This window comes from Aquimarina sp. AWH4_224 (assembly GCF_056160245.1).
Genome location: NZ_JBSWWU010000007.1, coordinates 115,343 through 173,013 on the forward strand (window position 1 = coordinate 115,343; position 57,671 = coordinate 173,013).

35 protein-coding genes and 1 tRNA gene (1 of these 36 cut by a window edge) are annotated in these 57,671 nt (G+C 37.1%); 17 read left to right on the top strand and 19 right to left on the bottom strand.

Annotated features, from left to right (window positions below; translation table 11 throughout):
* From ACXAGJ_RS14650 to ACXAGJ_RS14685, 8 genes are all read left to right on the top strand, one after another.
* On the top strand, positions 1-194 hold the 3' portion of the coding sequence (locus ACXAGJ_RS14650; RefSeq protein WP_474840905.1) for a hypothetical protein. The gene continues 748 nt to the left of window position 1, outside the view; only the last 194 of its 942 coding nucleotides appear in the window; its start codon lies beyond the left edge, outside the window; the stop codon is at positions 192-194.
* 5 nt (positions 195-199) lie between these two features.
* Positions 200-670, top strand: coding sequence for a hypothetical protein (locus tag ACXAGJ_RS14655; protein WP_474840906.1), 471 nt, complete (start codon positions 200-202; stop codon positions 668-670).
* A 29-nt stretch (positions 671-699) separates the two neighbouring features.
* On the top strand, positions 700-1,935 hold the full coding sequence (locus tag ACXAGJ_RS14660) for a hypothetical protein (RefSeq protein WP_474840907.1): 1,236 nt from the start codon (positions 700-702) through the stop codon (positions 1,933-1,935).
* Positions 1,923-2,237 carry a hypothetical protein gene (locus ACXAGJ_RS14665; protein WP_474840908.1) on the top strand — a complete coding sequence of 105 codons (315 nt, stop codon included), beginning with the start codon at positions 1,923-1,925 and terminating at the stop codon, positions 2,235-2,237. The genes ACXAGJ_RS14660 and ACXAGJ_RS14665 overlap by 13 nt, the downstream gene beginning before the upstream one ends.
* The gene (locus ACXAGJ_RS14670) at positions 2,234-2,698 is read left to right on the top strand and encodes a PulJ/GspJ family protein (protein WP_474840909.1); all 465 of its coding nucleotides are present in this window, start codon (positions 2,234-2,236) and stop codon (positions 2,696-2,698) included. The genes ACXAGJ_RS14665 and ACXAGJ_RS14670 overlap by 4 nt, the downstream gene beginning before the upstream one ends.
* A gap of 2 nt (positions 2,699-2,700) precedes the next feature.
* Positions 2,701-3,831 (top strand): type II secretion system F family protein, encoded by a 1,131-nt coding sequence (locus tag ACXAGJ_RS14675; RefSeq protein ID WP_474840910.1) that lies wholly within the window; start codon positions 2,701-2,703, stop codon positions 3,829-3,831.
* Positions 3,832-3,960: 129 nt separating this feature from the next.
* Positions 3,961-4,344: a hypothetical protein gene (locus tag ACXAGJ_RS14680; RefSeq protein ID WP_474840911.1), complete on the top strand. Its 384-nt coding sequence runs from the start codon at positions 3,961-3,963 to the stop codon at positions 4,342-4,344.
* A 52-nt stretch (positions 4,345-4,396) separates the two neighbouring features.
* A complete protein-coding gene (locus ACXAGJ_RS14685; protein WP_473285034.1) occupies positions 4,397-4,942 on the top strand; it encodes a hypothetical protein in 546 nt (181 codons plus the stop codon).
* Positions 4,943-5,016: 74 nt separating this feature from the next.
* Here ACXAGJ_RS14685 and ACXAGJ_RS14690 read toward each other — a convergent pair whose 3' ends face one another.
* The 6 genes from ACXAGJ_RS14690 to ACXAGJ_RS14715 all read right to left on the bottom strand — a co-directional run bounded on the left by ACXAGJ_RS14690 (position 5,017) and on the right by ACXAGJ_RS14715 (position 11,594).
* Positions 5,017-6,402, bottom strand: a complete 1,386-nt coding sequence (locus ACXAGJ_RS14690; protein WP_474840912.1) for a cytochrome-c peroxidase — start codon at positions 6,400-6,402, stop codon at positions 5,017-5,019.
* Positions 6,403-6,421: 19 nt separating this feature from the next.
* Positions 6,422-7,327 carry a transporter gene (locus ACXAGJ_RS14695; protein ID WP_474840913.1) on the bottom strand — a complete coding sequence of 302 codons (906 nt, stop codon included), beginning with the start codon at positions 7,325-7,327 and terminating at the stop codon, positions 6,422-6,424.
* Positions 7,328-7,528: 201 nt separating this feature from the next.
* Positions 7,529-8,287, bottom strand: a complete 759-nt coding sequence (locus ACXAGJ_RS14700) for a DUF547 domain-containing protein (RefSeq protein WP_084549470.1) — start codon at positions 8,285-8,287, stop codon at positions 7,529-7,531.
* A gap of 299 nt (positions 8,288-8,586) precedes the next feature.
* A complete protein-coding gene (locus ACXAGJ_RS14705) occupies positions 8,587-9,306 on the bottom strand; it encodes a LytR/AlgR family response regulator transcription factor (RefSeq protein WP_474840914.1) in 720 nt (239 codons plus the stop codon).
* A gap of 11 nt (positions 9,307-9,317) precedes the next feature.
* Positions 9,318-10,445, bottom strand: a complete 1,128-nt coding sequence (locus ACXAGJ_RS14710) for a sensor histidine kinase (RefSeq protein ID WP_474840915.1) — start codon at positions 10,443-10,445, stop codon at positions 9,318-9,320.
* A gap of 81 nt (positions 10,446-10,526) precedes the next feature.
* Positions 10,527-11,594: an alpha/beta hydrolase gene (locus tag ACXAGJ_RS14715; RefSeq protein WP_474840916.1), complete on the bottom strand. Its 1,068-nt coding sequence runs from the start codon at positions 11,592-11,594 to the stop codon at positions 10,527-10,529.
* A 272-nt stretch (positions 11,595-11,866) separates the two neighbouring features.
* On the opposite strand from ACXAGJ_RS14715, the gene ACXAGJ_RS14720 reads away from it, so the two are divergent.
* Genes ACXAGJ_RS14720 through ACXAGJ_RS14730 form a run of 3 tightly spaced genes read left to right on the top strand, consistent with a single transcriptional unit; the run spans position 11,867 to position 15,035 of the window.
* Complete coding sequence (locus tag ACXAGJ_RS14720; RefSeq protein WP_474840917.1) at positions 11,867-13,120, top strand: Cif family virulence factor; 1,254 nt, start codon at positions 11,867-11,869, stop codon at positions 13,118-13,120.
* Positions 13,117-14,067 (top strand): YybH family protein, encoded by a 951-nt coding sequence (locus ACXAGJ_RS14725; RefSeq protein ID WP_474840918.1) that lies wholly within the window; start codon positions 13,117-13,119, stop codon positions 14,065-14,067. Before ACXAGJ_RS14720 ends, ACXAGJ_RS14725 begins: the two co-directional genes overlap by 4 nt.
* A 14-nt stretch (positions 14,068-14,081) precedes the next feature.
* Positions 14,082-15,035 carry a Cif family virulence factor gene (locus ACXAGJ_RS14730; RefSeq protein WP_474840919.1) on the top strand — a complete coding sequence of 318 codons (954 nt, stop codon included), beginning with the start codon at positions 14,082-14,084 and terminating at the stop codon, positions 15,033-15,035.
* 127 nt (positions 15,036-15,162) lie between these two features.
* Here ACXAGJ_RS14730 and ACXAGJ_RS14735 read toward each other — a convergent pair whose 3' ends face one another.
* The 4 genes from ACXAGJ_RS14735 to ACXAGJ_RS14750 form a co-directional block, all read right to left on the bottom strand.
* Positions 15,163-19,296 (bottom strand): G8 domain-containing protein, encoded by a 4,134-nt coding sequence (locus tag ACXAGJ_RS14735; protein WP_474840920.1) that lies wholly within the window; start codon positions 19,294-19,296, stop codon positions 15,163-15,165.
* A gap of 139 nt (positions 19,297-19,435) precedes the next feature.
* Positions 19,436-24,325: a polysaccharide lyase gene (locus tag ACXAGJ_RS14740; RefSeq protein WP_474840921.1), complete on the bottom strand. Its 4,890-nt coding sequence runs from the start codon at positions 24,323-24,325 to the stop codon at positions 19,436-19,438.
* Positions 24,326-24,380: 55 nt separating this feature from the next.
* Entirely contained in the window at positions 24,381-26,216 is a 1,836-nt protein-coding gene (locus tag ACXAGJ_RS14745; RefSeq protein WP_474840922.1) for a T9SS type A sorting domain-containing protein, read from the bottom strand.
* 79 nt (positions 26,217-26,295) lie between these two features.
* Positions 26,296-29,673: a cellulase family glycosylhydrolase gene (locus ACXAGJ_RS14750; RefSeq protein WP_474840923.1), complete on the bottom strand. Its 3,378-nt coding sequence runs from the start codon at positions 29,671-29,673 to the stop codon at positions 26,296-26,298.
* A 581-nt stretch (positions 29,674-30,254) separates the two neighbouring features.
* Here ACXAGJ_RS14750 and ACXAGJ_RS14755 point away from each other — a divergent pair.
* Positions 30,255-34,307 carry a hybrid sensor histidine kinase/response regulator transcription factor gene (locus ACXAGJ_RS14755; RefSeq protein WP_474840924.1) on the top strand — a complete coding sequence of 1,351 codons (4,053 nt, stop codon included), beginning with the start codon at positions 30,255-30,257 and terminating at the stop codon, positions 34,305-34,307.
* A 55-nt stretch (positions 34,308-34,362) separates the two neighbouring features.
* On the opposite strand, the gene ACXAGJ_RS14760 is transcribed toward ACXAGJ_RS14755, so the two are convergent.
* The 5 genes from ACXAGJ_RS14760 to ACXAGJ_RS14780 all read right to left on the bottom strand — a co-directional run bounded on the left by ACXAGJ_RS14760 (position 34,363) and on the right by ACXAGJ_RS14780 (position 38,757).
* Positions 34,363-34,608: a UBP-type zinc finger domain-containing protein gene (locus ACXAGJ_RS14760; protein ID WP_474840925.1), complete on the bottom strand. Its 246-nt coding sequence runs from the start codon at positions 34,606-34,608 to the stop codon at positions 34,363-34,365.
* Between the two features lie 21 nt (positions 34,609-34,629).
* The gene (locus ACXAGJ_RS14765) at positions 34,630-36,294 is read right to left on the bottom strand and encodes an FAD-dependent oxidoreductase (protein WP_474840926.1); all 1,665 of its coding nucleotides are present in this window, start codon (positions 36,292-36,294) and stop codon (positions 34,630-34,632) included.
* Between the two features lie 25 nt (positions 36,295-36,319).
* On the bottom strand, positions 36,320-37,156 hold the full coding sequence (locus ACXAGJ_RS14770; RefSeq protein ID WP_474840927.1) for an aldo/keto reductase: 837 nt from the start codon (positions 37,154-37,156) through the stop codon (positions 36,320-36,322).
* 1 nt (position 37,157) lies between these two features.
* A complete protein-coding gene (locus ACXAGJ_RS14775; RefSeq protein WP_474840928.1) occupies positions 37,158-38,546 on the bottom strand; it encodes an ATP-binding protein in 1,389 nt (462 codons plus the stop codon).
* 129 nt (positions 38,547-38,675) lie between these two features.
* Positions 38,676-38,757, bottom strand: a tRNA-Leu gene (locus ACXAGJ_RS14780).
* A 157-nt stretch (positions 38,758-38,914) separates the two neighbouring features.
* On the opposite strand from ACXAGJ_RS14780, the gene ACXAGJ_RS14785 reads away from it, so the two are divergent.
* From ACXAGJ_RS14785 to ACXAGJ_RS14805, 5 genes are all read left to right on the top strand, one after another.
* Positions 38,915-39,856, top strand: a complete 942-nt coding sequence (locus ACXAGJ_RS14785) for a ribose-phosphate pyrophosphokinase (RefSeq protein WP_073321661.1) — start codon at positions 38,915-38,917, stop codon at positions 39,854-39,856.
* Between the two features lie 24 nt (positions 39,857-39,880).
* Positions 39,881-40,504 carry a 50S ribosomal protein L25/general stress protein Ctc gene (locus tag ACXAGJ_RS14790; RefSeq protein WP_474840929.1) on the top strand — a complete coding sequence of 208 codons (624 nt, stop codon included), beginning with the start codon at positions 39,881-39,883 and terminating at the stop codon, positions 40,502-40,504.
* Positions 40,505-40,734: 230 nt separating this feature from the next.
* On the top strand, positions 40,735-41,364 hold the full coding sequence (gene pth / locus ACXAGJ_RS14795; RefSeq protein ID WP_474840930.1) for an aminoacyl-tRNA hydrolase: 630 nt from the start codon (positions 40,735-40,737) through the stop codon (positions 41,362-41,364).
* 51 nt (positions 41,365-41,415) lie between these two features.
* Positions 41,416-42,348: a bifunctional riboflavin kinase/FAD synthetase gene (locus tag ACXAGJ_RS14800; protein WP_073321670.1), complete on the top strand. Its 933-nt coding sequence runs from the start codon at positions 41,416-41,418 to the stop codon at positions 42,346-42,348.
* Positions 42,345-43,670, top strand: coding sequence for an HTTM domain-containing protein (locus tag ACXAGJ_RS14805; protein WP_474840931.1), 1,326 nt, complete (start codon positions 42,345-42,347; stop codon positions 43,668-43,670). Before ACXAGJ_RS14800 ends, ACXAGJ_RS14805 begins: the two co-directional genes overlap by 4 nt.
* A 284-nt stretch (positions 43,671-43,954) precedes the next feature.
* Here ACXAGJ_RS14805 and ACXAGJ_RS14810 read toward each other — a convergent pair whose 3' ends face one another.
* The 4 genes from ACXAGJ_RS14810 to ACXAGJ_RS14825 form a co-directional block, all read right to left on the bottom strand.
* Positions 43,955-48,952, bottom strand: a complete 4,998-nt coding sequence (locus tag ACXAGJ_RS14810; RefSeq protein ID WP_474840932.1) for a DUF6443 domain-containing protein — start codon at positions 48,950-48,952, stop codon at positions 43,955-43,957.
* A 7-nt stretch (positions 48,953-48,959) separates the two neighbouring features.
* Positions 48,960-52,472 (bottom strand): hypothetical protein, encoded by a 3,513-nt coding sequence (locus ACXAGJ_RS14815; RefSeq protein ID WP_474840933.1) that lies wholly within the window; start codon positions 52,470-52,472, stop codon positions 48,960-48,962.
* Between the two features lie 4 nt (positions 52,473-52,476).
* Complete coding sequence (locus ACXAGJ_RS14820; RefSeq protein WP_474840934.1) at positions 52,477-55,785, bottom strand: hypothetical protein; 3,309 nt, start codon at positions 55,783-55,785, stop codon at positions 52,477-52,479.
* A 441-nt stretch (positions 55,786-56,226) separates the two neighbouring features.
* Positions 56,227-57,480, bottom strand: coding sequence for an outer membrane beta-barrel protein (locus tag ACXAGJ_RS14825; protein WP_474840935.1), 1,254 nt, complete (start codon positions 57,478-57,480; stop codon positions 56,227-56,229).
* Positions 57,481-57,671 lie beyond the last annotated feature (191 nt).

Genomic DNA, 57,671 nt, shown 5'->3' on the forward strand with positions numbered 1-57,671 from the left:
GTTCTGTAGAATTTGACAGCATCTATATTTTTGAAGATCAGGCTCTAACTCAACTGGTCACCAAAGATCGGGTTACATCACCTTCAGAAATTACTCTTGAAGCAAGCAAGACGTATTATTGGTTTTTGAAAGCATTTGATGAAGCACAAAATGAAAGTGCAAATAGTACAACACTTAGATTTACTATAAACTAAACGTCATGCTAAAAGGTAAAAAGGGATTGTATGTTTTGTTACCGCTGGTGGTTTTTATCTGGGGAGCCATCGTCTATCAAATTACTGATGCGTTTTCTGATGATGATCCGATAGCAGTGAATACAACTTCATTTTCATTTTCTAAAGTTGAAAATAAAGAACGTGAACTTTTCACCATAAGTACCGTAGAACGCGATCCATTTTTAGGCACCATTTATAAACCCAAAAAAGTTGTTGAAAAAAAGAGGATTCCCAGAACTGTAAAAACCGAGATTACCTGGCCATCTATTCGATACAAAGGTTTAGTAACTGGTGGTGGTGGAGCTACGGCAATTTATCTTGTAGAAATTAATGGAGCTGATCATTTGATGAAACGAAATGATATGGTTGAAGAGGTGAAATTGACCCGAGGGAACAAATCATGGGTACAATTACAATACAAAAGAAAGAGCAAACGATTTGAAATCTTGAATTGAAACCTAATACAAAAATAAAGGCACAGGCAATGCAATTTGCATTGCTGATCTCAGTAATTATCGCCTTGATTCTGGGGGCATTTTTACTACTCACCCATGTACAGTCTTTTTTCAAAATCAAGTCCAACGAATTGATTCAAGCCTCCGAAATTGCAAATCAACATATCTTGCAATCCCTGGGAGATTCTTTAAAAACCGGAGATACTATATCCAATCAAGAACAGCAAAAAACGCTGAAGCTGAATTCCAATTTTTATGGTGCCTGGACCAAAGTTTATGCTCAAGTAGAGTCTCATAATCGAAAAGTGCACAAATCGGCTTTGGTCGGTACTGCAATAACCGATCGTTCTGCAAATTTGTATCTAGCGAATACTAATTCGCCATTAGTAGTGGTAGGAAATACCCGGATTGAAGGGAATGCCTATGTCCCAAAACAAGGGCTAAAAGCCGGTAATATCTCTGGAAATTATTACCAAGGATCTCGATTGTATTATGGTAGGGTGTTTGAAAGCAAAACCACTTTACCACAATTAAAAAAAGAGTGGATCTCTTATTTAGAGTCTTTAAGCAATGGATCCTTTATCGACAATCTCAACAGCATTTCTTTAGAAAAGGATATCAAAAACAGTTTTTATACTTCTGGTCAAATCATATTTAGTCCCTCCACTATTGTTTTGGGGAACGAAAAAATTGCTGGAAACATAATTATTCAGTCCACTACGGCAATCGTTGTTGAACCCACAGCAACCCTACAAAACGTAATACTGGTTGCTCCAAAAATTATAGTAAAGGACAATACCAAAGGCGCTATGCAATTGTTTGCCTCTCAAAAACTAACGATTGGTAAAAACTGCTATTTCAATTATCCTTCGACCATTGCTTTTTATGACCAAACCAGACCCTCTCCTACCCAAAATTATAATACTCAAAATAGAGATATTGATTTCAGTATAGATAAAGGTACATTGATAGAAGGTTCTGTTGTTTACCTACAAAAACACACAAGCACTCAAAATCGAATTAAAACTCACTTAAAAATGGCCCCCGGGACCGAAGTAATCGGGGAGGTATATTGCCAGGGCAGCATGGATTTTGAAGGTATTGTGCGAGGAGCTGTATACACGCAACAATTTATTGCCAATCAATCGGGTTCGATTTATCTTAATCATATCTACAATGGCAAAATATTGACCAACCCTATCCCGAATTACGCTGGATTACCTTTTGAAAATACCTCTAATTCTGTTGCACAATGGCTATACTAAAAAAAATACGAGGTGCTACACTTATCGAGACCTTGACCGCCTCAGTATTGATTATTATTGTATTTATGATCGCTAGTCTAAGTTTCAATAATATTTTTAATAACCATATCAAAAGAGATCAGAGTAGTATAAACAATAGGATCAAAGAATTGCATTACTTAACGATTCATCAAAAAATTAAACTCCCGTATGTTGAGGATTATAACGATTGGGAGATACAAGTGATCAATCAAAAAAACACCACCATTATCACCTATAGCAAAGAAGGAGTTGAACACCTTAAACGAATACATGTGGAATGAAAAAATTGAGTGGTAAAATACAAGCATTTACACTTACCGAAGTCATGGTGGTTATTGTGATATCGGCCATTGTTGCTGGTCTTGCGTTTTCTATCCTGAGTCTGGTACAACACAATATGAGAAGTATTGAAGATAATTATGCGCAAAAATCAGAATTGCAATCGCTAGAGGTAGCATTGACCATTGACTTTAATCGATATACAAACCTACAATGGCTTGCAAGAGAAGAAGTCTTGGTTTTATCCTCTCCAATACATCAAAAAAGATATCGTTTTATGGGAGATAGTATTGTAACAAACGAGCAATCCTTTAAGGTAAGTCTAAAAGAAAAATCATTTCTTTTTGAAGGAGCATCGGTAAATTCTGGATCCATTGACGCAATTAAGCTTACCTTTGACAATACCGCTCGACTACATCAGATTTTTGTATTCAAGCACAATGATCCTACAATTCATTTTTAAGTATGGGGATAAAGATAACAGATACCAAAAAACAAAAAATAAGCGAGGATTCGTTTGATATCTCTGAGATCCTAACCAGAGAAATTTCTCTGTTTGGAAATGCTTTTTCGAATAAGAAAAAAGAACAATGGTATGCTGAGCTTAACATCTTACTAAAATCCGGTATTGATCTGAAAAGTGGACTCGAATTACTTTCAGAAACGCAAAAAAAGGCTAAAGATCGTGATTTGATGGCAACTATGTTATCGCAACTTGTTGCTGGTAGTTCTTTTTCAGAAATCATAAAGAAGAATAGCAACTTTAGCGATTACGAATACTATGCAATCCAGATCGGAGAACAGACTGGACAATTGGCACAAATCACACTAGAACTCAGCGACTTTTACAAAAGAAAAAATGATCTGAAACGAGAGATCGTATCTGCCCTTACCTATCCCATTATTGTTTTATGTACTGCACTTATCGTGATCTTTTTTATGCTGCGGTATGTGGTACCGATGTTTGTTGATATTTTTAAACAAAATAAGGTAGATTTACCCGATATCACCGAAGGGATTATCAATTTTTCAAATTTTGTATCTGATAATGGCTGGGTGCTTTTGATTTTCTTATTGACAATAATTGGAAGCATAATCTTAGTATCAAAAAAACCATGGTTTCGAAAGATTTTGGGAAGTATTCAAATCAAGCTTCCAATTTTGGGTAATTATTTCAGAAAAATATACATGGCGCAGTTTACCCAAGCCCTTTCTTTACTAACCTCCGCCAAAGTACCTATGGTAGACAGTATTGACCTGGTAAAAAACATGATCAATTTCTACCCCCTACAGGAAGGCTTGCGTAAAACAAACAAAGCAGTAATCGCGGGAGACAAACTAAGTGTTGCTTTTGCAAAAAGCCCTGTTTTTGATAAGAAAATGATTGCCATGGTTCGTGTGGCAGAAGAAACTAATCAGACCGAGTTTATTTTTCAGAAACTGAATGAGCAATACAACCAACAGGTGAAACATCAATCTCAAGTGATCTCGAATGTACTTAATCCATTATTAACGATTATCGTAGGGATTATAGTAGGGGTAATATTAATTGCGATGTATTTACCAATGTTCAGACTCAGTAGCGTAATTGGATAGGAATGCCCCTAAAAATTAGGGTTGTTTTCCTTGACAATAAAAAAATAAAATACTTACATTTACTTAACTTTTCGTAAGCCCAAAAGAGTGTAATTGGAATACAACAAGGTAACTCTTAACATAACATAAATGAAAAGTATCAACACCAATACAATTCTTCAGATTGTAGCACTCTTATTTTTGGTCATAATCGGGTACATGACCTTCAGTTCTGGTTCTAATTGGAAAATCATCAAGTCAGAATTAGACAGAGCCAGAGAAGAGCTGGACACTTCAAAAAAAATAGTCACCACTACCAAAGCTGAGCTAGAGAGTTCAAAAAAGGAATTTGAGAAAATGAAGGCGCAAAAAGATCTAATTATTCATACAAGAGATTCTTTGATTCTGGATTTTAAACGAAGAACTGCCAAAGATTGGGAGGAATTACAACGCATTAAAGATTCAATAAAGCTAGTAAACGATCAAATTGCAAAGGATAGAGCTATTGTTGAGGGTCTTTTGGGGCTGGATTGATTCTTTCTTTTATTACTCATCACATTCTATACGATATTCTAAAACACAAGTCATGAAAAAATTAGTCGTTCTTTCTTTATTGTTTCTATCTTCTTTTTCTTTTGGACAAGATATTGATTCGCTAAAAGTTATTGAAATTCCAAGTTCGTATGCGGATCGCGTAGGCGAACCATTACAGGTGAAACAAGATAGTTTATATCTTTTTCGGACCTCTGATGTATACTTGGTTAATGTAAAATCCTTTACCGCACTCCGGAATGTATATTTAAGTACCTTGGATCAAGATAAAATGACTAAGGATCTTATCGAAAAATATTCGCAGACCTTGCGAAGAAATATTGATTTGGAGCGTAAACTAAAAATCAACTTTCAAGCTTCAGACAGTCTGGATTTAGAAATTTATAAGCGTACTCAGGCGACCTTGGCCAATACCCAAAAAGCATTGGACTATACCTTAAATAGCCTAGAAAAAGCATCTAACAGTTTGGAGATTGTGGACAAAAACACCAAAAGACAACGCAGAAAGAGTGCTTTCGAAAAATTTCTTTTTGCGTTGGGGGGTATAGGAATTGGTGTAATTGTTGGGGTATCCTTATAAAATATGTGAAAGAGAGGGCCCACTTTGGTCTAATGACTAAGCAAACCCTCTCAGAGCTACTTCCCCTAGCATCGTTAATTGCAACCCAGATCCGTTTTAGACTGTGGATCATTGTTTGGAAAACATTTTCCGGAATTTACCGCAACGGGTACGTAACGAATCAAATTTGGGTCTCGCAAACTATTCTTTATAAATAGGGTTAGGTTATCAATCTGTTTTTTGGTTAGGTTTATTGTTCCAAACTGTGAGGCAAGGTTTTGGACTGGCACTTCACTATTTTGAGCAATTCCTTCATTCTTGTATCGAATTACTTCTCTAATTCTTGTAAAGGTACCTCCATGACCAAAAAATCTATGATCTATTAAATTGTATAATGTTGGAGTCTTGAACTTAAAATCATCTGCAGCATTTTGAGTAAATCCACCTCTTCCTTTTTTCACATTCTCAAAACCTACTGGATCAACCACAATGGCAAGACTTGAATTATCAAAATCTCCCATTCCAAACGAATGAAAGCCTTTATCATTTAAAGCTGGTCCTGTATGACATTCATAACATTTCCCTTTCCCGAAAAAGACCATAGCACCACGTTTTTCTTCTTTGGTTAATGCACTAGTATTACCTTTTAACCATTGTTGCCAAGGTGATTGATTGGGTAGTACCGTACGTTCATAGGCGGCGATTGCCAAAGCTGCGGTATTGGTAGAGTATCTTTCGTTTACAGGCACATCGGGAAAAGCATCATCAAACATTTGTTTATACCCAAAGGTGTTTACAAAGTTTTCATCAACCAGTAATCTATGTACACCTTGACCTTTGATAGCCTGCACCTCTACTCCTTGAAATCCTAAAAAATTCTCTGGTATGTTAGTCCAACTCGCTTCTGTACCCGCATTGGTTCCCGTGCCACCAAACTGTCCGTTCCAGAGCATCACGTCTTGATAAGCCACGTTCAATACCGTTGGAGACCGAATAGGCTGAATATCCACTAAATTGACTGCAGTATTTGGATCAATGATTCTTCCTCTTCCATTTATTCCAAATCCAAGGCCTGCCTCTCCTACTCCTTGTCGGAGTCCTGCACTAAATCCTGCAGCAACATGATGGCATGATGCACATGAGTACGTAAATAGATTCGAAGGTACCTTGGGACTGCCTCCCATAGCAGTTTCATGAAATAACAACTGACCGAGTGCTACTTTTTCGGCTGTAATTGGGTTTAAAGGATCTTGAGGAATATTGCTAAAGTCATCACTATCCGGGAGTGTAAAAAAAGGTGCTCCAATTCCTCCTGAAGCATCCTCTAGGGCTTTTGTCAGGTTCTTATCTAACCCATTTCCATTTCCATTTTTTATGGAGACGATCGGGTTCTGTCCTTGATTTTCATCCAAAGAAACATACTCTTCCGGTTCGCAAGAGAAATGTATTACCACTAAAATCAAAAAGTATATTTTTTTCATACTCCAAAGTCTTTACTTACTAATTTGCTTTATATACCAAACCAAGAGAAATGGCAGAAGCTCGGTCGTAATTTCTTCCATTCATATTCACCGTATATCCAGAAGAAATTCCGATGCTGTTTTTGTACACTGGTACATATAGATCAAAATAGAAATTGGTGTAATCCACTTCTGTTTCAGGCAGTGCTGCTGGTCCTCCTGCGGCTACGAATTCGGGAGATCCAATATCAAATCCACTCAAAGAATTTTGAATACCCACCTTGGCATGTGCATAAAACCACTTGTTATAGTATCCAAGCTTAGCGCTATAGATCGTAGCATTAGGAACTTCAAAATCAGAATTGTTTCTTAGGCTATATGCCGCTTGCAACTCGACAAAAATGTTTGATGGTGTTGCCAATTGAATAAAACCGCAACCATCAAAAGCGGTAGCTCCGCTACCTAAAGACAATATTGCTGCTTCTTCATATCCTCCAACAGGCAAGGTAACTCCTGTAGCGCCCCCAATAGCAAGCTTGGTTGCATTATCAAATTGTTTATCTATAATTTTTGCTTTCATAAACAGGCTCAAATCCTGTACTCCTGAAACTTGACTTTCTTGTAACACAGGATCGGGAACGCCTTCTTCATTTTCCATGGAGATATAAGGTACATTGATAGTAGTTGATAACCAATCCAGTACTCCGTACTCTCCATAAACACTTACAATAGAAGACGTAATTTCTCCCATATTCATTGGATTATTTTTGGATAAGCTCTCCCCTCTGTAAAAGTTATCGAAACTTTTGTACGAATAGGATGTAGCGACCGTAAGGTCATTTTTCTTCGGAAAAAAACCATTGATAAGAGTCTGTGCGGATACCGATGAAATGGTTAAAAAGCACAGGATCCAAATGGCTTGTTTTGATTGGATTAGATGTAACATAATTGTATAATTTAGGTTTTAAAAGTATGTTCTACTCTTACGATTAATAGGTATTGAGAATCCTAATCTAAAATAGATACAGGAACAAAGTATACCTGGATCCAAAAACCAACATTCTACACACAAAAGACTCTTATTCTGGTGTTTTTGGATACTAATTTTTCAGTAAAATTGTAAAGAGAACGATTAAAAGGGGTAACTTTAATTGTTACTGGTGATCGGTGTTTTATTATTGTTTTTATTAAGACTCCAATCGTAGGTTATATAATTCCTATCTGTCAATCTTAGATTTTTACTAATCTTGACATTGGCATAACGATTAATAAAATCGATCACATCAACATTCTGAGAAGTAAAGTCTTTTTCATACCATTTGAATAACTCAGAAATTCGAACTACACTGGAATTGATCTGATTTCGCTGCGGGTCATTGATAAACTCGCGCGTTCTTTCTTCAAGAGATTCGTTGATATTGGCGCTGGTATACGCTCTGTTCCACAGACGTGGTGAGGACATAGAACCACAATTGAGTAGAAAGTGAATTCTAGGATCTCCAAATTTTCTCAAAATATCGTGTTCAATATCATCTAGGCTATACCTAACATTTTGAGATTTGAATACTTTTCGTTTCCAAGGGTTTTCAATGTCGTTAATGGTTTTGATAGGGTATTCGTCTATGATCATTTTCATAGCGGTAGCATTGTATACATTGAGCCAATACGCTAGTTTCTCTTCTCTACTCCAATTCTCTTTTGGAGAAATCGTTTGTAATGATCTGAAATACGTGTAAAAAACAACTGCAATGCTAGTCACACCATCATAATCCACAAGGCCATCGTCGGTAACATTGAGGATTAAAATTTGATCCCAAGAAGAATGATCTACAACTTCTTTTTGACAATAAATACTACTAAATAGAAACAGGAATATAATCCAAAGGTTAGCTTTAAGAGATTTCATTTGTTAGTTATTCTGGGGGTTAATAGTTTATGTTACAGAATTATGATTTCTCTAACATATATAAGCTAATTTATGAAAAAAAATGTTAAACAGTTATGTTTTATAGCCATAACGGTGATATCTGTAAACATTTTGTGGTTTTATAACAATAAATTGTAATTTACTTACTGTAAAACCATTGTTTGATCACTTCCAAAATCATAAAACGGAATTCCCTCAAAAGAAAACCTGTTTTAATTTTCTGGTTTTCAATCAAATAAAATATACTTTTTCCTTAACAAAAGGGAGAGAAGAGAATTTTAAAACCTATTTTTTTGCACGATTTCCATCAATTGTGTTTTGTAGTTTCTACCTATTGGAATTTGCATAGAAGCAATGTTGATTTTATTATCGGCTATAGATTTTATCTTATCCACTGCAATGATAAACGATTTATGTACGCGTATAAAATTATTCCCTTGCAAGTTTTCTTCTGCCTGTTTCATAGTAATCAACGCTAAATGTCTCTTACCATCTACCGTGTGAAAAGCAATGTAATTTTGCATAGCCTCTACATACAAGATATCCTTTACATAGATCTTTTCGTAGGTCTTATCATTTTTCACAAAAAAATAATCGATATCACTCGCCCTCGATGTTTTATTTGCGGATGCGTCTTGAACCTGCTTAAACTCCCATACTTTCTTCACCGCTTTAAAAAAGCGATTAAAGGTGATCGGTTTTAGTAGGTAATCCATAACATCTAGCTCAAACCCTTCTAGGGCGTAATTGGGAAACGCCGTAGTAAGAATTACTGAAGGTCTTTGATTCGTAATTTTCAAAAACTCGATTCCATTCATCACAGGCATTTGGATATCCAAGAAGATAAGATCGATCTCTTGATGTTCCATTAGTTCGATGAGTTGTAGAGGGTTATTCCCTTCTCCAACCAACTTCAAAAAATCAATTTCTCGTATATAGTTAGCAATACATTCTCTTGCCAAAGGTTCGTCATCTATTATTACACATTGTATTATCATCAACTCTTATATTACGATACTTTAAAAGATAATTCTCTTACTTCCGAAGAGGCTTCTAACTCTTTGGTGGTATCCAATTGAATTTGCAAACGAAGTCTATAGTTATCTAATTCTTTTGAAATCTCTAGTACATGCAGATCCGGATAAATTAAGGCCAATCTGCGTTTCACATTTACTAATCCAATACCATTACTTTTTATGACATCCGTATTGTTATGTGCTTGGGCAACACTATTACTTACTTCCATATAAAGACTGGAACCATTTATAGTAATATGAATAGAAATCCAATTGTCTTGCAAATGGGTTTGCGAAACATGTTTAAACGCATTTTCGATAAAAGGCATCAGAATAAATGGCGCAATATCCAATTGATTATTAGTAGCTTGCGGTAAATTGAAATCACATCGCACACTATTGTCCAAACGTAAACTACCCAATTCTATAAAATTATTAAGGTAATTGAGTTCTTGCTCTACAGAAATCTTTGATGCATTACATTCATATAATTGATACCGTAGCAAATCAGAAAATTTAGCTAATGAATCGGACGCTTTATCCGGGTTTTTATGAATCAATACAAAGATAGAATTGATGGTATTAAACAAAAAATGAGGATTGAATTGAGATCGTAAAAACTTGAGTTCGGTTTCTATTTTTTCTTTCTCTAATTCTTGTTCTCTTTTTCGTGTTTCGATCCAATTTTTACCCAACTTAATGCTCATTGCCAAGGTCATACTGGCGATAGTAGATGATAACGCATTGGATTTAAAAAGATCCCAATATGCGCTTGTGGGATTCTTAAACAATTCTTCAAAAGGCAGCCCGGTGATGACAGGCGTTAAATAATAACCACTTACGATAAAAGAAGCGGTAATCATGATCGTTAGAACTAGTGCAAAAAGATAAGTTCTGTATCTCCCAGTGATCAGGTATTTTGGGATTAGGTAGTAAAGGTTAAAATAAACCGCTAATGCCTGAAACACCACATAAAAAACAAACTTGGTAGTGTAGGGTGAAAATAAGATGTTATCAATAGCTTGTACAGGATCTCCCACTGATATCGACCACCAGGCAAAATGATAAACCATCCAAAAGACCAGATGGTAAATTTTATATTTATAAAACCAATTCAACATATTTTTAAGTAACGATCACTATAGCGTATTAGCTATGAAATTATATAATTTATGGTAGACTACCCAATTTTAAGGGTTGGATTAAAAACTTAAATGCTCATTTAAAAAAGGAAGTACTCTTGTGGTAAAACGTCCACTGTTTCCCCAATACTTATTCCATGGATCTCCTACAAACTCTTCTCCCTTGTGGACAATTCCTAAATCCATCAGTTTTTTACTAAATCTTCTATTCGAAATTACATGCGCCTGAGTAGGATCAAAACGCGCCCAATCAAATGCAATAGCTTTTAGATTTTGCAGATTTGCAGCGTACCGATCCAGAACTTCATCCAAATGAAATTCCTTTTGTTCCTTTCTTATGTTTTTTGGATGCAGATGTAATGTTTGATCCTCTTGTTTTTCGAATAAAAAATCTGCATACAAAGGTGGTCGATTGGGATTTGGCAAAAACGCCTGACAAATACTAGCAAAAATTTGAGTTCTTCCGGTACCTACCAAATCATCATAAGATGTAGCCGAATGAATCTTATCCCAGTCTACACCAATCCCAGATCTGGGTAAGTACCCAGAACCCGTAGCAACAGGATGCATTGCATATACGATTCCAAACAATTCTGGATAGGCCATTCCTAATTTTAAAGCTCCCCGGCCTCCCATAAAATCTCCTATCACAGCCCTGCTGTTTTTGTTAGCAATTGTTCGAAACTCTTTATCTATATAAGGCACCAATTCTTTGGTAATAAAATCCAACCAATAACCACTAGTACTCGAATTCTCGAATAAGCTCCCCAAGGTTGGTGAAGTAAAATCAGCAACTACCAAAATGAAAGCTTTGGATATACCTTCCTGAATAGTATTATCGATAAGTGTAGTTACTTTTCGATTTTTGATGATGACTTCAGGACTGTCGAATATACTATGCAAGTAATAAACAACAGGATACTTTTGATTAGATATTGTGTAATCTGGCGGAAGGTACACTTGAAGGCTTCTCTTTACATCAATACCTATTTTATTCTCTTTCAAAAACTCAGACTCTAGTGTTTTGACCTCAAGACTTCCTTTCATTGCATCCTGCGCCGGGATGCTTATGCAGCACATAAAAATCAACAAAAAACAAAAACGGTTTAGTAATATTCTGAAACTCATACTATTCATTTTTTAGTGGTTATACAATCAAAAACAGTTAAATGTACCCATTAAGGCTATGGTATGCATTTCAGAATTAGGTAAGTCATCAAAGTATTGACCAACGACATGATTTTGTAAACAAACGTCATATTGACGAATTAAATCACTGGTTTGGACTCCAAAATGGACAAATAATATCGTTGATACAGCTTTTACAACCGTTGGTCAATCCCTTTTTGTTTGCAGTAAGTCTTACTGTTAATTTGAGTTCGAACCAATAAAAAACTTAGATGAGCGCTTTATCATTCAACCTATTCACCCTGCTTTTGTTTTTAATGTTACCTAATCATTTTTATGGGCAACAAAACACAACGCTTTCCCTTCAATTACAAACCAAATCAATTACCGAAAGAGCCAAAGACACCGTATTGAACTTAGAAATACGAGGGAGCGTACCACCATTATCTTGGGTAAAAGGCGTTACCCTTACCGACACAGATAGGGATGGGGTTTATACAGTTCGTCTGGACTTTGAAATTACTGAAGATACCGATGTTTACCTTAAATATGTTCTCAACGGATTTGAATGGGAAGCTGGAGATGCAAGAAAAATCACTTTAAAACCAGGAGGCACCCACAACTTTTCTCATGACTTTCAATACATTAAACGTCCACAAAACCCATTTAAAAAGTTTGTTGGAAAATGGACATTAAAAGATGACTTATGGCAACAAGGAAATACCGAGGAGGCTATAACCACATTAAAAATCCCAGGGCATATCACGACCTGTCAAGAAGTGAATACAGACACTAGTATATTATGTGTTATTGAAGCTACCTCCGCGAAAGGACATGTTCTATGGGGATACAATCACGATACCAAAAAAATACAGCACTTATCTAATTTTTTGCCCTTTCGTAATGGTGTAGGTGATGGTAGTTTTTCCAAAAATGGAGATATGCAACTCAAAGTTTCTTTTCAAGGTGAACCAGAGGGCACTTATAGGGTATACAATTACCTCTGGATCAATGAAAATGAATACTTGTTAGAATCTAACCAGTTTGATGCAAACGATCAACCTACCGGGAATTTTTATGGAGGAACCTTTGTAAGGATAGATCAATCTTCTTCTTTATCTATGGTGCATCCCAAAGATGCTAGTGAAGTAAAGACAATCTTTAAAACACTAGACGATAATAACCTGAAAGCCTCGGAAAAACTAAACGTTTGGATCGATGATCTCGTTCATATGGCACCAGATAACGAAGTGATCACCACCAAAGAGCAATTAAGAGCTTATCTGGAAAAGCAAAATACTTATGGAAATGTAGTCATGCAACATCAAATTGTTGATCTGTACTCGTATCCAGAAATCACAATTGTACGTGGCAAAGTCACCGGAACATTTACCCCAAAAGACATGAATAATACTGTTCCATTTGAAACCAAGAATCTTTTTGTTTTTAAACGACAAGAAGATCATTCTTTAAAAATATGGAAAGTCATCTACAACCATTCACCTATTAAAACACTGACAAAATGAAACCCGTAATTATCCTAGCCATACTCGCGTCAGGTATTTTTTTATCATGTACCAATGTCAAAGCCAAGAAAGAGCATCAAAGTTCCCTTTTAGAAACTCAAAACACCTTCGGTTCATTAACTTCTCAAATAAATGCGCTAAATCAAACACTAATTGATGCAGCAATGACCCAGGATTTTGCTAAGGCAAAGCACATCTATGCAGAAGATGCGTTATTGCTTACTGATTTTAACCCAATCATAGATGGAAGAGCCCACATCACACCATTTTATACAGCGCTGTTTGGCAGACAACAAATAATAAGATATACCAAAACCACTACCGAGATCATTGATCTTGGTGAATGGATTCTGGAAATTGGAATATTCGATAAATCTTTTAAAAATCAGGAACCTCAAAAAGGAAAATATTTTAATGTTTGGCAACCTCAACCAGATGGTGCTTTACAATTAACCTCGGAATCTTTTGGGTATACTTATGAAATACCAGACCAAAGCGCATTGGTGGTAGAAGCATTGAAAGATAACACCTCTATCAAAACCTCCAGAAACATTAAAGCCATACCCGAAGAGATCAAGACTTATTATCGATTAACCGAAGAGCATTCTCAAGAACGAAATCCGAATAAAGCCATGAAATTATTTACCCAAGACGCTACCTACTACCGATTTGCCAAAAAAGAAGTTCATGGTTTTGATGTGATCTCAAAATACTATACCGATTATTACAACAACCCGGTCACCATCGACTCTATCAAAGTGAAGCCCTACCACTACCATAAGGTAAAAGATGGTTACCTATCCTATACGCAATTTTATGTAGCATGGACTGTCCCAGATTTTTCTGGAATAACCCAAGGGACTGGTCTGGTATACCTAAAAAAAGACAATAATGGCTTTTTACAAAGACATCGTCTTATCGGCTTTCGTTTACCACAAAATCACTAAAAACACCTTTCAAAATGATACGAATTACAATTATCTTATTAGCTCTGATTTGCACTATAGCTTCTTTTTCACCTATGCTACACGTAAATAATGAAATTGAGGAGATCGCTACCTTGAACACAAATACGAATAGCGGGCTAGATCAAAAGATCAACACCTTGAATAAAAAATTAATCAATGCTGCCAAGAGTAAGAACTTCAGTAGTATAAAACAGATATATACCGATGACGCACTCTTACTTACTGATTATCATCCTATCATCGATGGCATTTCCAATATTGAAATTTATTATTCAGATATCTTTCAAAAACAAGATGTTACTAACTACACCAAAGAAACTACCGAAATCTTAGATCTTGGGAATCGTATTATGGAAATTGGCACTTTTCAAAAAACTTGTACGAATATGGAGCCCTTACACGGAAAATACTGGAATGTCTGGAAACCTCTTGAAGATGGTAAGCTACAACTAGAATCCGAATCTTTTGGGTACTCTCATAAAGTAGCAGATCTCACCCCATTACTGGTGAAGGAGATTCAGGAAAAAGCCCCAGGTCCTGATATCAGAAATGGAAAAAAGATACTCCCCGAGTTACAAGCGTACGATGCCTTTGGAAAAGAGCATGTAAGAGAGCGAAATGTTGAAAAAGTAATATGTACGTATACCGAAGATTGTAAATATTACCGCTTTGCAAATACAGTAATCGAAGGCAAAGAAAATTTGGAAGAATATTATAAAGGATACTACGGACATCCGGTTACTATCGATAGTATAAGTATATCGACCTATGACTATACCCCAGTAAACAATGGATTTATCAAATACTCTAAATTCTATGTAGAATGGACGGTTCCTGATTTCTCTGGAAAAACAGAAGGAACCAATACCATATTCTGGAGAAGAGAAGAAGATTGCACATTAAAAAAGCATCGATTAATCGGGTTTCATCTACCGGATACAAATTAGAAGTTGATGTGAAATAAACTTTATGCAAGTAACAAGCCGTAACCTCAGATATTGAATTTGAGTACGGCTTGTTTTTCTCTTCTTGAACTCTTAAAAATAGAACAGACTTGTTTGACAACAAGTGTGCTTAGTCTGTTTTTACAATCTTGTACATCATCGAATTAGCACCCAGATTATTAAAATCAATTATTCGAACCATATAGATCCCCTTAGGCAATTGGCTAACATCTATTTTATTTTCATTTTCATCCAAAGGTTGATCAATTTTTAAAGCGCCTAATAGATCATATATTTTAACCAATCTATTCGCATTATTTCCTGATATGAACAAGGTATTATACACTGGGTTCGGGAATAGGGTTACTACATTTTGATCTTCAACCTCCGATTTATCTTCGCCAATTACTTCGAATATCCAATGCTGATTTTGATTCGCATCACCACTATCCCACAAATATGTCTGCTGATCATTTGCTCCACCATTGTTTCCATCTATAGAAAATCCACTAGCATTACGCTTTTCAAGACGATAAATATTATCTGCGATACGCACTTTACGCCACTGTTGATTGTAATTATTGGTCTCACAATCCCAAAGTTTTACATCTTGGTTTCTTGCTCCACTATCTCCTGCATCCATGCAATAATTAGTATTCGCTTTTTGGTACGAATAATATCCATTACCTCGATCTATTTCGATCCATTGTTGGTTGATATTATTAGGATTCGCTTGCCACAATTTTACATTCTGATTTGGTGCTCCTCCTGCACCTCCGTCTAGAGCGTAATTAGTAGCATTACGTTTTCGTAAGTGAACAATCGGGTTTCCCTCTCCTCGAACTTCTATCGTTTTGAAAATAGAGGTAATAAGACCATCAACAGTCGTAACATCTGCCTTTAATTCGTAGGTCCCAGTGGTAAGGTTATACAATACTGTATCATTTTGGCCTGGGTTTGCGGTACCCCACTCATAAGGTGCTACATTTTCTTGTCTCACCAAAATATCATTTAAATAGAGTTTAATATTAGAAACATCCCCATCCGTAACGGCAACGATTACTCCCAAATCATCACCTTCTTGTAAGCGATCATTTGTGGGACTAGCAAATACAATATTCGGTGTGTCATCACATGGAGCATTTGAGGCATTAGGGCCGTGTATATAATCTATCCAGGTATGACTTGCTGAAGAGGGATCCGGAGGAAAATCCAAGCGAATTTTGGTAATGGTCTTACTCATCCAGGTATTGATAGTACTCATATCAAAAATGAGTTCTTCAAAAACATTTGTCGTTTGCGGAGCAACAGTTACAGATCGATTGGCAGCAAAATTGGGTTGATCTGTAGTTGTCCATAATAACTGAAAGGCGCCTGCAGCTTCAGACTTGGTTCTGATTTTTAATTGAGGGACTTGATTTCCCTTAAATTTTAGACCATTTCTCACAATAAAAGGATCATTAGAATTATCTGCTCTTATCAACCAAAATTCATCACTACTTGTATTGTTTGCAGCAGTATTAAATTGCTCAAAACTCTCATTGGTATTACTAAATTCAAAGTTTAAGTCTGAAGCATTGTTTGGATTACCGCAAGTCTCTGTTTCTACAATATCAGTTCTTCCATCGCCATCACTATCTAGAGCAGTAATTCCATCTAAATTATTCGTTGTACAAGGAAGAGTTGCTGGTTGAAAACTTCCATTGGTATCCCAGTTAAAGAAAATATTGGTTCTATTATCTCCTCCAAGATTTCTAAGTTTAAGGAATACATCTCCATTTCCTGCAATAAAATAGGCGTTATTAGTAGCATTTTCAACTGCCGATATAGAATTGAGACGTGGCAGATTAAAATTATGACCTCTTACCCTAAAATTTCCCAATTTTCCTAAGCCTTTAAAAAGTACGAATGCCAAATCCCCAGCATCTCCTCTATTCCATATCAAATGAATACTTTTATTTGATGGTGCTCGGTCTAGATAATAGGTATAGGTAAACCCTTGATTAACAATTGTTGGGAATTTATACGTTCCTGAAGATGCATTTCCAGACTCGTAGAAACAAACATCCTCTGTTCCTGATTTAGAACGCACTACCGATATTCTAGTCCCACTAGAATTAATACCTGCAAGCCATAATCCCGCAAAGAAATAATCAGATCGAGCAGCATTTCTCCAAGAAGGATGTCGATACTCATGTCCATCTCTAAGAAATGCAATATCTCTAATCAACGTAGTATTAGCTTTACCTGTTAATCCTCCGTCATAGTCTTTGAAAAACTGACCAGTTTTTCTTGCTCTAGTGTTATCAGCATTAGGTAAAGGAAAAAATCTAAATGGGAATGGTTCTGAAAATCCTTTGGTAGTTCCACGGAATGTAGGATTGAAATTCTCTGTAGCTCCTCCTCCGGTAATTTGTTTAATCATTTCTGCATTAGAACGATTCCATCCTTCAAAATGACAGTCAATATGTCTTCCTGGACCATCATAAAATCTAAAAAATTCTCGTACTCCATCAAATACTCCGAGATCTGTATCTACATTAAAGAGACTGTTTTCTATGGTTAGATCCCCGGCAAGCATAGATACCGTTTTATTATCACTGAAGGCGCAGTTATAGAAAACAGTGTTTTCATTGATACCGCCTACACCCAACCCGCTATATAATGCTTGGTCATTTCCATAAAACAAACCATCTTTAATCAATTGTCTTGTGTTTACATTCCAGCCAAAATTCTTTTTTATAGAGTGGTCAGGATTCAATCTATCAAAAACATCCCATCCTGTCATACACGTATGAGCCACAAAACCATCGAATCTCCCTAATGGTTCGGTTGAAGGGTTTACACCCTGAAAATAGGACAGATTACCAGAATCAAACATTGGTTTTTCTGGAAAGGCAAACCAAAACCCTGTTCCCTCAGTACCCGCGGCTACGTTATTTTCGAAATAATTATTTGGATTTGTAATCCAATAAGAAGCTGGGGTTCTATTTTGCGGTTCGTTAGCCTCGTTATCAGATGGTGTTAATTCTTCACCGTTCTTTGGCCTTCTCGTTACAAAAACCACATTATTTTTTATGGTATTAAAACGCTCTGCACCATCCTCTAGGAAAATACCATGACCAATATGATCATATGCAAACACCCCATCTACAGTTACATAATCAGTTCCATGAATAGTAACCGCCCTGTTGAAGGATTTATGAATACTGGAGTTTCGTAGATAACTCCCCTGTGATTGATCTTCATTTAAATGCCAATGGTAAGGGTAACGGCCTAATACTCCTTTTTGTCCCATTCTATACAATTCGATATTCTCTGAATGTGAAACAGAACCTTTCATCAGCATGATATGCCCTCCAAAACCATCATTATCATTAGTCCGACCTTGAATTTTTATATAGTGAGAAAGCAAACCAACTTCTCCTTGAATGTTTACATCCCAGGTTTTACCATCTGTCGATCTGGTATAAGATTTAGAACCTCCTATATGTTGATACTGGAGTGGTGCCGTTAGAGTGATTGTTTTTCCAACAACGGATGCAATCTCTACCTGATCTACTTGTTCCCACTGTTTACCATTTGCAGTTGCCAAGGCTGTAGAAGTTAAAGCAATCATATCCCCTGTTTCCCAATCTACGGTTTCTTTCAAGATAATTTGGGTATCGCCGGGGTTAGCAGTGATGGCGATATTCGTCCAGCTTTTTTTATTCTTCCCATGCAGCTCTAAAGCTCCACCATTTTGTACCATAATTGCCTTGTAGGAGGCTCCCAAGTTCGTGTTTTTTGGTCCCGTAAGTGTAATTTGGCAACGTATACCAGATGCGTTTTTGTTCGCAATATAGGGTTGATCTTCTGTACCTATTTCCATAGTTCCTCCATTGGCCACCACAATACTTCTGGCTTCCAAATCGATCCAGGCACCTCCTGCTTGCCAATTCACTGCACTTAGCTTTCCTTGTACTGTAATGTTCCTTGCTCTACAAGTCCCTAACATGACCACATCCATTCCCGGTGGAATAAGGATATCATCATTTGCTGTTGGTGCTATGCCATTGGGCCATGTAGAGGGTTGATTCCAAAAACCTGAATTAACAGGACTAATGGTTACCAAACTGATTGGCGGAGGAGCACAATCATATTTTGAAGCTACTTCGATAGTAGTTTCTTTGGGATAATTTGCAAAAAGATTACAAACCCCTAGAACAAATAATATCAGCATGGTAACTAATACAATACGGTCGATTTTTATTGATTTTTTCATGATTTGGTGGTTTTAAAAGTATAGAACATCACATAGCTATCTTTTGATAGTTTATAATGCATAGTATACCTAACCTCCTTATTACCAGAATAAGGAGATCAAGCATACAGGTACAAGAATCAAACTAACTATTGATTGACTACTCTTTAATAAAATGCAAAGATGTGTTGACGTGTTTACTTTGTATGTTTAATATATAGTTGCCTGCCTCCAAAGATTCTACAGGTAATTGATAGACTTGCACCCCTTTTATTTCTTTGATCAATACTCTGCGGCCAATCAGATTAAATACCTGGAGTGTCATCTTTTCATTTTCCAAACCACCAATGGATAACACATCACTTTTGACCGGGTTTGGATATAACATCAATTCTTGAGTGTCTTTTGCAGTTATCGAAATTTTACTCTGTTGATTCGCACAAGAAGGAGCTTGGGTAGAATTGCTAAAATAGATAGTGAAATCTCTATCCTTGGAAACTAGAGCCAGATTATTCTGATCCAATGCTACCCAATAGCTACCATCTAATCCTGAGAACCCCGTATTCTGAAGCATTACCTCGGGATTGGCATCATTAAGCTGAAAAGAAATCGTATCACTAAAGTCAATGTAGTATCCTGGTACTCCATCATCGGTATTGATCGCAAACTGATACAATCCATTATACTGTGGGTCCCAGTTGATGGTGAATTTTCTGAAGTTAGACAATGACGGTCCTCCATTACCCAAAACATAAACATTGTTGTATGTCACTCTATCCATAGCAGTTATCCCACTATTTATAGGAGTTCCAAATCTGCAATTGTTGCCATTTCCACCGCTATTATCATTCTGTACCGTTAGTACAAAAGAAGCTTCAGCGGTATTCCCATCATTATCTATAGCAACAGCCTTAAAGGTATATGTCCCTACATCTAATCCATTTACTTCTTCTGGATTTGGTGATCCATCGTGTCCCCATTCGTAAGGAGTGATATTTTCCTGACGCACTAAATTGTTATCGATATATAGCTTTACATTAGCAATACTGCCATCTGGATCAGTAGCATTAACAATAACTTCCATATCGTACCCTTTGGTTACCGTAAGGTTGCTCGAAGGTGTAGCAAAGGATACCTGAGGAGTTTCATTTGTATTCGCTGCTTGCACAGTAAGCACAAACGTTTTGCTTGTGGTAGCGCCATCATCATCGGTAGCTTCGGCCTTGATTGTATGTTGCCCCACAGATAACCCTAATAATTCACCTACATTGTTTCCTTTACCCCACTCATACGGTGCCTGAACTTCCTCGCGAACTAAGTTTCCGTCTACATATAATTTTACCCCTTCAATACTACCATCGGTATCCGAAGCATTTACAGTAACTTCAAAATTGGTATATCCTACTTCAACTGAAGTATTCCCAGATGGATCGGCAAAAGCAACTGTTGGAGGAGTATTCTCTCCTGGTGTAGTTCCATTTTTGGTGATCAAAATCACCCAGTCTTTACTCCCATTATTCGGAGCGTTCCCTAAAGATCTATTTCCTCCTCCGTTAACATTTGTTACTGATCCATTCTTAAGCGAACCACCATTACGAGGATCGTACCATTTTACGGTAAATTGTCCGTTTTGTCCATTCAAATTAAGGTTAGTACTACCTCCATTTTTCAAATAGACAACGTAGGCTTCGCCTTGTTTTGCGTAGCAATAATCATTATTACTGGACGAAAGTCCATTGTTATTTCGCATCTGGGTCAAAGGCAGATCTGTAATCTCGAAGAATCGAATTGCATGACGCCCATAATCCCACCATTTATCCCTACTTCTAAAATCCTGAAGGGATAGGTCAGAATGTGCGTTTTGATATCCAAAATACCATTCGTTACCCCATCCACCTGCAAGTAAGGTTCCCCACATGGCATTTTTTCGACCATCGGTATGTGAGTTTGCCGCATTGTTATCTGGTCGGATAGCATGTTGTGCATCCCCAGGTTCATCGCAAGCTACTGCCCATTTTTTTCCTGAGTTTCTAGAATCATCTATAGCTTCTTTTACCTTACTAAAAACATTTACAAAATCCGACTTATTGGTCTGTAAAGAGAAACCGGTTAGTCTAGACTGATTTCCTAATAAGTACTCTGGAAAATCATTTGGATGTTTATGAATCACAACATGGTGACGGTACGGATCATTTTCATAAAAATACTCAGCCATTGCTCGTTCTTGTGCTGGCGATTGATCTACAGGTTGTGGGCCTCCACCATTCTCTTCTCCTAAGTTCCAATTTAGGGCCAAATTATGACCAAATCTTGCAATCAATTCTCGGTAATACAACTTACGTTGGTTTCCAGTATTCCCATTATCCAATAGGGTTTCATTCTCAGTTTCTTGTGTTTTGAAATGGGCAAAGATTCCATTTTTCTGCATATGTTCAATAACGATAGCCCATTGTGCCATTTTGGAAACATCCATTCTTGAGCGTTGATCTCTTCCTGTATAAGGATACACATTATCATCATCTCCATTGATATTCATAGTCAGGAAAGACATTGAATTCAATCCTTCGCTGGCGATATAATTTACCGCTCCGATTAGTCCTTTTCCTTTCCCACTTTTCCAGGTAGGGTCTCCACTATTCCAATCTCCAACATGAGGCGTATAATTTTTTCTGCGATTCCCGGCATTAGGAGTATTATCAAAATCAGTATATGCAAATAAGTTCTCTGGAGAATCTGGTCCTTGTTTGATCATATACTCTCCTGTTTCGGCAAATTTTAAATAATGCTCCCCTACATATTGCAGACGCCCTTTTCCTCTAAAATCTCTACCTGTTTTGTTTGTAGCACCAATGTTGAAAGATCCGGTTTGGCCATTCATAAATCCAGCTACAGTTCCAGCAGTATTGCTTTCATTTACGGCTACATTGTTTCCTTTTCTAAAAGAAACACTATAGTTCCAGGTTCCTGTTTTGTCTGGTGCAAAATGCACTCTCCATTTGTTACCACTGGTAGCCGAGGTCTGTGCTGCATTTCCATCTGCTGCAAAATAACCAGGCACAACATAAGAAGGTGAACCACTTTGGTGAGTAAACGTAACGTTTAGACGATAGTTTAGGAATGGATTGTTGGAAGCGCCTTCGGAAGTATTCGGCCCGTTGAAGGTTAGGGTCACCTTATGCCATTTTTTTAACTCCCCAGTAATGGATGCTTCACTATTGTTATCTCCATCACCTCCATCATCATCACATTTCGTTTCTTGCAAAGAAAGATCGGTTGCATTTGCACTGGTGCGATTCAAGGTTACCCGATCAATAAGATGATGTTTGGATCGACCTGATAACAACATGGTATACGTCCCCGGATTGTCAAACTCTACAAAAATGTCACTAGCATTTTCTCCTCCATCCGAAGTTTTTGTAGACCAGGTCCAATTGGTTGTACCTGCAGAGTATACTTTGAGATATCCTTCTCCACTAGCTCCTTCGGGATGTGGTGTTTTTCCTGAACCCTTTGGATATACACGAAGACTTCCTCTTTGTCCATAAAAATCATCAGCATCCGGAAATTTTAACCACACATCATTCGCTTCGGTAGTACTGGTTCCCTCGCCTACTTTGGTTCTTGATAAAAACTGATATCTTCCTGGTGTGTTAATCTTGATTTCAGTAGTAATTACTCCATTTCCCGGATCATTAAAAAAGTCCTGACCAGTCCACTCGATATATCCATTTCCTGTAAATCCGGAAACTCCTGATTTTTTAGGCCAATTTCCCGGGGTTTGAAGGTTCTCAGCTTCAATAACCACCATCCCATTTTTTTCTTCATAACCGGTACATGAGGAATCTCCTCCGGTGTTATCACCTCCACCATTTGAATTTACTGTAAATGAAACGGTATCTTCTGCTGTGGCTCCGTCATCGTCGGTAACCACTACTTTTATCGTATAATTTCCTGCCTGAATATTGTCTAGCGGATGTGGTGTATAATTTGTACCATCCGTATCTACCAAATTTCCATTTACAAAAACTTCGTGTTTTGTAATATTTCCATCGGCATCATTCGCATTAATGGTAACCGACAAATCACTACCCGCCGTATAGTTGGATTGATTAGGATTGGTAATAGCAACTGTTGGTTTTTGATTATTGGTGTTACCGCCCCCAGAACAATTGGTCCATACCTTGAAATCATCAAAAAAGATATAATCATCTTGGGGAGAATGCCATACAGGATCTGTTCGATTTCCTCCTCGATAGGTATGCATCACGATAGAATTTATTTTAACGCTACCTTTACCAGACAAACGGAACATCACGTTGTCCTGATCTACTAATTTTTGACCATCGATATACATTTTCAAAACCCCATTTCGTTGCCCAGGGGTATTGAGTTTTAAGTATTGTTTTACAGTATACCATCGATTTCTTTTCAACTTTAAGTCCCCTAATCTGGTGTTCCCCCCACATCGTGTTTCTCTATTAGGCAAGTAATCATAAACGATAAGATATGGCTCTTGTGTATGGGCTCGATTTGATCTCCACATCAAGCGACACGAAAAGGCGTTGTTGATGGTGTTTTGATTTTGTGTGCATCCTGCGGGTTGTGCTCCATTGGGTGTCGAAGCTCCGCCCAATCCAGGGAGTTTCCCTCCTGTAGCCCAGACAAAGTCATTTGCAAATTTTACTCGATACTCCAGCGTAGCCTCTTCTGCACCATCAAAACTACTATCGAATACAAAACCGCCGCTACGCCCACTGGCATCATTCTTAGTAAATTGTGCTCGTAACTCTCCGTTAATTACTCGGTTTCTTTGAGGAAAATCATTGCTTAACCCGCGTACATTTCCTCCTGAAGTTCTTCCTGCAATTTTAGGAAAATCGCTGTTTGCCAGGCTTCGAGTGTATAGCTTGTTCTGCCCATTATATTGGTTAAAATTTTGATCAATCACTAATCTGCTATTACCGCAGTCTTGTGCTGTAGCTCCCCAAATCATGCATAGCATCGCTAGCATAATTTGCCAATTATGTATTGTGAGGCTTCGTGTTTTCATTGTGTTTGTTTAAGTGTTGAACATTTAAGTGTTTCTTGTGTGTTTTTGGTTGTTTTTATTGTTTAATAAATCTTGTTTTTACATTTTGCGTATCAGAAATTACCTCAAGAAAATACATACCTGATGGTAATTCTTCTAGAGAAATACTTACATCCGATTGCTTTATGGAAACTGGTAGAGAAAGAACAACTTCACCATTCATATTCATGACATTTACCTGATCTGTAGTAGGTGGGAGATTATCTATAGCAATAGAACTTTTTGCTGGATTTGGGTATGGCCTTAGGTTTTGTGTGTTGCTTATTGAAGTTACTTTTTGCCGATCTCCTTGCATGCACAATGGTGCTTGCGAAGAATTACTGAAACAGATTAGTGTTCCATTATTTTTTGATTTTAAGATCAGTTCCCCATTTTCTAGGGTTACCCAATAACTATCATCTAATCCTGCTACACCTGTATTTCTTAATGTAATTTCTGGGTGTTCATTTTTGAGTTGAAACTCGGCTGTATTGCTAAAATCCACATACCAATTGGGGAAACCATCATTGGTAATCAACGCAAACTTGGAAAGCTCATCATAAATAGGATTCCACTTTACTGAAAAGTTGACGAAATTACTTAGGAAACTAGGAGCTCTATTTCCCATAATATGTACATTATTGTAATACACATTATCCAACCCAGGAATTCCTCTGGTATCGGGTAAAGCAAAATCACAAGCATTATTGTTTTCTACCGTAAGGATGATCGAAGTTTCTTTGGTTTCTCCTTTGCGATTGGTAGCAATGGCTTTTATAAGATGCATTCCTTCTGCCAGGCCATTGACTTCTTCGGGGTTTGGAGATCGATCATGCCCCCAGGTATATGGGTAGAAACGCTCCCTTCTCACAAAAGTATCATCGATATATAATCGAACTTCCTGGATACCATTTTCTTCGTCGGTGGCATTAACTTCAATATCCAAATCATAACCTTCTTGTAGGGTTAGATCTGTTGATGGTGTTTTGAAAGATACTGACAGTGAACTATCATTTTCATCTCCAGAATCATCATATCCTACCCTTGTTTTAGATACAATCAGATCGTCAAAATAGGCATATTGATCTTTGGTAGGTTTGTAGGCATCACTGCTTCCACCAAAAAAAGTAGACAGATAAATGCTATTCAATTGAATGTCCTCTTGTCCATTTTGTCTGTAATCCCCGTTATCGGTAATATCGATAGCCAATTCTCCATTTAACCACCCTCTCATAATCCCGTCGTTCTCTCCTGGAGTATTGAGTTTATGATAAACCTCTATGTGGTTCCATGCTCCCTTTTTTAGTTTGACCTGGTCGGGTTGCGGTCCTCCAGGTTCGTCATAGGGATCTAGTAAACTCCAATTTACAGATGCCGTCCATCCATCCCAACTAGGTCTGGTTTCAAAATGGTTATAAAACTCCAGCAATCCATCATATCGCCACATTAAACGAAGTGACATATTTCTATCTCTAGTTTGGTAAGACAGCCCTGGTAATTTAGCCCCTGCTCTAAACTCAAAATCTTCTGGGATATACACATTATAACTGAAATACAACTCCTCAAAGGTGTCATAATGATTCCAAAATAACTTGGTATGCATCCCACTATCATTGGTCTTTACTTTTCCCTTAGGATATTTCACTTTTAAGACATTTCCTTTGTTTTGAAATTCGGAAATGAATACTCTCCCTTCATCTGCACCTTTGCAAAAGTTGACATTCAAAGCTTCTTTCGCCTCTTCTTCATTGTACTGTCCTGTAGCGAGTTGATCAAAATTGTTGTGATACACAATATGTTGCTGAGCACACATAAGGTTGACACATAGCAATAGCGATCCACCCAACCATTTTTTTAGCGTTGAATACTTCATAGTTTTAGAATTGAAAATTGAAAATAGTCACCGGGAAACCCCTAAATCACCCGGTGACACAGTTTAAACATTGCATCTCCTAATGCTTCGTAAATAACGTTGAACTTTGATATCTTATCCCTTTCACGACTAGGATATACATGCCAGAGTCAAGATCCGCCACATCAATTTGTGGACGGTTATTTTTTATGTCTTTAGTGAGTAGTACTTTCCCTTGCATATCAATAATCTGAAGGAGTGATGCTTTTTCTGAAATATTTTCTAGATACATCATCTCGTCCTGAACTGGATTCGGGTATAGTTTTACAGGTATTTCTTCAAAAGCTACTTCCGGGCTTTTGGCAGCACATGTGGGAGCATTATCCGAATTACTGAAATAGATTGAGAAATCACTATCTTTTGAAACCATGACAAAGTTAGCTCCATCTTTGGCCACCCAATACGAACCGTCCCAACCTGATAACCCAGAATTAGAAAAAGTAACTTCGGGATTAGTCGTATCGAAACTATAACTCGTCACATTTCTTAAATCTACGTAGTAGTCCGGTTGACCATTGGTTGTATTTACCGCGAATTGGTACAATCCATTGTACTGTGGATTCCAATTGATTCTGAAGCGTCGGATATTGGATACATCGGGGCCTCCTGTTCCTAGTACATGTACTTTGGTATATGAAGCTTGATCAAATGCTGGTAATGCCCCTGCAAGCGGTGTCCCGAATGAGCAATTGTTATCTCCTCCTCCGGTAGTTTCTTGCTTTACCGTTAAGGTAAATGTGCTTTCTGAAGTGGCTCCTTCATTATCGGTCGCAATCGCTTTAAAAACATGTGTTCCAACTGGTAAGTTATCCACTTCTGAAGGGTTTGGTGAACCAGCATGTCCCCATTCGTATGGATCAAAATTTTCTTGTCTGATAAAATTATTATCAATGTATAACTTTACATTGCTCACACTGCCATCACTATCTGTGGCAATTACTTTTACATATAGATTATATCCTTCTTCTACGGTAAGGTCACCAGAAGGAGAAGAAAAGAATACTGCTGGAGGTTGATTAGAAGTAACACTAGTTACCGTAGCGGTAAATGAGGTGCTTTTTTTGGCTCCATCATCATCCGTAGCCTCTACTTTAATAGTGTGTGTTCCAACAGGTAATCCTAACAACTCATTTGCATTATCACCTGCTCCCCATTCGTAGGGTGCACTTTTTTCTTCTCGTACCAGATTTCCATCAACATATAACTTTACGTTGTCTATAGTTCCATCGGTATCAGTTGCATTTACTTCAACCTTAAAATTGGAATATCCTTCTTGCAAGTTCACATCTCCTGTAGGAGTAATCAAAGATATTGATGGTGCCTGGTTGGTACCTCCTCCATTACAAGGAACAATGTTCCAACTTGGACAAGATTGTGTAACAAAATTTGTAGTCCCGTCACTTACAGGAAAATCTGGTGAATTTGGATTACGAGTATTATTCCAGACGTGAATTTCGCTAGGGCTACCTTGTTTTTTTCTCGCTGTTGGAATTTCGTTAGCCCTACTTCCTAAATTAAATGTATTGTCAAAAATGGCATTTCTAAATCCTGTGTTGAATCCGGTTCCTCTATCTAGAAAATCAATTCCTGCATTAAGAATAGCAGATCCATCTCTATTAAACGTATTGTTATACACAAATCCATAGGCTCCTTTAAGGTCTATAAAGGCATCTGCACTGTTCTCTCCTGATATCCCTTGGGCAGAGAATGTACAATTGCGGATAATAGTGTTTTTGGTTCCTTCTTTGATATCTGCACCTTCGGCGGTTACATTAGGTCCAATGATACAATCTTCAATAGTATTATTATCACACCTTGGGTTGTATTTGTTATCAAATATGTTTCCGGCTTGTGATGCGCTCTCGTGCTGTCCTTTGTCCGATCCCACATAAAGACCTTCACCAATTCCTGGTTTTTTGATTCCTATATTATATACCTGACATCCTTTTACCAGGTTATTACTAGATCCATCTCTTAAGTGAATTCCTTCTTCTCCCAATTCTCGAACCACTACATTTTGGATCACTCCGTGATTGGCATTGTCAAAAACAATTCCTTTGGATCCTTCTTCCAGAATTAAATCTTTAAGAATCCAGTAATCTCCTAGAATAAACATTACATAACCATCATAGCTCCCGCTAACTCCTTTTAAAATTGGAGGATTAGATGGATTTTTCGCTCTTAGCGTAATTGGTTTTGAAGCTGTTCCATTTTTATCAGATCCAAATCGTGTAGCCTTATTTCCAAAGTTGAACTTATCTGTAGCTGTATAGGTCCCAGATGCTACAATAATTTCGTCACCCGGTTGCGCATTCTTCATTGCTGCTATAATACAATCTACATTATTACATTCGATAGTCCCAGAAGGAGGTGGAGGTGGTGGATTTCCAGAATCATCAGACCAATTCTTAACAATGTCTTTTACAAATACACCGTAAGGAGTAAGTTCATTATTTACCAATCCGGTGACCCCCTTTCGTAATTGTACTTTTGAAGAACCTTCAGTTCTATTTGGATCACTATTACTGGGCTTATCACTTACCGACCAGGTTACATGGCTAATATCATTATCCTTGATAAATTGCATCCATCGTTCGGTTTCGGCAGTAGCGATACCACCATCACCACTAGCATCAACAGCACCCCATTCGGTTACAAAAAGTGCGACACCATTATTCATAGCAGTTTGTGCCTTGTTGCGAAGAAACTGGGTATGTGTTCCTGCATAAAAGTGCAGTGTATAGGCAGTGTTTGTATCATTAATTGGGTCATTAGAAGCGACGTCCACATCTTGTGACCATGTAGGAGATCCTACTACGATTAGGTTATCAGGATCCTCTGATCGGATTGCTGCGATTACCGTATTAGCATAGTTTTTTACCTGAGTCCAGGACTGACCAATAGGTTCGTTGTATACTTCATAAATAATGTTAGGTTGGTCTCCATAGAGTTGTGCCATTTCCTTAAAGAAATCTGCAGCTTCTTGCGTATATCTTTCGGCTTCATGAGTGTGCCAATCGATGATTACATAAATGCCCTTGTCTATGGCAGCATCAATCACCTTTCTAATTTTGGTTTTTTGTGCATTAGGGCTATCGATATATCCATTACCGGCATCCCAGTTTTCTTTTACTCCCATGGCTACTCTTATTATGGAGCTATTCCAGTCATCAGCTAGATGCGATACGGTTTCTGCATTGTAAAAGTCAGAAGTATCTCCTGCGTTACTCCAAAAAAGACTGTTTCCGGCAAGACTGGTTGGGACGTTGTTTTTGTCAACAATTTTGTTCCCGTTTACGCGAAGTAGTCCGTGTTGTTGAACGGGAGTTTGGGCATTCATACATAATGAAACTAAAGTAAAGAGTATACCATAAATAAAGCCTTCCCTACTTGTAAACATTTCGTAGATAATTTTCATGATTGTGAGTTTGTTAAAAGTTTAGGTTCTACATTTTTTTCCACAGTCGATTACTTGCAATGACCAGTAGCCGTTGATCATATGCTTTCTTAGACATGGATATATTGAATAGCATTGCTAATTCAATACATTAATTTAAAATAAACCTTAGGGTTATAAAGGGGAAACGGAACCTTTAAGGTGAGTTCAATACAAAACAGTTATTCGTTTTGTATATTATGTACAGATTTTCGAGATCTCATTGTTTTCATAGTGTTAGGTTTGTGTTTAACGGTTATCCTAATTTTTCCCAAATTTCTGTTTAGTGTTCCTTAATCAAATAAATCATCCAGGGGTAATAGATCAAAATTTGATGATTCAATATTAAGGAAACTTTCAGGTTCAAGAGTACGATAATAGGGGTAAAAAAATACAAACATCTGATTTTCAGAACGAAAATTCTACTACAAAGCACGAAAAAGTTATTATTGTATCGAAGTATATTTTATCTTTATAAAGTAAACTCGTCAAGATGGATTCATAATATTCCAAAAATTTGGCGTTATCTTTAAAAGTTCTTTAACCAATCACCCCAATGAATAATGAAATACACTATTAGCATACTAGTATGGGTAGTTCATTTTTTTGCTATATCTCAAGAATACAACTTCAATAACTTTGTTCATCTATCTGTCGCCGAGGGATTATCGCAAAGTACAGTTTTAGCCATAGAACAAGATCGATTAGGTCAAGTTTGGATGGGTACACGAGATGGTCTTAATAAATACGATGGAGAGGAAATTACAGTATATCAAACCGATCCCCAGAACGACACCTCCATTAGTAATAATGACATTCTTTCTATTCTGGAAGACACCGATGGGTATATATGGGTGGGAACGTACAACGGTTTAAATCGTTTTGATCCAAAAGAACAAAAATTCACACGGTACTTCTACACTACCGAAGACAATAAAAACCAGCATTTTTCTATAAGAACCATAAAAGAGATTGATCAAAATCAGCTTTGGCTAGGTACTTCGAGTGGTTTATTTATTTATCAAAAAGACAATGTCGAATTTGTAGAAATCCAAGATGCTTCGGAATATGGAAAGGAAATTTCAAGCAGCACCATAGCGGTTATTTTTAAAGATCAAAATCATCAAATTTGGATTGGATCTACAAAAGGACTTTATCAGATCCAACCCGGCAGTTTTAAGGTCGTTAAATATCCATGGATTGTAAACAATGAATCCAGAAACATACAAATCCAGGCGATAAGCAATGACCAAGATGGCAATCTATTGATAGGGACAAAAAGTAATGGACTACTGGTCTTTGACAAAAATAAACGTAACTTTTCTCCTTATCAAAGTTTACCTACAACGACGCCTTCGATCGCTAGTCGGGACATACGTAAACTGTGTTATGACAGGGCAGGAAACTTATGGGTGGGTACTTATAATGGACTATTTATCATTCAAAAAGATCAAAGTATTCTTCATGTCACTACACAACCAGGAGATCCTAAAAGTCTAAGTAAAAATAGTATTAAAGAAATTTTTATGGATCGTAACGGATCTATCTGGATAGGAACCTATTATGGTGGGATTAATCTTTGGGACCCTTTCAATACCAGCTTTAGTACTTTTTATGATATTCGTGGCTCCCTGGCATTAGATTTGGGAGTCGTAAGTGCTATGGTAGAGGATGATCAAAATAGATTCTATTTTGCCACAGAAGGCCAAGGAATAAAAGTAGTACATAGCGATGGTACATCTGATCTTAATACCACACAGGCACTTCATAAAAAACTTTTGAGTTCAAATATCAAATCCCTACTCCTCAAGAACAACAAGTTATGGATAGGTACTTTAAAATCTGGAGTTCATTTATTTGATCTTACCACTCAAAAATTCGATGACACTCCCGAATTAAAACATATCAATACCTTTCTTGAAAACAAATCCATTTATGCAATCACGGCTGTAGAAAACTATATAGTTTTTGGAACCTTTGGAGATGGTGTTTTTGTTGTAAATCGCAATACATTAGATGTAACTCATATCGGAGTATCTGATCTGGGATCTAACGGGGTCACCAATGACCGTATTCGCACGATGATTTTTGACAAGGACAAAAACCTCTGGATAGGTACCGACAAAGGACTTAACAAAATTAGGTATGATGATATTAGCAAAACCTCTCCGCCAGTTGCTCATTTTCTATATGATCAAAACACCTTTTATGGGCATAATGTGATCAGTTTGTATCAAACCGTAGAAGGAAAAATTTATGTAGGCACCAAAGAAAGAGGAGTTTTACAATTTGAAGGTAATCAATTTACAAAAGTAGATTTCAAACTTTTGAATTCTAAAATTACTTCAGCATTTAGTATCGTAGAAGACCAGCAGCAAAACCTTTGGATCGGTTGTAATCTTGGGATGGTAAAATACAATCCTTCTTTACAAAGAGCTACCATCTATAACCAATCAGAGAATTTTATGGGTAACGAATTTATCAACAACTCTTACCTAAAATCTAAAAACGGAAATTTATACTTTGGAGGAATTAAAGGCGTCTCTTTTTTTAATCCTAAACAAGTCAAAAAAAACAATTTTGATCAAAACGTGATTTTATCTGAATTTAAGATCAACGGAAAAACCATTGATGAAAATATTTCCTATCTGGATAAAATCACCTTGAACTATGATCAAAATTCTTTCTCGATCAATTTTGCACTTCCTAATTTCATCAACCCAAACCACAAGTATGCATATCGTTTGGTAGGATTGAATGACGATTGGAAGTTTACCGATAATCATGAGGTTTCCTACACCATTCAAAAACCAGGGAATTACATTTTTGAAGTAAAAGAAGCGAATAATGAAGAAACCTGGAATAAAACTGCAACTGTTCTACCCATTACACTAAAAGCAGCATTCTGGAAAACACCATTAGCTTATTTTTTATACTTCTCGGCAGTAGTTTTTACCTTGTATCTGATCTACAACAACATGCGGGCAAAGCTGATCCTTTCTCATAAATTAAGATCAGAACGAAAAGAGCGCATTCAGCAAAAAGAAATTAATCAATCTAAACTTGAGTTCTTTACAAATATCTCTCACGATTTTAGAACTCCCCTAACCTTAATCCTTGCTCCATTACAGCAAGTGATTGAAAATTATAAAGGCAACAAAGAGGTTTTCAAAAAACTTCAGGTCATTGAGAGTAATGCTAGCCAATTATTGAAACTCACCAACCAGCTCTTGGATTTCCGAGCGTTAGAAAACCACCACACCCAGTTGCTGACCGAAAACGACGATATTGTAAGATTTATCAAAAACATCTATCATTCCTTTGAAGAATATGCTGACCTAGGAAATTACACTTATTCTTTTGAAAGTGTCGAGGATGAAATCCAATTGTATTATGACAAAACGAAACTAGAAAAGGTGTTTTTTAATGTGATCTCTAATGCATTCAAATACACTAAAAAAGGAGGGATCATTAGTGTTAAAGTAAATCAGGATACAGATCATGTGATTGTTGAAATTGCTGACAATGGGAAAGGAATTGATGAAAAGTTTATACATAAAATCTTTGATAAATATTACGAAGTGGCTAGTGATTTGCAATATCAAAAACATTTCAATCAAGGTAGTGGTATCGGGCTTTTTATCGCCAAAAAAGCTATTGATTTACATCATGGTAAGATAACCGTAGATAGTGAAGAACAAAATGGTTCTGTGTTTAAAGTATTTTTGAAAAAAGGGAAAGCCCACTTAAAGGAAAACGAAATCTCAACTGCTAAGGAAGGTTATATTTCCAATCATGCAGAGATGATCCCAAAAACGGAAAATACCATAGAAGTTGAATTCAAAAACATGCTTGTTTCTACGGAAAAAGAAGTGGTTTTGATAGTTGAAGATAATGATCAGTTTAGACAGTACATGATTGATCTCTTAAAAGAGTCTTATAGTATTATTTATGCTATAGATGGAGAAGACGCTTATCGAAAAACGCTAAAATATCATCCTAGTCTTATTATTAGCGATGTAATTATGCCCAAAAAATCAGGAACCGAACTTTGTAACCAGCTAAAAAACGATGACAGAACCTGCCATATTCCTATTATTTTGCTTACCTCAAGATCATTGCAAATACATAAACTTGAAGGTTTAGAATCTGGTGCAGACGCTTATTTTGAAAAACCTTTTAATATCAAAGAATTTCTGTTGGTTGTCAACAATCTTCTTAATACAAAGAAGCGATTAGAACAACAAATCAATACCAATATACTAAGTGATGAAGATCATATTTCAGTAGATGATAAACTGTTCCATAAGGCGTTGACTCTAGTAGAAAATCATATTGACGACCCTACTTTTAATATTGCCTTTTTTTGTTCGGAACTTGGGTTGAGCAGAACTATGCTATTTATAAAAATTAAAGCCTGGACCAACCTTACTCCTAAAGAGTTTATTCTTTCTGTTCGCATGAAAAAAGCAAGTCAGTTATTAGAACAGACCGAGTACAGTATTTCAGAAATTGGATATAAAGTAGGTTTTAAAGACCCAAAATATTTCTCAAAAGCGTTTAAAAAGTATTATAAAAAAACCCCGACAGAGTATGCAGAGAAGTTTGGTGCATAACTCGATTTTTTTTTAATCAATACGCTAAAAAGGACTTATGTTCATAACACCAGGCTCAACGCTCATTAGGCTCTGCAGAAATCACAATGTTATGATCTTTATGAGATTGATAATGTGCGCTGGCATGTTTATTAGGAGAAGAATCACAACAAAGGGTGACCCCACAAATCTGACAAGTTCTAAGATGCACCCAAGTATCCCCAGTTTTGACGCACTCTGCACATTCAAAACGTTCATGTCTTTTAAGGTTTTCTGCATCAAAATCCTTAAGGTGATCACATATTTTGGGTTTTAGTGGCATACTGGATTCATTTTTCAAACATTACATTTCAGATAAATATTCGTGCACAAACTTAATGGCCATGGCCCCCTCGCCTACTGCTGAAGCTACACGATTCATAGCTCCTGCTCGCACATCTCCAGAGGCAAAAACTCCGGGACTACATGTCTCCAGTAAAAAGGGTTCTCTATCTTTTTTCCATACTTTTTTGAAATCATCATATCTACTTAGATCTCTACCGGTTTCAATAAATCCTCTTTCATTTTTAATGATTCCTAATTCGATCCAATCGGTATAGGGGCGAGCTCCAATAAAAATGAATAAGGCATCAGCTGGAACTTCTCTTACCTCATCAGGATTATTACAGGTAAGTTCTAAAGTAGTTAAACGTTCGTTCTCCCCCATCGCTTTGGTAACATTGGTATGCCCTAGTAACGTAATATTATCAATGGCATCGATCTGATCAATAAGATAACTAGACATGCTGCTGCTCAAATCCTTTTTGCGCACTACGATGTATACGTTTTTGGCAAATTTGGAAAGGTACACTGCGGATTGCCCTGCAGAATTTCCTCCTCCAACAATATATACTTCTTTATTGCTACAGGCCTGTGCTTCGGTCATCGATGATCCATAGTACACTCCTGCCCCTGTGTATTGATCAATTCCTTCGGCTTCTAGTTTTCTGTAATTTACTCCGGTAGTAATCACCACACTTTTGGTACTAATGCATTCTCCGTTTCCTAAGGTTAAACTTTTGTATCCATCTTTTTCGGAAATCGAAGTCACCTCTTGTGGGGATAAAAATTCGATACCAAATCGTTTGGCTTGTGTAATCGCTCGGTGGGTTAATTCTTGTCCGCTCAATCCTTTTGGAAATCCTAAATAATTTTCAATTCTGGAACTAGTACCGGCCTGACCTCCCGGAGCATGTTTTTCGATAAGCAGTGTTTTGAGTCCTTCTGATCCGCCGTATACTGCTGCTGCTAATCCCGATGGGCCTGCACCAATAATCACTACATCATACAGGTTATCCTGCGGATGTGCATTGAGTCCTAAAGCAGTGGCCAACTCGATAATATCCGGGTTTTTATAACAGCTCCCATCCTGTAAAGACACTACAGGCATATCTGTGGGGTTAAGGTTATGTAATTCTGCCAATTCTTGCGCTTTATCGCTGGTTTCTATATCCAACCATTGAAACGGAAATAAGTTTCCGGATAAGAAATCCTTGATGTCATGCGATTTTGGAGAAAACTGATAGCCAATTACTCGAATACCTTCAAAATCAGGTTGAAAATTCAACTGCCAGGCATCCAAAAGATCATTCAACACTGGATACAGTTTTTCTTCTGGTGGATTCCAGGGTTTGGTAAGGTAATAATCCAACTGCACATCATTGATCGCTTTGATGGCGGCGTCGGTATCAGAATAAGCGGTAAGCAACACTTTTTTGGCTTCTGGAAAATGTTTCTTTGCCTCGCTTAAAAATTCTACACCCAGCATTTCGGGCATACGTTGATCTACCAAAAAAAGGGCAACGGTTTCATTTTTTTTCTTGAGATCTACCAAGGCTTCCAGCGCATCATTGGCAGAAAGGGTACTCATAATTCTATATTCCTTGCGATATTGCGATTTCAGGTCTCTGGTTACTGCACGTAATACCTGCTCATCGTCGTCTAATGCAAATAGGATGGGTTTTTTCATTTCTTATCTAGTGTTTACTTCTGCCTTAAAAATTAAAATTATCTGGATCTGGCCCAGTACGTTTATTTTGATCTAAGGCATCTATGCGATCCATATCCTCTTGGGATAATTCAAAATCAAACAGATCGGCATTGGATTGTATTCTTTCTTTTTTTACAGATTTAGGGATGGTAACTACGCCCTTCTGAAGGTTCCATCGCAATACAATTTGTGCGACGGTCTTCTTATACTTCTCGGCGAATTGATCCAGGATCTTCAGATCAAATATTTTACCCTGCATCATGGGAGACCATGCTTCATATTGAATATGGTTCTGATTACAAAAATCGATCAAATCCTGTTGTACAAGATGCGGATGAAATTCCATTTGATTGACCATAGGAACGATTTCGGTATGTTGCATCAAATCTTCGAGATGATGTTTCATAAAGTTACTCACCCCGATCGCTCTAATTTTTTTCTCTTTATACAATTGCTCCAGGGCTTTCCAGGTATCGATATATTTTCCTTGCACCGGCCAATGCACCAAATACAAATCCAGATAGTCCAGCTGCAATCTGTTTAGGCTATCTTCAAACGCCTTCAATGTATTTTCGAATCCCTGATCGGCATTCCATACTTTGCTTACCACAAAAATATCTTCTCTTGGGGTTGGACTAGTTTGTATCGCCCTACCCACTCCTTCTTCGTTTTTATAAATACTTGCGGTATCGATATGTCTATATCCTGTTTCCAGTGCCCAGTGTATGGCATTTACTACCTCTTGTTCATTGTCGGCCAAATACACTCCTAAACCAAAATAAGGCATACCTACCCCATTATGCAATTGAAATGTACCTTGTATATCTGTAATCGCTTTCATATTAATCTATAGGTAAACAAACGGTAAACGTGGTTGCTCCAGGTTGTGAAGTCACTTTTATATCTCCATTGTGTTGGTTAATAATTCGTTGTACAACTTCTAATCCGATCCCTGTACCTTCCCCGATACTTTTGGTAGTGAAAAAGGGATCAAAAATATTTCCAATATGTTCTTGCGGAATTCCTTTCCCATTATCGGTAATATCAATCTTGATAAAACTTTTGTCTTTGTTGGTTGTAATTTGCAATCGCCCCGAAGGCTCCATGGCATCCACCGCATTATCGATCAAATTGGTCCAGACCTGATTAATCTCGCTGATAAATATTTTGGGGTGGGGTAGCTCGCTAGCAAAATGCTTTTCTACTACGATATTTTTCTTTTTTAGTTTATGTTTCAACATCACCAATGTGCTATCGATCCCGGTATGGATATCGGCCGCTACTTTTTCCTGAGCCCGATCCATATGCGTATAGCTTTTTACCGATTGCACCAGTTTGGCTATTCTATCTGAAGCTTCACTAATCTCATCTACGATTTTTTCGGTAGTCAATACATTCTCTATCCATTCTACAGCACTGGCAAAGTTCTCTTCTCCAGTGGTGTCATAAATCTTTTGTAAAGCTGGGATGTCGATACAAAAATCGATCAGGGTTTCGGTAAGTTCGAAAGCATCTTCCAGCCCATGATCTTCTAGCCATTCTTCTAGCTCGTCTTCTTTTTCGGCACGTTCGGTAAGTTTCATGTTATTTTCTGGGCGATTGGTAATGCTATTAAAAAGAATATCGTTGATGGTATCTACCTGATCTCCTGTAATACGTATCGAAGTCACTCTTTTGAATTTTTCTGGAACATGCGCTAGATGTTTCTTCAAGGCTTTGGCACTGCTTACCATTGCAGATGCTGGGTTATTTAACTCATGGGCCAAGCCCGCTGACAATTTCCCCAAGGCCATCATCTTTTCTGACTGCACATTGTTTTTGGTAAATTCTCGCACCCGAGAGGTCATATTATGTACCAAGGATTCTGTGAGTTCATAATGATTGGCTACCATTTCTTTAAAAAAGGATTTTTCCAGAAGAAGGATTTTGGCATCCTGGGTGACCTCTCCATACCCTGCGGCAGAACTCATCCTGGAAAATGGCAATAGCCCTGCAATTCCATTTTTCGAAATTTCCCCAACTACTTTGAAGTTTCCATTTTGCTCTAATTTGATGATGATTTTCCCTTCGAGAATAATCGATAAATGCTCGGTAGCATCTCCTCTTTTAAACAGAAATTCTCCTTGTGTAAACGTCTCAATATCAGATTTATCGATCAACCATTGCAATTGCTGGTCAGGAACATTCAAGAAATCGGGTATTTCTCGTAGTTGTTGTGTGGTTGGTTTCATTAGCTAAAATTACCTAATTAAAACCCATATTACAATACCAATATGTGAGACAACTCTTAAGATTTTGATAAAACTTGGTAGAATGAAAATTAAAAAAGGACATTCACTATAAAATGAATGTCCTTTTTGTACTCAAGGTGGGAATCGAACCCACACTCCCGAAGGAACTGGATTTTGAATCCAGCGCGTCTACCAATTCCGCCACTTGAGCAATTTGGTATTGAATTAGACGGCAAAATTAAAAAAATATTTATTCCCTACCAGCAAATAAGTAATAAAATAAGCAGGAGAGTTAAAATAAATTTTTAAATTTGCACCTTGTTTTTCAAAAGTTAGTTTTAACTCATTACAATACAACATTTTACCCTATGCCACCCGTAAACACTGAAGCAAAATTTTTTGCGTGTAATCAAAGTACAGAACTTGCAGAAAAAATAGTAACCGCTTACGGTGCAGAATTGGGAAATGTGATCACATCCACATATAGCGATGGTGAGTTTCAACCTTCTTTTGAAGAATCGGTAAGAGGGTCTCGAGTATTTATCATTGGATCTACGCATCCAAACTCTGATCACCTTATGGAAATGCTATTGATGCTGGATGCTGCAAAAAGAGCTTCAGCCAGACATATTACCGCAGTATTACCTTATTATGGGTGGGCGCGACAGGATAGAAAAGATAAACCTAGAGTTCCTATTGCTGCAAAATTGATTGCCAAAATGCTTGAAACAGCAGGAGCAACAAGAATCATTACTATGGATCTACATGCCGATCAGATTCAGGGATTCTTTGAAAAACCGGTGGATCACCTGTATGCTTCTACGATTTTCTTGCCTTATTTGCAATCACTAAAGCTGGATGATTTGACTGTTGCATCTCCGGATATGGGAGGTTCCAAAAGAGCCTACGCCTATTCAAAAGCATTAAAAAGCGATGTAGTTATTTGTTATAAGCAACGTGCCAAAGCCAATGTGATTTCGCACATGGAATTGATTGGAGATGTAACCGGAAAGAATGTAGTATTAGTAGATGATATGGTAGATACTGCGGGGACATTGACCAAAGCAGCAGATTTGATGATGGAAAGAGGAGCAAAAAGTGTAAGAGCTATTTGTACTCACCCAATTTTATCAGGTAGTGCTTATGACCGATTAAATGACTCAAAACTAGAAGAGTTGATCGTAACCGATTCGATTCCTCTAAAACAACAAAGTGATAAAATTAGAGTGGTTAGCTGTGCAAATCTATTTGCCGATGTGATGCACCGAGTGCACCATAACGAGTCGATCAGCTCTAAGTTTATAATGTAAATTAGTAATATATAAATTTTTAAAATGAAATCATTAACAATCAACGCATCTCAAAGAGAAAGCGTGGGCAAGAAAGCAACTAAAGCCCTACGTAATGCTGGACAGGTACCTTGTGTGATCTATGGTGGAGACACTATTGTACACTTTGCAGCTCCAGAAATTGCTTTCAAAGATTTAGTGTACACTCCAGACGTTCATACCGTGGTAGTAGCGTTGGATAATGGCACAAAAATAAACGCGATCTTACAGGATATCCAATTTCACCCTGTAACCGATAAAATTCTACACATCGATTTCGTTCAAATCTTCGACGACAAGGCCATCACTATGGAAATTCCTTTCAGAACGGTTGGTAACTCTCGTGGTGTAAGAAATGGTGGTGTATTGCGTTTCAACCTTAGACGTATCAAAGTAAAAGGTCTTGCTGCCAAACTTCCTGATGTTATCGAAGGAGATATCACTCAACTAAAAATCGGAAACAAATTATATGTAACCGATGTAGCGAGTGATGACTTTACGATTCTACACCCAGACAACACAGTAATCTGTCAGGTGAAAACCTCTCGTAATGCTGTGGATGAAGAAGAAGAGGAAGAAGAAGGTGAAGCACCAGCTGCAGAGGCTACTGAAGCGGCTAGCGAAGCTTAATCATCTCTCATTGATAAAGTATAAAAGCATCCTGATCAATTTCGGGATGCTTTTTTTATTTTTGTTACGATTATTGAGGGGGTGCCCTCCGTTGCACTTCGGTCGGGCTATCCGTTTTTACTCCTCGATTATTCGTCCTTCGAGAGCACTTCGATACACTCGGTATTGAATCTCAGGGCTCATAATCTGCGGGGTAATCACTACTATCCCTCACCCAAAAAAAGAACAATATGATTTCTGTTTTTAGAAAACTATTTTCAAAAGAGAAAAGAGAAATCCAGGAAGAAGATCCAATGAAAAAATTTCTTGTCGCTGGTTTGGGAAATATTGGTCCCAAATACCATAATACCCGCCATAATATCGGATTTAAAATTTTAGATGCGCTGGCAAAAGAAGAAGCCCTAACTTTTGAAACCAAAAAGTTAGGAGATCTTTCGCTCTACAAACATAAAGGACGTAGTATTATTCTTTTAAAGCCAAACACCTATATGAATCTGAGCGGTAAGGCCGTTCGCTACTGGTTAGAAAAGGAAAAAATCCCCGTAGAAAACCTTTTGGTGGTGACCGATGATATCAATATTCCATTTGGTACGATCCGTCTCAAAGCCAAAGGCAGTGCAGGAGGACATAACGGACTTAAAGATATCGAAGCACAATTAAGAACTTCAAAATATGCCAGATTTAGATTTGGTGTGGGGGCAGAATTTAGCAAAGGACGACAAGTAGATTATGTATTGGGCGAATGGAATGAAGAAGAAAGCAGTGCCATGCCCGAACGAATTGAAAAAGGTATCGGACTCATCAAGTCGTTTGCAACGGCTGGTTTAGCCAATACTATGAACATCTTTAACGGAAAATAAAGAAATGTATACCAACATTTCCGTAATTTTATACTTCAAAAACTTTACTTCTTGAAACTATATCATAACGCCGATACATACACCAATATAACTCCAACCGTAGTGACCATAGGTACTTTTGATGGTGTACACATTGGCCATAAAAAAATAATTGAACGCCTGGTAGAAAGTGCAAAAACCAACGGAATAGAATCTGTTGTTCTTACCTTTTTTCCACATCCTAGAATGGTGCTGCAACAAGATTCCGACATCAAGTTGATCAACACCATCGATGAGCGTATTCAAATTCTAGAAAAAACAGGATTAGACAATTTGGTCATTCATCCGTTTACCAAAGAGTTTTCGAGACTTACTGCCGGAGAGTATGTGCAACAAATGCTGATCGATGCGCTTAATATCCGTCATGTCATCATAGGATATGACCACCGTTTTGGGCGTAATCGCAATTCGAATATTACCGATCTCGCTTCTTATGGGATTCAAAATGATTTTACGGTAGAAGAAATTTCGAAACAGGATATTGATGATGTAGCGATAAGCTCCACAAAAATACGACAGGCACTGGCCGATGGAGATATTATCAAGGCCAATACCTATTTGGGTTATAACTTTATGCTTACGGGTAAAGTCGTACGAGGAAAAGAACTCGGCAGAAAATTAAGTTACCCAACAGCCAACTTGCACATCCCCGAAGAGTACAAACTCATCCCAAAAAAGGGAGTATATGTGGTACAATCCAAAATCGACAACAAACTCTATTTTGGAATGATGAATATCGGGACAAATCCTACCGTAAATGGCGAGCAACAAACGATAGAAACGCATTTTTTTGATGCTTCTTTTAACTTATACGATAAAAAAATACAGATCGAAATGCTTAAACGCATTCGAGACGAGAAAAAATTCAATTCGGTCGAGGAACTTCAGGAAGCGATGCAACAAGATGAAGAATTTTCTCGCGAATACATAAATTCTTTGGTATGATCAATCGTTGGCTATTTACTCAAATTGATAATAGTGCCTTAATTATATTTAGAGTCTTTTTTGGATTCCTGATTGCCGCAGAAGCGATTGGGGCTATCTTTACCGGTTGGATCACCCGCACGATGATCGAACCTCAGTTTACCTTCAATTTTATCGGGCTGGACTTTTTACAACCTCTACCCGGTGACGGCATGTATTATTATTTTGCGGTAATGGGCATCTTTGGGCTTTTAGTCATGGTTGGGTTTAAATACCGATGGAGCATGCTTGCCTACACCATCATGTGGGCTGGGGTGTATTTTATGCAAAAATCCTCGTATAACAATCATTACTATCTCCTATTGTTATTATTGATCATGATGAGTGTATTGCCTGCTGGTAATTATTTTTCTATAGACGTAAAACGCAATCCTGCTCTAAAGAAAATATCCATGCCCCGATGGTGTGTTTTGGCCATCATTGCACAACTTTGGATTGTGTACACCTATGCTTCGGTAGCCAAATTATACCCAGATTGGCTGGACTATAGTGTTGCCAAAAACCTAATGCTGGGTAGAGCATACTACCCTATTATTGGGGATCTACTACAAGGACATTGGGCCCATGTAAGTATCACCTATTTTGGGATTTTATTTGATTTACTTATTGTTCCTCTTCTCTTATGGAGAAGAACTCGATTAGCTGCATTTTTCTTTAGTATTTTCTTTCATATTTTCAATTCGATCATCTTTCAAATTGGGATTTTTCCATATTTATCACTGGCTTTTACCGTGTTTTTCTTTTCCAAAGAACGGATTCACGCCATTTTTATGAAAAAGAAAGAGTTTTACAATAAAAACGAAGTCATTGTTCCCTCTTACAAAAAGGTGCTGATTCCTGTGGCTATAATCTGGTTTGTGATACAGATTGCTTTACCTGTACGGCATTGGTTTATCCCCGGAGATGTGCTGTGGACCGAAGAAGGTCATCGCATGAGCTGGCGTATGATGTTGAGAGGGAGATCGGGTATTACTAATTTTTATATAGTAGACAAAGCAGATCCTAATGCAGAAAGAAAGTATATTAATAAAAAGAACTACTTATCCAAAAAGCAATTGCGAACGGTAGCGGCCAAGCCTGATGCCATCTGGCAATTTGCGCAACGTCTTAAAAAAATATACGCCGAAGAAGGTAAAGATATTTCGGTATATGTAAAAAGTAGTGTTTCTGTAAATGGTAAAAAGCGTAGGCCTTTTATTGATCCCGAAGTGGATCTGGCCAACACTCCTTGGAATTATTTTACTACCAATCCATGGATCATCAAATATGATCAGGAAGAATAATCACAAGGGCCCTGGTGCGGCATAATTGCTGTCTACCCCGTATACCACACCTATTTTTTGACCCTTATGTCCTCAACTTTATCAATTAAATTTGGTAATCGTCAATTAAAAATTAAAAAACAGAATAAAACAAAAGCAGTTGAGAAAACACCATGCAATTCATGCTAAGCTTTGCATGGTGTTGCTATTATATTTTAGTTTGAGTTGAATTGCCTAAATTATTTTGATTTACTAATAGTCAGATCATTCAGGATAAAACCTGAATGATCCAATTGTAATTTTCATTAGTGTTTGATTGGAACCCATTTTTTTTCTACTTTTTGCACAGAATGAAGTCTATCTTGAAGTTCACCCGCTTCATGAGATGGTACTTTTAAATACATTGCAGGCAACTTATATTTGCTATTCCCTCCATTTTTGTACACTTGCACATTAACAGAATAGTTCCCATCTCTATCTTTCATTGAAGACCCTTGCCTCCCAACAGAATTACTAATCTTCCAGTTCCAATTACTATTTGCTATAATGTTAACGGATTTAACTAAATACGATTTACCTTCAAAACTATAATTAACATTCCTCAAAGTAAATCCGGTACTAGATGAAGTCAAATTAGTAAAAAAGTCATTAGGCTTAAATCCTGTATCACCTAGTGCTCTCGAATAATCGTTCGCAAACAAAATTTGATCAAACTTTCTTTGGTCCGTAGCCATATCGGATGTAAAATCTAGTTTTAGGACATCACTTCCTGTCACATCTGCAACTTTTTCACCAGATATCTTTGTTCCTTCTTTTATCTCAGTATCCCCATTCGTTCCTGTTATTTCTTCTGCTTGTTCTTGACTTATCCCATACTGATCAGATAAAGTAGATGCACTATCACCTTCTTCTGCTATATAAGAAACAGAACCATTTTCATCTACTTCCGGGACCCACTCAGCGGACATACCTGTTGGATCTACATAACTCAAAGGATTATTTATCATTGAATTATAAGTTGAATAGCTATAGAACTCTGTCGAAAGTGGATCTATATTCATCCATCTCCCTAGAGCAGCATCATAATTACGAGCTCCAAAGTCATACCATTCTAATCCTAGCTCTTCATTACGTTCCTTCCCATTATATCCAAAATTTTTAGCCATTGCATTCCCTAGTGAAGAAATCATATTGTTATACCCTTTGTGTGTTAACCCAAATGGGTAGTAATTCTTTTCCTCTACAATCTCATTACCTACTGTACCATTCACTTTGATAATTCGTAAGTCATCAAACCAACCTTCAATTTCGGCACCATTGGTATATACATCAATTCTGAGGTTCAACTTATCGATATTGGCAGGCACAGTCACTCGTTTTTCTATGTATACCCACTTGTTCTTTTCATAAATCTTATCACTCACTGCTATCTGTGTAAAATACCCTGTTTCTTCATTTTCATTCATGAATAATAACATTCGGCCATAGAAAGTACTTGGCGTTTCTATATAAATCCACCCAGAAAAGATATAATCGGTAGCAGTGCTATTATTAATGGTGATCCACTGGTTACTATGGGCAAATACTTCACCCGACCCGGTTCTGGATAGTTTCACTGCTTTGGTTCCGGATACGACATGCTTACTATCGATACTTGCGGAGGAGCCATGTAGCGCCCCTACACTATTCCATCCAGCACTATGGCTTAGGTCATCAAAGAAAATCTCTGTGGTCGGTGCTGTGATTTCTCCATCTTTGTTAGCATCGGTATACGACAAACGAATGTTCCCCAAATGATCCTTATAATGATATATATGATTAAATGTCCCGTTATTGTTTTCTACGTATCCTTCTGGATGATGGAAGAATTGTAAACTTCCATTTTTATACATATACCCCCCTGCATAATCAGTAGTCACACCATTTACTGTCTTTCGTAACTTCATCCCGGCTGCATCATATTTGTAATCAATATTTTTGCCTGTAATAGTTACTCTAGTAGGTAAATTGAGGTAATTATAGGTGATTCCTGTAATGCCTTTGTTTGCATCCGTTTTCATATTCCCATTGGTATCATAAGAATACTCTGTAGCTACGTTTGCTCCATCTTGAAAACCATAATTATCATTACCGTTATCCAGTACTTTAGTGAGCTTATTCCCGCTGTCATAAGAGTATACTAGGTTATCCATCAACCCAAAAGTAGTTGCAGCTGTATTAGTATGTCCTCTTCGCTGTAGTCTTAGTATATTTCCATTTTTGTCATATGTAATCCCTCCTACATTATATCGGTCATTCTGAGTACCAACCGCACCAGTAATTCTGTTTAACGCATCATACGTATACGTATATGCTCTAGTGCTGGCATCGTTATTTAGAGTCTGCCAACTCGTTTGTGCAATATGTCCATTATACAGCCTCTTGCTTGGATCACCACCTGTATTATATCTCAGGTTGAAATTGAACAAATCATTATCATTTATTGCATCCTCATTGATTGATGTTAACCAACCACGCACATTGTATTTGTAATCTGTTTTTTGAAGCCCTTTGTAATTATCAACAATCTTGAAGTCTCTAATCTTTGCCCCATTGGTATGCATTGAGATATCTCCCAACAAACTCCCAGACGAAGTTGTTTTGGAAACATAAAAGGTGTCCCCATTCTTTTTGTAATGGATCGTATTACCTATACGTTCTACTCTGAAGACATCTCCAATTGCAAACTTACCATACTCTCCTTTATGACTCCCATTTTCATAAATGATCAGTCTTTTTGTCCAATAGAGATAAATAGCGTGATTAATTGTGTTGTAATGCGCATTACTGTTACTATTAGACAACCCAATCATCATCGGGGTATTGTCTGAACCGGCAATAAACTCAACATACCCATCTTTAGCAAAACTACCTTGCGTAGCCAAACCAACAGCCCAGCCACCCCCGCTCACTTTGGTGATCTCATTATTACTCATTGTGATTCCGCTAGTGATATCTTTATATCCAGATTTGGTACCGTTACCCACTACTTTACTAGCCAACTGCCCCAAATCATCATAGTTATTTTTTACAATACGTTCTGAGGTTTGATTGTTGATTTGCTGAGTTTGACTAACCACTCGATCCATATGATCATATTCAAAACGATCTACAGTAACTACATCGGTTTTTCCAGTCTTTTTATGAGTGCTTTTGGTTTCTAGTACTTTTCCTGTAAAATCGTCTAACTTACTTTCTACAATATCGGTTGTTCCTAAATATGGGTTTCTAATGTAACTATGAATAACTCTACCTTTTTCATCATAATAAGAGATCGTCGTCGTTAACGTACAACAAGACCCTAATACTTTTACCTTTGAAACCGTAGGTAATCCCTTTACCTTTAACTCAGAATCTACACCATATGAGTTTACCTGAATTGGAGAGGTTTCTCTATTCACCAAATAGTCGTCATAATATTGAATTGTTAATACTTCAGTAATTGAAGTAGGGAAATCACTATTAGAATAATAAATAAATGCGCCTCCCAATGTATATCCCGAAGAAACTCGAGTCTCGTAATTACTCTCCGCACTATTTTTGGAGTTAAAGGTCTGCTGCAAAGAAATACGTGAGTTACTTGAAGTAAAAATACCAGTATATGCCTCTCTTTCTAAATGATCATATTTGGTAAACAACCATTGATTTTTTGACTTTAAATTAGGATCCTGAGTTAGTACTGGACGGTCTAATTTATCATATACGATATACTCCCACCCTTTACCAGGAACTTTCTTCTCTACCAAACGGTTTCTGTTGTCATATTTATACTGATAACACAGCTCGGTAAGCTCACTGTTCGAGATACCATCAGACGTGTCTGCTTTGGGAGGGATTACAAAGGTTAAGTTTCCAAAGTCGTCATATACATAATACGTGTCGTGCGGTTGATCTGCATTGTAATTTCTTTTTAAAACAACCTGTTCTTGTTTATTCTTAAACTCTTCGGTAGTGTGATCCACTCCTGAGGTCCAGTTCTCATCTTTGGTTACTGTTTTATACAACTCCCCTTGACCATAATAGCTTGTACCTCCTTGCAATGTTGGTGTATAGGTGTTGTTGGCAAAACTGGTTGCTACGCTATACATTCTTACTTCGTTTACCCCATTGGTTTGATAGCCCAACTTAATCTCATGCCCACTACCTAATTTCCAGTCTTTACCTGGTGCTGCTTGTTTCACTACTCTGTTGAGTGGGGAACCATCAAATGCTTTCTCAGAATACGCATTTACCCCTGTAGGCAAAGTTACTCCTGCAAAGTCTTCTTCATATTTTTGTTGATAGTATTTTTGAGTTGTAAGTCCAACATCCCCGGTGCGGATATTGGCATTGTTACTCTGGCTGGCAAAAGGTAAATATTCCTTGGCTTGTCTTCCTAAAGCATCATAGCTTACATGAGTCACGATATCACTAGCTTTTTCTTCAGTAACAAATGCTGATTTTCTATTTACAATATCTTGTATCGATAATTCAGTACCATCTATAGCCTGTGCTAGAGGGTTCCAAAAGTATTGTCGTACGTTAGTATCTGTACAATAATACAGGTAATTTCTAAAACGAGTTTGATCGATTCCTGGACGCCATTTGTATTCGGTACCATCTATGACCTTGTTTCCGTTAAGATCGTACACCCCACTTTCTCCTGTATCTCCACCAGTATAACTATGAGGATGTACGATTCCTACCATCAAATACCAGGTATTTAGTTGAGGCAAATCACCTGCCCAAAAATAAGGGTTGTTATTTTCAGTCCCGCTTAAGTTATTTACGTTCTGCGTACCATGGTAAGTCGTTCCCGCTTGAGAAGCTGTACGTTTTACCCATACTGTATATCGATACGTTTTGGTATTATCGATAGTAAAGTAATCGGTATTCCAACCTCCATCTGCGTTGCTAGTAGCATCGGGTTTACATTCCCATAACAAATCGGTAGCTCCAAAAGGAGTAGCTCCATTTACCACCTTGTTTTCGGTTGCAGCTCCATTACGATTATAAAAAGCTGTGGCTGTATTATTGAGTTGCCAATCTATAGGCACCACATTATCAGAAACTACATTACCTCCAGCTGCTACACCAATGGTTTGTTTTACTCTTCCTAATCCATCAAAATATTGAATGGTAGTCATCACCTTGTCCTTATCATGCCCTGTTACCGGGGTGGTCGTAGGTTGCTTATAAACCTTGGTTTCTGTATAATTCTCCGTTTGACTTTGTGCGAATATGACAAACGGAAAGAATACTAATAAAATAAATATCTTTTTCATCTTGCTGTTAGTTTTTGTAGTTGTAGTTGTGTTGTTCTAAAATATGCCCCTGCGTATTCTTTACTAGAGATAATCTATTGAAGTCATCATACTCATAATACAAGATTTCTCCTCTTGGATCAGTAATACTGGTTATTCCAACAATTGGGTTATAAGAAAAGGTAGTCACTTGTGCGGTTGGGAAACCATTTCTAATCGCATTCAGTTTGATTCTTAGTGTATTTTCTGTGGCATCAGACACGTCGGCATTTGATGCCGTAATAGCAGCATTGATTAGATGCTGTTGCGACGTATTGACCGTCGAATACCCTTCAATTTTGGCGATAGGTTGTGTACCATTATATCCCCAGACATAGTAGATTTTACTCCCATCTTTTTTACTGACCTCAACTGGGTTTCCTTTTGCATCATACTCATGAAATACTACTCTATCATCCAGCCCTTGATTTCCTTTGCTGGTTTGTATCTTTTGAGGTAGGTATAATCCGTTACCAAAATCTTTATAAATGGTATTTTGAGTACTTAACTTCGTTATATTTATAAGAGCACCCTTTGTTGTTTCTACTTTTATAGGTTCTATTATGCGATGTTCTGAGAGTAAACGTATATTATTTACTTCATGAGCATATTGGGTTCGAGATGTAAGCACCTCTCCTTTACTATTTTTGGTAACAACATAGGTCGGTTGATAGTTCTTTAAGCTGTAATTAAACCTTTTATTAGTGGTTGTCATTTTCTGATTTCCCGCAGCATCATAAAAATAGTTTTCTACCGTACTCTCTTTAAGAAAAGGCAACCCATAATCATAATGAGCAGTTCCAATACCTATAAAATCTGCAGCATTACCGCATGGGAAACAAGATTCCTGCACAGAAAGGGATTTATAGTTCTGATACGTCTCTCCCTTATATGCCAGAGCAGATGCGCAGGGTTCATTTTCGCTGTATTTAAAAAAGTACTTTTCACTTGCCAAAATTTGATAATCATATCGGTTGATTGTTTTTTCTATTATTCTCCCATTATTATCAAAACCGCTACGCTCTAGTAAATTCCCTCGTTTGAAGTCTAAATCCTTTTCTGGATTATTATACTGCGCAGGAATAATATCTTCATAAAATCGGGCATCATAACTAGGGTAATCTATCGCATTGGTATACAACATTACATTTTTACCATTGTTGTCCTGATACACCTCTACATTTTTGTACCCAACATAATTTCCTTTGGTTAGAGAGGCTTCTACAGCATTACCTTGTTGTTGCACCAGAAATGATGTGTTAACTCTATTTCCAGAACAACGACCTGCTAATCCTCCTACGGTACTACCCCTTAACAAGGCTGTTACATTTTTGATCGATTTTCTGGTCATCCCTAAAGCACCATCAAAAGAACCTGAACTATACGAATCCCCGGATATATTATAGGTGTTCATTGTAGTCGGATCCAACAATGGATAGTTATAGCTAACTTTAGTTTTTTGATCCAAACCTTCAGTAAATCGAATTTCCTGAATTCGCAACCCTCCTCCTGTTTTGTATTTTACTACAGGCCCCAAATACTTGGTATAGCTCAATGTGGTTCGTAACGAAACCTCTGGAGAACCACTAGATCCATCTGGCAGGTACAACAGTGATTTCAATCGAACTACATAGCTTCCTTGTTTCAAACTTATACTATGAGACCTTGTTTTTAAATCCCTTATTCGAATGGTGCTTAAAGAAGCGTTTGCCGGGACAAATTCCAGAAAATGATACCCAATACTTTCATCATTTCCGGTTAGACCAGATATAGTAACATTAGCTCCAGTATCATTCGGAATATTTAATAATATATCGCTAGAATTTACACTTGGATTTACAGGATTATGACGTAAGGTGGTATTGTTAATTGCAGTTATATCCTGATAATTTGCTTCAATATCCTTGGGATCAACTAGTACATCTCCCAAAAATGAAAATTCGTGTGGTTCAAAAAAGAATTCTTTTCTACCTCCTGTTGGATACGTTATTCCGGTCAATACGCCGGTAGTTGCAATTCCTCCTCCTGGATTTAATACACCTGGATTAAATTGCAGTCCTGTACGAGTAAGAGTTCGGAATTTGTAATATCCCCATTGATCTTTTGCTCCACTTCCATAACCAGGCAGTCCTTCTTCATTATTGTAATTCAATTTATAGTTCAGCGTACTTGCACCAGATCTTTCCGCAACATTCATCAAAAAAAGACGATTGTATGGCGTAGTTTTATATGTAAAGACAAACTCCTTATTTTTCACGCCTCCAACATCAAACACTTCCGCTTTTTCCAGAATACAACCCGTTGCATTATCTTGTTCCGGGTGCTTATCTGGACTTAAGGTAAAAGCCACCTTGGTACCATCTCTGAAAGTAACTTCTTTTAATTTCTTAGTAGATACTTGAAGAATATTCCATGTAGTTAGTCTTTCTGGCGGAACCAGGGACGCATTAAAACTAGCGTTGGGATTATTATGATCAAAATAGGTGTTAAAAACAGAAGGGCTATTTCTAGTGGTAGCTGTTTGCGTACTCTTTTGCGTATTGTAATGCACCCAAACATCTTGATAGTTGAAAGAGCATACCGTAAAATCACTTGGTGATTTTATTCCAGACAAATGCCATGAAGAGGTGTAGCTAATTTCTTTAAATGCTTCAATTGCGCTGTCCAAAGCATTCCCAGCTTGATCTACTCCTGACTTTCTACTCTGTGTTTTGGTGGTTTCCTTTTGATCAAATACAAATTTATATCCGTTTGGAGCGACGACGGTGAAACTTGAAATTTCAAAAGTATTCCGGTCATGACTTAATTCTATCCTCACTTTTTGCGATGATGAAATCAATATCGGTTTTAAAGTGCCATTATTATTCACGATAATAAACCTCCCAGAATAGCCCATAAAATTAAACTGAAATAAATCTGGTTGATAATCATACGTTTGAGGGCCATAAGCGGTATTCCACAAAAAGTTTTGGTAATCCTTAAAATCAGTTCCATTTGGATTGATTACTATATTACCCGATTGAAAATCCCGTAAATATTTCATCTGCTTATAATAACCACTATGAAACGATCCTACTTCTCCAGGAGCATAGATCCCAGGAGTGAGAATATATTCATCATCATTCACTCCTAATACCGTTCTTGAAATTGTCCCCCCAGCAAACAACGACCATCCGGTTCCGGTCCATCCCGAACGTTCATCTATTCGAACACCTTGTGTGTTGTAGTTTAAAGATAGATCGAATAAAAGGCCTCCATCCATTTTTTTTGAGAATAATGGCAATACAATATTGGGTTGCCCAGTATAGGTATCCACAGGAACCTCCTCAAAATGCATTAGGTTGGCCACCGTAGGTGATGGTGGAATTACTTGTGGCAAATCAGTTATCGAACCATTACTTTCAGCCCCCAAGGATTGTTGACTATACCCTATATTGGCGCATAATAGTCCTACAAGAATGCAAAATTCTTTGCATCTTGATAAAACAAATGTCTTCTTCATGCTGTTAGTTATTTTTGTAGTTGTAGCCCTGCTCTTTTAGAATCTCACCTGCAGAATTTTTCACAAATTCTAACCGGTTAAAATTATCGTATTGATAGTAGATTGTTTCTCCTCTTTGGTCTGTTATGCTAGTTACTCCTATTAGTGGGTTATACGTAAATGTGGTTACTTGTGCCTCTGGGAAACCAGCGCGAATAGCCTCCAACTTCGAACGTAAAGTATTTTCTGTAGCAGTTGATACATCGTTGTTTGATGCTGTAATCGCAGCGTTAATTAAACTTTTCCGGGATGAACTAATATCTGCATACCCTTCAATTTTGGCTATAGGCTGAGCGTTATTGTATCCCCAAACGTAGTAGATCTTACTCCCATCTTTTTTACTTACCTCAACAGGGTTGCTTTTTGCATCATATTGATGAAAAACTGCTCTGTCTTCTAATGCTTGTTTCCCTTTACTAGTTTGAATGATTGATGGTAATAATTTACCACTAAAAGTATTGAAAACAGTATGTTGTTTACTTTTAATACTGCCGTTTTTGTAAACACTGGTAGTAACCGGTTGCATTCTGTTTTGGTTCGTTAATGCTGGATTAAAATCGTTAACGGTTCTATATACATCTCCGTTACTACTGGTTACCTCAGAACTCTTTAACTGATAATGATTATTATAATCATAGAAGTATTTGGTTTCACTTTCCAGAAGCTTTTCTTCAAAATAATTACGTTCTGTTGTACTATGTATATTTACGGTTCCACCGGTTAAATAATAGACCCTGTATTTCCAAGTGCTATTATCAAGAATATCCCCATATCCATCCTTCATAAATAAAGGGAGTTTGAACAGCGTCCTTGTATTCACTTTGTCCAACGAAGGTTTATTTGTGTTCCATCCATAAACTTCTCCGTCCGGATTAAAACTAAAATCTGGGTAGGTGAAAGCTCCTCCAACAGAATTAAAACCATAAAAATGATCTCCGTATAGATAATTGGTAATGACTTCTTTTTCCAACACGTATCCTTGACCTGGCAAATTGCTATACACCATTGTGTTTACATTCTTTCCTCGCAACCATTCATTATCAGTAGGAGGATGATAAGGGAAATCAAAATAATCACCTCCACCATCGGGAAGGTTGGTGAAATAGTAATCTGTTTTCCCTTCATTAACATTCTTTGTCCCATGGTACTCTGTTACAAAAGAATATCCAATACTATTGGCCTGATATGAACTAAAAGCGCTGGTCTGATCAAAATAGGTAGATATATTATAAGAACATGGACTAAAATTATTGTTCTTGTCAAAATTCAAATATCCCGGTAGACCAATTACGATTCCGGTCTCGCCTCCTCCACGTGTGTAATCAAACTCCTTAACACGAGTGTCACTCTCTGTGATGTATTCTATCTTTTGAATACGCTTCCCTCCAGAATACAATATCGCACTAGGTTGATCGTAAGTGATAGTCAACTTAAAATTATAATTTCGATTTAAATGCAAATCTCTGGGCACACTAGGATGTCTGGGTACTCGAACTCCAAAACTAGCACCTGTGCTCCCTTGGCAATTAGAAAATGTTACTTCCTTTCCTATCTCCATGGGCCAACCATCTTTCGACACTTCAAAAATACAGTCTGGAATATTAGGATCTCCATTAATATCTCTGAAATGGAAACAATCTAACTTATACTTTATTGGAGTATTAGCCGGAAATGTATAATTCAATGTTTTATAGGTTCCAGTGGTGATATCATAAAAATCTTCTTTGGTCAATTCTATCTTCACCCCCACATCCGAAGATGGGTTAATAGATGGAGTAATTACTTCATTAAAAAAGTAAGGTTTTTGACCTCTATTATGTTCGTAGGTAAATTTGGTAATCCCGCCTGTTGGATATTTGATCTGCTTCAGTATTCCTGCCTCAGCATTTTCCAGGTGTACTTTTCGATTCGGTTTGTAATTACCATACTCAAACAGTCTTAAAAAAGGACCATTATTGGCCGCTCCATTATAGTACCCCCAGTAATCCTGTCGTGTAGAAAAACGACTTGGTAGTATCGTTGAATTATAGGTAAACTCATAAGGAGGTAAACTAACTCCATTGCTACTTTCTTCTTCGATACTACTTAAAAACATACGTTTAAGCGACTTGGCAAACATCGGTAATTGAGTTAAGTAGCTTAATACATTAGAATGATCTGTACTCGTTGTATAGGTATAATTTAGATCGTAGGACTTGATTTTTTGATTGTTCTGGTCATATATTGTTATCTTATCCAAAGCATACCCATCATAGTCCTGACGTAAATTTGATTCTTTGGTAAAAACGATACTTCCCTGACTATATGTGATTTTACTTAATTGCCATACCTGCTCCTCTATCCTAGATACTTTTGAACTAATTTTAAGGATATCATTCAAGTTTCCCGGTGAGTTAGCATGAGATCCAGGAGTGGGATCATGCTTGTCATGGGACTTATCATATCGAATTGGAGATTCGTCTTTATAATGATAACTAATTACCTCCCCATATGGAGTTTCAATATCCATCAACTTCCAGGAGTTAAAATTTTGTGATACCGGACTTTGCCCATCATTTACAATATTCCCGTTCAAATAAATCGAGCTTCCAATCGAAGAAAGTTGCAAATCTCTGGCTTGCCGTTGACGATCCTTAGAAATCCCATAGTAGAAAATATTTCCACTAGCATCGGTAACTTGAAAAGCAATAATTCGTTTTTTAATGCCTCGTATTATTTCTCTTTCATAGTTAATTTTTACATCCCCAAAGGTTTGAACTACGGGCTCTAAAGTTTCATAATCGAATACAAATTTACCACTGGTACCCCCTCCACTAAAGGTAAACTGATCTGGATAATAATCGTAATCATATTGTAAATGTGATTCTCTAGCAAAGAAATTCTGTCTTGCTGTTAGACTTAGCGGTACTGTCATAAAATCATTAGCATTTCCAAAATACCCCGATTCATCTGCTTGTCCCCTGATTTGTCTTGAAACATCACCTCCGTAGGTTAATGACCAACCCATACCTGTTCTAGGTGCAACTTCAGAGACCTTTACTCCTCTACCATGATATTTGATGCTTATTGGTATTTGAAGACCTTTTACCGAAATGGTGTGTATTGGAATAGATACGTTTGCCAATCCCGTATAATGTGATACGGGTACTTCTGTAAATCTTGATAAAGCCGCCGCTTCTGGTGAGGGAGGTGTGACGTTTGGCAAAAAACTATCCTGCGCATATCCTATGTATAATAGGAGAATCGACAAGATACATGTTATTTTGTTTTTCATTGAATTTCAATTTCGTTGTTGATTGTTTTTGTATTTCCCTAAGTAGTTTCTGATATAAAATCTTCTATTTGATTCTATAGCATTTTCTGCTGCATTTTGAGTAATTCTTTGTGTTTGTTTTGCCTGTTCATGATGACGCAAATATATAGGCAGAAATTCCCTCTTTGCAATAAGATAAGGATAACATTTATGAATATTACCCTATAAAAAAATCATGTTAAATAATTGAAAAACAGATAAATAAAACAGATTAACTATTTATCATATGTTTTATTGAAGAAGCGATCAAATTGTATTCAAAAAGTAGTGTTTACACCACAATTTGCACTTATTTTAATTACAAATTTGGCTGTAAAAGATGTATCTGAAGCAAAAAAAATGTGGTGACACAACTAGCAAAATGTTGTATCACCACATTCTTAATTATAGTATTAAATAAAACTAGAATATCGTATATCCAAAAACCAAGGAAAACGTATTGTAACTCGAAGACAATCCAGAAAAAGGTCCTAATAATTCTCTACCAAATCCATATCTAGCTTCTACACTATATGTATTCCGAAAATTATATCCAAACCCTACAAAGAAGTTACTTCCTGTCTCTCCTCCATCAATCTCTAAATCCATTCCTCTATCATCTTCAAAATCGATGATGGAATCAATACTGGCATCAAAAATTACCAAGCCCCCATCAACAAATAATTTTGAAGTATCATTCAGAAAAAAGTAATGTCTTACTCCCAAGGGAAATTCGATCGACGTATAATCTGCAGTCACATTGGTTTCGATAGTAAGTAATGAAGATTGAAAATAGGTAATGAACTTTTCTGCCTTATACGATTGAAAAGTTGGTTCTAAAAACAAAGACCACTTATTGTTATTGAATGGTAAAACGTATTCTACCTCTGCCCCAATTCTGAAGCTCGTATTACCTCCAAAATCAATATCCCTAAGATTGTTTCTACTATTATCTACCGATAAGGATGAAAAGTTAACTCCAGGACGAATTGTAATATGAAACGCATCTTTTTGAGTAGTATTCCTCTTTAGAACAAAATTTGGATCAACACACGAATTATACTTTACAAAATATTTGATCAAACTATTAGTGCGGTACTCTGCATTTTCTGCATCCTTCAAACTTAAATCACCGCATTTCAAATCACTCCATATTTGCTGCTTGTAATGATTATTTTTGACGACGGCGGGTATGGTTCGGTTTTGGTATCGTTGTTCTGACTTATATTTTTTATAGATCAATGGTTGAATTTCACCCTCATTTACTTGATAAAAAAATCGTCTTAAATTTCCATCCTCATATCTATATAAACTTGCCTTTCCTTCTACAAGTTGTTTCAGAAACACCGTTTCTTCTTTAAAGTTTGGGTTTTTATCTTCAGTTAACTTTTCAATACTTTCTGAAGAACGATCCATTTTTACTGTAGCCTTTATATATTTTGAAATCCCATTAATCACAAACTCTTTAACTCTTGTGATGCTTTCAGTTTGTTCCTCCCCTTCTACAGTTTGTTTGTAAATAAATTCTTTTGGATTATCCTTCCAATCAATATTTTTTATCAGACATTCGGTTTTCTCTCCACCCATGGTGACAAAGTATCCTTTTTCAAAATTCACCTGTCCATACCCATGACACCCTAAAATGATGATTAAAACAACTATTAACTTTTTTCCCATTTACAATTTTAATTTTGAGATTATTAAATACCTATAGCGGTTTTTCGTATTTCAAAAAGAAAAGACCTTGTCACCATTGGGTCAACCATTCTTATTGAATATACTTACACCTTACATTTTTCATTATGTGTACTAGTTCTGCAAAAGGTTACCCTATTATTTTTCTTTCTTCGAGAAGTATCTATGGACAA

Bases quoted from the DNA above. Each gene is read 5' to 3' on its own strand.
- ACXAGJ_RS14655 (WP_474840906.1), top strand. From the start codon at position 200: ATGCTAAAAGGTAAAAAGGGATTGTATGTTTTGTTACCGCTGGTGGTT.
- ACXAGJ_RS14660 (WP_474840907.1), top strand. From the start codon at position 700: ATGCAATTTGCATTGCTGATCTCAGTAATTATCGCCTTGATTCTGGGG.
- ACXAGJ_RS14665 (WP_474840908.1), top strand. From the start codon at position 1,923: ATGGCTATACTAAAAAAAATACGAGGTGCTACACTTATCGAGACCTTG.
- ACXAGJ_RS14670 (WP_474840909.1), top strand. From the start codon at position 2,234: ATGAAAAAATTGAGTGGTAAAATACAAGCATTTACACTTACCGAAGTC.
- ACXAGJ_RS14675 (WP_474840910.1), top strand. From the start codon at position 2,701: ATGGGGATAAAGATAACAGATACCAAAAAACAAAAAATAAGCGAGGAT.
- ACXAGJ_RS14680 (WP_474840911.1), top strand. From the start codon at position 3,961: ATGAAAAGTATCAACACCAATACAATTCTTCAGATTGTAGCACTCTTA.
- ACXAGJ_RS14685 (WP_473285034.1), top strand. From the start codon at position 4,397: ATGAAAAAATTAGTCGTTCTTTCTTTATTGTTTCTATCTTCTTTTTCT.
- ACXAGJ_RS14690 (WP_474840912.1), bottom strand. From the start codon at position 6,402: ATGAAAAAAATATACTTTTTGATTTTAGTGGTAATACATTTCTCTTGC.
- ACXAGJ_RS14695 (WP_474840913.1), bottom strand. From the start codon at position 7,327: ATGTTACATCTAATCCAATCAAAACAAGCCATTTGGATCCTGTGCTTT.
- ACXAGJ_RS14700 (WP_084549470.1), bottom strand. From the start codon at position 8,287: ATGAAATCTCTTAAAGCTAACCTTTGGATTATATTCCTGTTTCTATTT.
- ACXAGJ_RS14705 (WP_474840914.1), bottom strand. From the start codon at position 9,306: ATGATAATACAATGTGTAATAATAGATGACGAACCTTTGGCAAGAGAA.
- ACXAGJ_RS14710 (WP_474840915.1), bottom strand. From the start codon at position 10,445: ATGTTGAATTGGTTTTATAAATATAAAATTTACCATCTGGTCTTTTGG.
- ACXAGJ_RS14715 (WP_474840916.1), bottom strand. From the start codon at position 11,594: ATGAGTTTCAGAATATTACTAAACCGTTTTTGTTTTTTGTTGATTTTT.
- ACXAGJ_RS14720 (WP_474840917.1), top strand. From the start codon at position 11,867: ATGAGCGCTTTATCATTCAACCTATTCACCCTGCTTTTGTTTTTAATG.
- ACXAGJ_RS14725 (WP_474840918.1), top strand. From the start codon at position 13,117: ATGAAACCCGTAATTATCCTAGCCATACTCGCGTCAGGTATTTTTTTA.
- ACXAGJ_RS14730 (WP_474840919.1), top strand. From the start codon at position 14,082: ATGATACGAATTACAATTATCTTATTAGCTCTGATTTGCACTATAGCT.
- ACXAGJ_RS14735 (WP_474840920.1), bottom strand. From the start codon at position 19,296: ATGAAAAAATCAATAAAAATCGACCGTATTGTATTAGTTACCATGCTG.
- ACXAGJ_RS14740 (WP_474840921.1), bottom strand. From the start codon at position 24,325: ATGAAAACACGAAGCCTCACAATACATAATTGGCAAATTATGCTAGCG.
- ACXAGJ_RS14745 (WP_474840922.1), bottom strand. From the start codon at position 26,216: ATGAAGTATTCAACGCTAAAAAAATGGTTGGGTGGATCGCTATTGCTA.
- ACXAGJ_RS14750 (WP_474840923.1), bottom strand. From the start codon at position 29,673: ATGAAAATTATCTACGAAATGTTTACAAGTAGGGAAGGCTTTATTTAT.
- ACXAGJ_RS14755 (WP_474840924.1), top strand. From the start codon at position 30,255: ATGAAATACACTATTAGCATACTAGTATGGGTAGTTCATTTTTTTGCT.
- ACXAGJ_RS14760 (WP_474840925.1), bottom strand. From the start codon at position 34,608: ATGCCACTAAAACCCAAAATATGTGATCACCTTAAGGATTTTGATGCA.
- ACXAGJ_RS14765 (WP_474840926.1), bottom strand. From the start codon at position 36,294: ATGAAAAAACCCATCCTATTTGCATTAGACGACGATGAGCAGGTATTA.
- ACXAGJ_RS14770 (WP_474840927.1), bottom strand. From the start codon at position 37,156: ATGAAAGCGATTACAGATATACAAGGTACATTTCAATTGCATAATGGG.
- ACXAGJ_RS14775 (WP_474840928.1), bottom strand. From the start codon at position 38,546: ATGAAACCAACCACACAACAACTACGAGAAATACCCGATTTCTTGAAT.
- ACXAGJ_RS14785 (WP_073321661.1), top strand. From the start codon at position 38,915: ATGCCACCCGTAAACACTGAAGCAAAATTTTTTGCGTGTAATCAAAGT.
- ACXAGJ_RS14790 (WP_474840929.1), top strand. From the start codon at position 39,881: ATGAAATCATTAACAATCAACGCATCTCAAAGAGAAAGCGTGGGCAAG.
- pth (WP_474840930.1), top strand. From the start codon at position 40,735: ATGATTTCTGTTTTTAGAAAACTATTTTCAAAAGAGAAAAGAGAAATC.
- ACXAGJ_RS14805 (WP_474840931.1), top strand. From the start codon at position 42,345: ATGATCAATCGTTGGCTATTTACTCAAATTGATAATAGTGCCTTAATT.
- ACXAGJ_RS14810 (WP_474840932.1), bottom strand. From the start codon at position 48,952: ATGAAAAAGATATTTATTTTATTAGTATTCTTTCCGTTTGTCATATTC.
- ACXAGJ_RS14815 (WP_474840933.1), bottom strand. From the start codon at position 52,472: ATGAAGAAGACATTTGTTTTATCAAGATGCAAAGAATTTTGCATTCTT.
- ACXAGJ_RS14820 (WP_474840934.1), bottom strand. From the start codon at position 55,785: ATGAAAAACAAAATAACATGTATCTTGTCGATTCTCCTATTATACATA.
- ACXAGJ_RS14825 (WP_474840935.1), bottom strand. From the start codon at position 57,480: ATGGGAAAAAAGTTAATAGTTGTTTTAATCATCATTTTAGGGTGTCAT.